This window comes from Streptomyces sp. NPDC041129, from assembly GCF_055592265.1.
Window position 1 is genome coordinate 202,329 of the sequence record NZ_JBVIYV010000006.1, and the last position, 55,008, is coordinate 257,336.

The 55,008-nt window shown below is 73.6% G+C and carries 56 protein-coding genes (1 of these 56 cut by a window edge); 39 read left to right on the forward strand and 17 right to left on the reverse strand.

Annotation, left to right across the window (positions count from 1 at the left end):
* The first annotated feature begins 403 nt into the window (after nt 1-403).
* Together ACZ6B1_RS21035 and ACZ6B1_RS21040 are read left to right on the forward strand one after the other, a co-directional pair.
* Nucleotides 404-976, forward strand: a complete 573-nt coding sequence (locus tag ACZ6B1_RS21035) for a helix-turn-helix domain-containing protein (RefSeq protein ID WP_468780463.1) — start codon at nt 404-406, stop codon at nt 974-976.
* Between the two features lie 8 nt (nt 977-984).
* The gene (locus ACZ6B1_RS21040) at nt 985-1,704 is read left to right on the forward strand and encodes a helical backbone metal receptor (protein ID WP_468780887.1); all 720 of its coding nucleotides are present in this window, start codon (nt 985-987) and stop codon (nt 1,702-1,704) included.
* On the opposite strand, the gene ACZ6B1_RS21045 is transcribed toward ACZ6B1_RS21040, so the two are convergent.
* Nucleotides 1,616-2,773 (reverse strand): TDT family transporter, encoded by a 1,158-nt coding sequence (locus tag ACZ6B1_RS21045; RefSeq protein WP_468780465.1) that lies wholly within the window; start codon nt 2,771-2,773, stop codon nt 1,616-1,618. The genes ACZ6B1_RS21040 and ACZ6B1_RS21045 overlap by 89 nt on opposite strands.
* 70 nt (nt 2,774-2,843) lie before the next feature.
* Here ACZ6B1_RS21045 and ACZ6B1_RS21050 point away from each other — a divergent pair, with 70 nt between their 5' ends.
* The gene (locus tag ACZ6B1_RS21050) at nt 2,844-3,773 is read left to right on the forward strand and encodes a LysR family transcriptional regulator (RefSeq protein ID WP_468780467.1); all 930 of its coding nucleotides are present in this window, start codon (nt 2,844-2,846) and stop codon (nt 3,771-3,773) included.
* A 33-nt stretch (nt 3,774-3,806) separates the two neighbouring features.
* Here the strand turns inward: ACZ6B1_RS21050 and ACZ6B1_RS21055 are convergent, their stop codons facing one another.
* Together ACZ6B1_RS21055 and ACZ6B1_RS21060 are read right to left on the reverse strand one after the other, a co-directional pair.
* Complete coding sequence (locus ACZ6B1_RS21055; protein ID WP_468780889.1) at nt 3,807-4,481, reverse strand: gamma-glutamyl-gamma-aminobutyrate hydrolase family protein; 675 nt, start codon at nt 4,479-4,481, stop codon at nt 3,807-3,809.
* Between the two features lie 67 nt (nt 4,482-4,548).
* A complete protein-coding gene (locus ACZ6B1_RS21060; protein ID WP_468780469.1) occupies nt 4,549-5,301 on the reverse strand; it encodes a FadR/GntR family transcriptional regulator in 753 nt (250 codons plus the stop codon).
* Nucleotides 5,302-5,397: 96 nt separating this feature from the next.
* Here ACZ6B1_RS21060 and ACZ6B1_RS21065 point away from each other — a divergent pair, with 96 nt between their 5' ends.
* Genes ACZ6B1_RS21065 through ACZ6B1_RS21080 form a run of 4 tightly spaced genes read left to right on the forward strand, consistent with a single transcriptional unit; the run spans nt 5,398 to nt 10,191 of the window.
* Nucleotides 5,398-6,756 (forward strand): glutamine synthetase family protein, encoded by a 1,359-nt coding sequence (locus ACZ6B1_RS21065; protein WP_468780471.1) that lies wholly within the window; start codon nt 5,398-5,400, stop codon nt 6,754-6,756.
* 26 nt (nt 6,757-6,782) lie between these two features.
* Entirely contained in the window at nt 6,783-8,156 is a 1,374-nt protein-coding gene (locus ACZ6B1_RS21070; protein ID WP_468780473.1) for an aldehyde dehydrogenase family protein, read from the forward strand.
* Nucleotides 8,153-8,935: a 3-oxoacyl-ACP reductase gene (locus ACZ6B1_RS21075; RefSeq protein ID WP_468780475.1), complete on the forward strand. Its 783-nt coding sequence runs from the start codon at nt 8,153-8,155 to the stop codon at nt 8,933-8,935. The genes ACZ6B1_RS21070 and ACZ6B1_RS21075 overlap by 4 nt, the downstream gene beginning before the upstream one ends.
* A 26-nt stretch (nt 8,936-8,961) precedes the next feature.
* Nucleotides 8,962-10,191: an HAD family hydrolase gene (locus ACZ6B1_RS21080; RefSeq protein ID WP_468780478.1), complete on the forward strand. Its 1,230-nt coding sequence runs from the start codon at nt 8,962-8,964 to the stop codon at nt 10,189-10,191.
* Nucleotides 10,192-10,248: 57 nt separating this feature from the next.
* Here ACZ6B1_RS21080 and ACZ6B1_RS21085 read toward each other — a convergent pair whose 3' ends face one another.
* Nucleotides 10,249-11,451, reverse strand: coding sequence for an amino acid deaminase/aldolase (locus ACZ6B1_RS21085; RefSeq protein ID WP_468780480.1), 1,203 nt, complete (start codon nt 11,449-11,451; stop codon nt 10,249-10,251).
* A 270-nt stretch (nt 11,452-11,721) separates the two neighbouring features.
* On the opposite strand from ACZ6B1_RS21085, the gene ACZ6B1_RS21090 reads away from it, so the two are divergent.
* Both ACZ6B1_RS21090 and mycP read left to right on the forward strand, forming a co-directional pair.
* Complete coding sequence (locus ACZ6B1_RS21090; RefSeq protein WP_468780482.1) at nt 11,722-13,812, forward strand: hypothetical protein; 2,091 nt, start codon at nt 11,722-11,724, stop codon at nt 13,810-13,812.
* A complete protein-coding gene (gene mycP / locus ACZ6B1_RS21095; RefSeq protein ID WP_468780484.1) occupies nt 13,809-15,014 on the forward strand; it encodes a type VII secretion-associated serine protease mycosin in 1,206 nt (401 codons plus the stop codon). Before ACZ6B1_RS21090 ends, mycP begins: the two co-directional genes overlap by 4 nt.
* Here mycP and ACZ6B1_RS21100 read toward each other — a convergent pair.
* Entirely contained in the window at nt 15,011-15,889 is an 879-nt protein-coding gene (locus ACZ6B1_RS21100) for an SDR family oxidoreductase (RefSeq protein WP_468780486.1), read from the reverse strand. The two genes, mycP and ACZ6B1_RS21100, sit on opposite strands and share 4 nt — an antisense overlap.
* 377 nt (nt 15,890-16,266) lie before the next feature.
* Here ACZ6B1_RS21100 and ACZ6B1_RS21105 point away from each other — a divergent pair, with 377 nt between their 5' ends.
* The 7 genes from ACZ6B1_RS21105 to ACZ6B1_RS21135 are packed head-to-tail and all read left to right on the forward strand — an operon-like array spanning nt 16,267 to nt 24,241.
* A complete protein-coding gene (locus ACZ6B1_RS21105; protein WP_468780488.1) occupies nt 16,267-17,169 on the forward strand; it encodes an AfsA-related hotdog domain-containing protein in 903 nt (300 codons plus the stop codon).
* On the forward strand, nt 17,166-17,807 hold the full coding sequence (locus ACZ6B1_RS21110; RefSeq protein ID WP_468780489.1) for a methyltransferase family protein: 642 nt from the start codon (nt 17,166-17,168) through the stop codon (nt 17,805-17,807). The genes ACZ6B1_RS21105 and ACZ6B1_RS21110 overlap by 4 nt, the downstream gene beginning before the upstream one ends.
* Nucleotides 17,808-17,810: 3 nt before the next feature.
* The gene (locus tag ACZ6B1_RS21115; RefSeq protein WP_468780491.1) at nt 17,811-20,591 is read left to right on the forward strand and encodes a PEP/pyruvate-binding domain-containing protein; all 2,781 of its coding nucleotides are present in this window, start codon (nt 17,811-17,813) and stop codon (nt 20,589-20,591) included.
* Nucleotides 20,582-21,667, forward strand: a complete 1,086-nt coding sequence (locus ACZ6B1_RS21120; protein ID WP_468780493.1) for a ketoacyl-ACP synthase III family protein — start codon at nt 20,582-20,584, stop codon at nt 21,665-21,667. The genes ACZ6B1_RS21115 and ACZ6B1_RS21120 overlap by 10 nt, the downstream gene beginning before the upstream one ends.
* Nucleotides 21,664-22,101 carry a nuclear transport factor 2 family protein gene (locus ACZ6B1_RS21125; protein WP_468780495.1) on the forward strand — a complete coding sequence of 146 codons (438 nt, stop codon included), beginning with the start codon at nt 21,664-21,666 and terminating at the stop codon, nt 22,099-22,101. The genes ACZ6B1_RS21120 and ACZ6B1_RS21125 overlap by 4 nt, the downstream gene beginning before the upstream one ends.
* Nucleotides 22,098-23,366, forward strand: coding sequence for a cytochrome P450 (locus tag ACZ6B1_RS21130; protein ID WP_468780497.1), 1,269 nt, complete (start codon nt 22,098-22,100; stop codon nt 23,364-23,366). Before ACZ6B1_RS21125 ends, ACZ6B1_RS21130 begins: the two co-directional genes overlap by 4 nt.
* Nucleotides 23,360-24,241 carry a hypothetical protein gene (locus ACZ6B1_RS21135; RefSeq protein ID WP_468780499.1) on the forward strand — a complete coding sequence of 294 codons (882 nt, stop codon included), beginning with the start codon at nt 23,360-23,362 and terminating at the stop codon, nt 24,239-24,241. The genes ACZ6B1_RS21130 and ACZ6B1_RS21135 overlap by 7 nt, the downstream gene beginning before the upstream one ends.
* On the opposite strand, the gene ACZ6B1_RS21140 is transcribed toward ACZ6B1_RS21135, so the two are convergent.
* Nucleotides 24,232-25,251, reverse strand: coding sequence for a serine hydrolase (locus tag ACZ6B1_RS21140; protein ID WP_468780501.1), 1,020 nt, complete (start codon nt 25,249-25,251; stop codon nt 24,232-24,234). The genes ACZ6B1_RS21135 and ACZ6B1_RS21140 overlap by 10 nt on opposite strands.
* A gap of 138 nt (nt 25,252-25,389) precedes the next feature.
* On the opposite strand from ACZ6B1_RS21140, the gene ACZ6B1_RS21145 reads away from it, so the two are divergent.
* Nucleotides 25,390-26,121: an SseB family protein gene (locus ACZ6B1_RS21145; RefSeq protein ID WP_468780503.1), complete on the forward strand. Its 732-nt coding sequence runs from the start codon at nt 25,390-25,392 to the stop codon at nt 26,119-26,121.
* Nucleotides 26,122-26,158: 37 nt separating this feature from the next.
* Here the strand turns inward: ACZ6B1_RS21145 and ACZ6B1_RS21150 are convergent, their stop codons facing one another.
* Nucleotides 26,159-26,515 (reverse strand): DUF1844 domain-containing protein, encoded by a 357-nt coding sequence (locus ACZ6B1_RS21150; RefSeq protein ID WP_351664041.1) that lies wholly within the window; start codon nt 26,513-26,515, stop codon nt 26,159-26,161.
* Between the two features lie 361 nt (nt 26,516-26,876).
* Between ACZ6B1_RS21150 and infC the strand changes: the two genes are divergently transcribed.
* The 9 genes from infC (at nt 26,877) to ACZ6B1_RS21195 (ending at nt 36,597) form a co-directional block, all read left to right on the forward strand.
* Entirely contained in the window at nt 26,877-27,521 is a 645-nt protein-coding gene (gene infC / locus ACZ6B1_RS21155; protein ID WP_468780891.1) for a translation initiation factor IF-3, read from the forward strand.
* A 113-nt stretch (nt 27,522-27,634) separates the two neighbouring features.
* Nucleotides 27,635-27,829, forward strand: a complete 195-nt coding sequence (rpmI, locus tag ACZ6B1_RS21160) for a 50S ribosomal protein L35 (RefSeq protein ID WP_003977225.1) — start codon at nt 27,635-27,637, stop codon at nt 27,827-27,829.
* 100 nt (nt 27,830-27,929) lie between these two features.
* Complete coding sequence (rplT, locus tag ACZ6B1_RS21165; RefSeq protein WP_199209865.1) at nt 27,930-28,313, forward strand: 50S ribosomal protein L20; 384 nt, start codon at nt 27,930-27,932, stop codon at nt 28,311-28,313.
* Nucleotides 28,314-28,520: 207 nt separating this feature from the next.
* On the forward strand, nt 28,521-29,381 hold the full coding sequence (locus tag ACZ6B1_RS21170) for a TrmH family RNA methyltransferase (RefSeq protein ID WP_468780505.1): 861 nt from the start codon (nt 28,521-28,523) through the stop codon (nt 29,379-29,381).
* Nucleotides 29,382-29,431: 50 nt separating this feature from the next.
* Entirely contained in the window at nt 29,432-30,577 is a 1,146-nt protein-coding gene (locus tag ACZ6B1_RS21175) for a sensor histidine kinase (protein ID WP_468780507.1), read from the forward strand.
* A gap of 146 nt (nt 30,578-30,723) precedes the next feature.
* Complete coding sequence (pheS, locus tag ACZ6B1_RS21180; RefSeq protein ID WP_468780509.1) at nt 30,724-31,845, forward strand: phenylalanine--tRNA ligase subunit alpha; 1,122 nt, start codon at nt 30,724-30,726, stop codon at nt 31,843-31,845.
* Nucleotides 31,845-34,358: a phenylalanine--tRNA ligase subunit beta gene (gene pheT, locus ACZ6B1_RS21185; protein ID WP_468780511.1), complete on the forward strand. Its 2,514-nt coding sequence runs from the start codon at nt 31,845-31,847 to the stop codon at nt 34,356-34,358. Before pheS ends, pheT begins: the two co-directional genes overlap by 1 nt.
* Before the next feature lie 290 nt (nt 34,359-34,648).
* Entirely contained in the window at nt 34,649-35,989 is a 1,341-nt protein-coding gene (locus tag ACZ6B1_RS21190) for a transcriptional regulator (RefSeq protein WP_468780513.1), read from the forward strand.
* 65 nt (nt 35,990-36,054) lie between these two features.
* Complete coding sequence (locus tag ACZ6B1_RS21195; protein WP_468780515.1) at nt 36,055-36,597, forward strand: NUDIX hydrolase; 543 nt, start codon at nt 36,055-36,057, stop codon at nt 36,595-36,597.
* Here the strand turns inward: ACZ6B1_RS21195 and ACZ6B1_RS21200 are convergent.
* Both ACZ6B1_RS21200 and ACZ6B1_RS21205 read right to left on the reverse strand, forming a co-directional pair.
* Nucleotides 36,594-36,851 (reverse strand): hypothetical protein, encoded by a 258-nt coding sequence (locus tag ACZ6B1_RS21200; RefSeq protein ID WP_468780517.1) that lies wholly within the window; start codon nt 36,849-36,851, stop codon nt 36,594-36,596. The two genes, ACZ6B1_RS21195 and ACZ6B1_RS21200, sit on opposite strands and share 4 nt — an antisense overlap.
* A gap of 193 nt (nt 36,852-37,044) precedes the next feature.
* Nucleotides 37,045-37,902, reverse strand: coding sequence for a 3-hydroxybutyryl-CoA dehydrogenase (locus ACZ6B1_RS21205; RefSeq protein WP_468780519.1), 858 nt, complete (start codon nt 37,900-37,902; stop codon nt 37,045-37,047).
* Between the two features lie 178 nt (nt 37,903-38,080).
* On the opposite strand from ACZ6B1_RS21205, the gene ACZ6B1_RS21210 reads away from it, so the two are divergent.
* The gene (locus tag ACZ6B1_RS21210) at nt 38,081-39,355 is read left to right on the forward strand and encodes a glycoside hydrolase family 10-like protein (RefSeq protein WP_468780521.1); all 1,275 of its coding nucleotides are present in this window, start codon (nt 38,081-38,083) and stop codon (nt 39,353-39,355) included.
* Between the two features lies 1 nt (nt 39,356).
* Here ACZ6B1_RS21210 and ACZ6B1_RS21215 read toward each other — a convergent pair whose 3' ends face one another.
* Together ACZ6B1_RS21215 and ACZ6B1_RS21220 are read right to left on the reverse strand one after the other, a co-directional pair.
* Nucleotides 39,357-39,557 carry a DUF1918 domain-containing protein gene (locus tag ACZ6B1_RS21215; RefSeq protein WP_468780522.1) on the reverse strand — a complete coding sequence of 67 codons (201 nt, stop codon included), beginning with the start codon at nt 39,555-39,557 and terminating at the stop codon, nt 39,357-39,359.
* Nucleotides 39,558-39,575: 18 nt separating this feature from the next.
* Nucleotides 39,576-40,490, reverse strand: coding sequence for a DMT family transporter (locus ACZ6B1_RS21220; protein WP_468780524.1), 915 nt, complete (start codon nt 40,488-40,490; stop codon nt 39,576-39,578).
* Between ACZ6B1_RS21220 and ACZ6B1_RS21225 the strand changes: the two genes are divergently transcribed.
* The 3 genes from ACZ6B1_RS21225 (at nt 40,489) to ACZ6B1_RS21235 (ending at nt 43,148) form a co-directional block, all read left to right on the forward strand.
* Nucleotides 40,489-41,961, forward strand: coding sequence for an aminotransferase-like domain-containing protein (locus ACZ6B1_RS21225; protein ID WP_468780526.1), 1,473 nt, complete (start codon nt 40,489-40,491; stop codon nt 41,959-41,961). The genes ACZ6B1_RS21220 and ACZ6B1_RS21225 overlap by 2 nt on opposite strands.
* Before the next feature lie 82 nt (nt 41,962-42,043).
* Nucleotides 42,044-42,481, forward strand: coding sequence for a GNAT family N-acetyltransferase (locus tag ACZ6B1_RS21230; RefSeq protein ID WP_468780528.1), 438 nt, complete (start codon nt 42,044-42,046; stop codon nt 42,479-42,481).
* A gap of 73 nt (nt 42,482-42,554) precedes the next feature.
* On the forward strand, nt 42,555-43,148 hold the full coding sequence (locus ACZ6B1_RS21235) for a histidine phosphatase family protein (protein ID WP_468780530.1): 594 nt from the start codon (nt 42,555-42,557) through the stop codon (nt 43,146-43,148).
* Here the strand turns inward: ACZ6B1_RS21235 and ACZ6B1_RS21240 are convergent.
* From ACZ6B1_RS21240 to ACZ6B1_RS21250, 3 genes are all read right to left on the reverse strand, one after another.
* The gene (locus ACZ6B1_RS21240) at nt 43,130-43,573 is read right to left on the reverse strand and encodes a DUF6314 family protein (RefSeq protein ID WP_468780532.1); all 444 of its coding nucleotides are present in this window, start codon (nt 43,571-43,573) and stop codon (nt 43,130-43,132) included. The two genes, ACZ6B1_RS21235 and ACZ6B1_RS21240, sit on opposite strands and share 19 nt — an antisense overlap.
* Complete coding sequence (locus tag ACZ6B1_RS21245; RefSeq protein ID WP_468780534.1) at nt 43,570-43,830, reverse strand: hypothetical protein; 261 nt, start codon at nt 43,828-43,830, stop codon at nt 43,570-43,572. Before ACZ6B1_RS21245 ends, ACZ6B1_RS21240 begins: the two co-directional genes overlap by 4 nt.
* Before the next feature lie 89 nt (nt 43,831-43,919).
* Complete coding sequence (locus ACZ6B1_RS21250; protein WP_468780535.1) at nt 43,920-44,354, reverse strand: carboxymuconolactone decarboxylase family protein; 435 nt, start codon at nt 44,352-44,354, stop codon at nt 43,920-43,922.
* A 67-nt stretch (nt 44,355-44,421) separates the two neighbouring features.
* On the opposite strand from ACZ6B1_RS21250, the gene ACZ6B1_RS21255 reads away from it, so the two are divergent.
* The 4 genes from ACZ6B1_RS21255 (at nt 44,422) to ACZ6B1_RS21270 (ending at nt 47,930) form a co-directional block, all read left to right on the forward strand.
* Nucleotides 44,422-45,366: a glycosyltransferase family 2 protein gene (locus ACZ6B1_RS21255; RefSeq protein WP_468780537.1), complete on the forward strand. Its 945-nt coding sequence runs from the start codon at nt 44,422-44,424 to the stop codon at nt 45,364-45,366.
* Nucleotides 45,366-45,764, forward strand: a complete 399-nt coding sequence (locus ACZ6B1_RS21260; protein WP_468780538.1) for a GtrA family protein — start codon at nt 45,366-45,368, stop codon at nt 45,762-45,764. Before ACZ6B1_RS21255 ends, ACZ6B1_RS21260 begins: the two co-directional genes overlap by 1 nt.
* Nucleotides 45,765-45,814: 50 nt before the next feature.
* Nucleotides 45,815-46,363 (forward strand): YciI family protein, encoded by a 549-nt coding sequence (locus tag ACZ6B1_RS21265; RefSeq protein WP_468780540.1) that lies wholly within the window; start codon nt 45,815-45,817, stop codon nt 46,361-46,363.
* A 151-nt stretch (nt 46,364-46,514) separates the two neighbouring features.
* Complete coding sequence (locus tag ACZ6B1_RS21270) at nt 46,515-47,930, forward strand: MFS transporter (protein WP_468780542.1); 1,416 nt, start codon at nt 46,515-46,517, stop codon at nt 47,928-47,930.
* Nucleotides 47,931-48,416: 486 nt separating this feature from the next.
* On the opposite strand, the gene ACZ6B1_RS21275 is transcribed toward ACZ6B1_RS21270, so the two are convergent.
* Together ACZ6B1_RS21275 and ACZ6B1_RS21280 are read right to left on the reverse strand one after the other, a co-directional pair.
* On the reverse strand, nt 48,417-48,962 hold the full coding sequence (locus ACZ6B1_RS21275; RefSeq protein ID WP_468780544.1) for a PaaI family thioesterase: 546 nt from the start codon (nt 48,960-48,962) through the stop codon (nt 48,417-48,419).
* A gap of 93 nt (nt 48,963-49,055) precedes the next feature.
* Entirely contained in the window at nt 49,056-49,562 is a 507-nt protein-coding gene (locus ACZ6B1_RS21280; RefSeq protein WP_468780546.1) for a winged helix-turn-helix transcriptional regulator, read from the reverse strand.
* A 107-nt stretch (nt 49,563-49,669) separates the two neighbouring features.
* On the opposite strand from ACZ6B1_RS21280, the gene ACZ6B1_RS21285 reads away from it, so the two are divergent.
* The 3 genes from ACZ6B1_RS21285 to ACZ6B1_RS21295 all read left to right on the forward strand — a co-directional run bounded on the left by ACZ6B1_RS21285 (nt 49,670) and on the right by ACZ6B1_RS21295 (nt 52,664).
* On the forward strand, nt 49,670-50,368 hold the full coding sequence (locus ACZ6B1_RS21285) for an SDR family oxidoreductase (protein WP_468780548.1): 699 nt from the start codon (nt 49,670-49,672) through the stop codon (nt 50,366-50,368).
* Nucleotides 50,369-50,380: 12 nt separating this feature from the next.
* Entirely contained in the window at nt 50,381-51,964 is a 1,584-nt protein-coding gene (locus ACZ6B1_RS21290) for an MFS transporter (RefSeq protein WP_468780550.1), read from the forward strand.
* A 91-nt stretch (nt 51,965-52,055) separates the two neighbouring features.
* Entirely contained in the window at nt 52,056-52,664 is a 609-nt protein-coding gene (locus tag ACZ6B1_RS21295) for a type 1 glutamine amidotransferase family protein (protein WP_468780552.1), read from the forward strand.
* 54 nt (nt 52,665-52,718) lie between these two features.
* Here the strand turns inward: ACZ6B1_RS21295 and ACZ6B1_RS21300 are convergent, their stop codons facing one another.
* The gene (locus tag ACZ6B1_RS21300) at nt 52,719-52,967 is read right to left on the reverse strand and encodes a recombinase family protein (RefSeq protein WP_468780554.1); all 249 of its coding nucleotides are present in this window, start codon (nt 52,965-52,967) and stop codon (nt 52,719-52,721) included.
* Nucleotides 52,968-53,074: 107 nt separating this feature from the next.
* Here ACZ6B1_RS21300 and argC point away from each other — a divergent pair, with 107 nt between their 5' ends.
* Both argC and argJ read left to right on the forward strand, forming a co-directional pair.
* Nucleotides 53,075-54,103: an N-acetyl-gamma-glutamyl-phosphate reductase gene (gene argC, locus ACZ6B1_RS21305; protein ID WP_468780556.1), complete on the forward strand. Its 1,029-nt coding sequence runs from the start codon at nt 53,075-53,077 to the stop codon at nt 54,101-54,103.
* On the forward strand, nt 54,100-55,008 hold the 5' portion of the coding sequence (argJ, locus tag ACZ6B1_RS21310; RefSeq protein ID WP_468780558.1) for a bifunctional glutamate N-acetyltransferase/amino-acid acetyltransferase ArgJ. Its footprint extends 243 nt past the window's final position; only the first 909 of its 1,152 coding nucleotides appear in the window; the start codon lies at nt 54,100-54,102; the stop codon falls past the right edge of the window. The genes argC and argJ overlap by 4 nt, the downstream gene beginning before the upstream one ends.

Here is a 55,008-nt window from a genome sequence, read left to right on the forward strand (position 1 = left end):
AGACTAACGCCGAGGGGGGAGGGCTAACGGGCACGTCCACGGACGTGCCCGCCGCGCCCACCCCTCGTCGGCTCTGCCGGGTCCCGGCACGGCCTCGTGGCCTCCCCCGACGCCCCCACGATCATCCACGGTAGGGATCCGGCCAACCACGGAGGGTCATGAACACCGCCCGGGCGGAACATCGGGGGCCGTCCGGGCCTTGGAACAAGGGAGACCCGTCCCGCACCGCGAGCCGTCGCCTGGCGTGAACCGTGGGGGTGCGGGCCCAACGGCGTGTCGGGGATGTGACAGGCGCGTGAAACGGTTTGCCGAACATGCGTAGGGTGCAGACAACTCTTCAGGGGACCGCCCGGCGACGGGCGCCCGGCCGGCGGCACGACGAGTGAAGGAGGGAGCCGGAGCGATGGGCGACCACAAAGAGCAGCAGCCCGTGCGGGTGGGCGCGGCCGTACGGCGGCGGCGTCGCGCGCTGGAGCTCACCCTCGCCGTCGTGGCCGAGCGCACCGGCCTCTCGGTGCCCTTCCTCAGCCAGGTCGAGAACGACAAGGCCCGCCCCAGCCGTGGCTCCCTGGAGAAGCTGGCCGACGCCCTGCGCACCACGGCGGTGGAACTCCTCGCCGCTGCCGACCCGGCGGCCAGCGTGGACGTCGTACGCGCCGAGCTCGTCACCGAGTCGGACTTCCTGCCGCGCACCCGCTCCCTGGTGCGCGGCCACCACCAGTTGCACGCCTCGGAGTTCACCGGCGACCACGACGCCGGCCGCGAGTTCCAGCACCGCAACGACGAGCTGATGTACGTCGCCGACGGCGCCGTCGAGATCGAGGCCGAGGGCCGCGCCTACCGCCTGGGCCGCGGCGACACCCTGTACCTGACCGGAGGGGTCCGGCACCGCTGGCGCGCGACGGTCCCGGACACCCGGGTGATCGTGGTGGCGGTCGCCGAGCACATCGAGGCCGTGCAGGACAGGGCGCGCTAGGACCCATGGTGCGCGTGGTCTCCCTGGTGCCCTCGCTGACCGAGGCGGTGGCCGAGACGCTGCCCGGTGTGCTGGCCGGGGTCACCGACTGGTGCACCCACCCGCCGGATCCCGGGACCGTCCGGATCGGCGGCACCAAGAACCCGGCCGTCGACCGGATCGTCGCCCTCGCCCCCGACCTGGTGATCGCCAACGAGGAGGAGAACCGCGCCCCCGACCTGGACGCCCTGCGCACGGCGGGTCTCGAGGTGCTGGTCACCGAGGTGCGGACGGTGCCCCAGGCCTTCCGCGAGCTGGACCGGGTGCTCACGGCGTGCGGCGCCCCGGCCCGGCCCCGCTGGCTGGACGAGGCGGAGGCGGCCTGGGCGGACCTGTCCGAACCCCCGGCCCCGAGGACGGCGGTCGTGCCCGTCTGGCGCCGCCCCTGGATGGTGCTGGGCCGGGACACCTTCGCGGGCGACGTGCTGGCCCGTCTCGGCGTGCACCACCTGTACGCCGGCCACCCCGACCGCTACCCCCGGGTGCCCCTGGCGGAGCTGGTGGCGGCGGACCCGGACCTGGTCGTCCTGCCGGACGAGCCCTACCGCTTCACCGCCGGGGACGGCCCAGAGGCCTTCCCCGAACTGCGCTGCGCACTGGTCAGCGGACGCCACCTGACCTGGTACGGACCGTCGCTGGCCGAGGCGCCGCGGGTGCTGGGCGGGGCGCTTCGGGCAGCTCACCGCTGAGCAGCCCCCGTACCGTCCCCGACGCCGCCGCCAGCCACGCGGCGGTCAGCAGGCCGTACAGCCCGGTGGCCAGCGCGTCGTACACCGCGAGCCCGGTGTGCCCGGCGAGGGAGGCGGCGCCGGTGACACAGGTGCCCACCGGGAAGGTGAACGCCCACCAGGTCATCGAGAAGCCCATGCCCCGCCGCCGGGCCCGCACCACGTGCGCCGAGGCGAGCGCCAGCCACAGCAGCGCGAACCCCATGACCGGCACCCCGTACAGCACCGCGAACACACCGAGGCCACGGTCGTAGGGCGCCGGTACGACCCCGGGGGCCGCGTCCGCGATCAGGCCGACCGCGGTGGTGGACTGCCCGAGCGGGCCGAGTACCAGGAACAGGCCCGGGGTGAGCGCGAGCGGCAGCGGGCCGGAGACGAGCGGACGGGCGAACACCAGCGGCAGTGTCGACAGCGTCGCCAGCAGGCTCAGCCCGAACATCGCGAAGCACCCCAGCAGCAGGGTCTCCCGCGGCTGCCCCGGCGGCAGCAGCGGCACGAGGCGCGGTCCGGCCGCGGCGGAGACCATCGGCGCGACGAGCGGCAGCAGCCAGACCGGGCCGGCCTCGCGGGGCTCGCCCCGGTGGTGCGCGGCCATCAGATACGGCACCGCGACGGCGGCAGCGAGCCCCACCGCCGTACCGGTGGTGAACAGGACGGCGTCGAGTGCCAGCGCGGGGCCGGTGCCGATCCAGTCCCGGCCCACCGTCGCCGCACCGCCGCCCACCGCCAGCAGCGCCATGGACAGACACCCGTAGAAGGGGGCCACTGCCGGGTCCAGGAGGTGGGCGCGGGCCCGGTCGCGGTGGTGCGTCCAGTGCCGGGCGCGGGCGGTCAGCAGGGCCACCAGCACGACGAGGGACAGTGCCCACAGCGCGGTGCACACCCCGCGCAGCCCGGGGACGTGCACGGGGAGGGCGGCACCCGCCGTACCGACGACCGAGGTTCCCATGACGGTGGCGTACCAGTCGGGGCCGAGGTGCCGGACCCGGGCGGCAGGGGCGGCGGGCAGGGAGGGGGCTGCGATGACCATGACCGTACGATCCCGCCGCCCGCCCCGGCCGACCAGGGAGTCCGGGTGTATGGGGGCATAAGCTGGTCTTATGAGCGAGCGGAACGCGACGGACGACGGCCTGCCCGGAGGCTCGCTGGCGCACCGGGTGCCCGACCTCGGCGCGCTGGAACTGCTGCTGGCCGTGGCGCGGCTGGGCAGCCTCGGCGCGGCGGCCCGGGAGGTGGGCATCACCCAGCCGGCCGCCAGCAGCCGGCTGCGCTCGATGGAGCGTCAACTCGGCGTGGCCCTGGTCGACCGCTCGCCGCGCGGTTCCCGGCTCACGGACGCGGGCGCCCTGGTGACGGACTGGGCCCGGCGGGTGGTCGAGGCGGCGGCGGCCTTCGACGCGGGCGCGCGGGCGCTGCGCGACCGGCGGGACTCCCGGCTGCGGGTCGCGGCGAGCATGACCATCGCCGAGTACCTGCTCCCGGGCTGGCTGCTCGCCCTGCACGCCGAGCGGCCCGACACCGCGGTGTCCCTGCTCGCGGGCAACTCGGCGAAGGTGGCGGAACTCCTCCTGGACGGCGAGGCGGACCTGGGCTTCGTGGAGGGCCTGACGATTCCCGCGGGCCTGGATTCGGCGGTGATCGCCCGGGACCGTCTGATCGTCGTCACGGCACCCGGCCACCCCTGGGCGCGCCGCCGGCGCCCACTCACCCCGCAGGAACTGGCGGCCACCCCGCTGATCCTGCGCGAACGCGGCTCCGGCACCCGCCAGGTGCTGGACACGGCGCTCGGCGGCCTGGCCAGGCCGCTGATAGAGCTGTCCTCCACCACGGCGGTGAAGGCCTCGGCGGTGAGCGGCGCCGGCCCGTCGGTGCTGAGCGAGCTGGCGGTGGGGGAGGAGCTGTCGATGCGGCGTCTGGTGCGCATCCCGGTCGAGGGCGTCGCCCTGCGCCGGGACCTGCGCGCGGTGTGGCCGACGGGACACCGGCCCACCGGACCGGCACGGGAACTGCTGTCGCTGACGCGGGGCTAGGCCGGCTTCGCCCGGATCGGGCGCCGGTCCGGCTCAGGACGTGGCGGCCCGTACCAGCGCCCGCACGACACGGGTGTCGTCCCCCATCTCCGGATGCCACTGGACCCCGAGCACCCACCCTTCCTCCGGTGGCAGCTCGACCGCCTCCACGGTCCCGTCCGCCGCGTGCGCGCAGGGCAGCAGCCCCGCGCCGAGCCGCTCCACCGCCTGATGGTGGTACGTCGGCACGGTCACCTCCTCCGGGACGATCCCGGCGTACAGGGTCCCGGGCACCGGCTTCACCGGATGCCCCCCGAAGACGCCGACCAGCTCCGCGTGCCCGTCCACGTGCTGCACGAGCGTTCCACCGAGGGCGACGTTGAGGAGCTGCATGCCCCGGCAGATCCCCAGCAGCGGCACCCCGGCGGCCAGCGCCGCCTCGATCAGGGCCAGTTCCCAGGCGTCCCGCTCCGGCGCGGGCGGCCCCGTACGGGGGGACCGCTCGGCGCCGTAGCACGCCGGGTCGACGTCCGGGCCGCCCGCGACGACCAGCCCGTCCAGCCGGGCCACCATGCCGGCGGCCCGCGCGGGCTCGTCCGGCGGCAGCATGGCGGCCAGCCCGCCGGCCCGCTGCACCAGCCGCGGATACGCGGCCGGCAGCAGCGCGGCCGCCAGCTCCCACACCCCCCACCGCGCACCCGGCTCCAGATACGTGCTCACACCGATCAGCGGCCGCACCGTCCCACCGCCCTTCCCGAAGCGCAAAGGTCCATCCGTGTACCTTTGCAGAGGCCGGTCATGCCAGAAACCCCCGCAGCAGCGCCGCCGTGCCCGCGCAGTGCTCGCGCATCATCTCCCGCGCCCCGTCCGCGTCCCCGTCCAGCACCGCCTCGACCAGCGCGGTGTGCTGCCGCTGCGAGTGCTCCAGGTTGCGCACCAGCAGCGGGATGCAGTCCAGCAGGTCGTTGACGCTCGCCCGCACCGCCGCGTACCGCGCGGCCAGCGACGGCGAACCGCACAGCTCGGCCAGCGTCAGGTGCAGCAGCGTGTCCCGCCGCCGGTAGTCGGCGAGCGGGGCCTCGTGGGTGCCGTGCAGGGCCTCGCGCAGCCGCCCGGCCCGCTCCGGGGTCAGCCCGTGCGCCGCGCACAGCCCCGCCGCGCCCACCTCCAGCACCTCACGGAAGCGCAGCACGTCCTCGATGTCCACCTCGGCGATCCGCCGCCGCAGCTCCTCCTCGCCGCCCGCGTCCGCGCGCGGCAGTACGAACGTCCCGCCGTACCGCCCGCGCCGCGACTCCACGAGGCCCTGGTCCTGCAGCACCTTCAGCACCTCGCGCAGCGTCACCCGGCTGATGCCGAGCCGCTCCGCCAGCTCCCGTTCGGCGGGCAGCCGCTCACCGCCCGGCACCAGACCGAGCCGTACCACCTGGAGGATCTGCTCCAGCGCCTCCTCGAAGCCGTTGCCCGCCCGCACCGGCCGCAGCACCGCAGCGAGCGGGCCGTCCGCCGTCCGTGCCCGCTCCCCCCGTGCGTCCGTTTCCCGCGGCATCCGGCCGTGCCCCCTTCCCAGGAAATGGTCCTGAGCAATACCTTATGGCTCCCGGTCCGGCCGAAAAAGTGCCGAACAGCCGAAGGAGGATCTCCCGTGGCAGACCGCACACCCCCACTGAGCGTCGAGGAGCTGCGCGCACTCGTCGCCGGCGGTGAGATCGACACGGTCGTCCTGGCCTTCCCCGACATGCAGGGGCGGCTGCAGGGCAAGCGGTTCGCCGCCCGCTTCTTCCTCGACGAGGTCCTGCACCACGGCACCGAGGGCTGCAACTACCTCCTCGCCGTGGACACCGAGATGAACACGGTCGACGGCTACGCGATGTCCTCCTGGGACCGCGGCTACGGCGACTTCGCCATGCACCCGGACCTCGCCACCCTGCGCCGCGTCCCGTGGCACCCCGGTACCGCCCTGCTCGTCGCCGACCTCGCCTGGAACGACGGCGCCCCGGTCGTCGCCGCGCCCCGCCAGGTCCTGCGCCGCCAGCTCGAGCGGCTCGCCGAGCTCGGCTACACCGCCCAGGCCGGTACCGAGCTGGAGTTCATCGTCTTCAAGGACAGCTACGAACAGGCCTGGGACGCTAACTACCAGGGCCTCACCCCGGCCAACCAGTACAACATCGACTACTCCATCCTCGGCACCGGCCGCGTCGAGCCCCTGCTGCGCCGGCTGCGCAACGACATGGCGGGCGCCGGCCTGACCGTGGAGTCCGCCAAGGGCGAGTGCAACCCGGGCCAGCACGAGATCGCCTTCCGCTACGACGAGGCCCTGGTCACCTGCGACCAGCACGCCCTGTACAAGACCGGAGCCAAGGAGATCGCCGCCCAGGAAGGTGTCTCGATCACCTTCATGGCCAAGTACGACGAGCGCGAGGGCAACTCCTGCCACATCCACCTCTCGCTCGCCGACGCCGACGGGAACAACGCCATGGCCGGACCCGACGGAATGTCCGACGTGATGCGGCACTTCCTCGCAGGCCAGCTCGCCGCCCTGCGCGACTTCTCCCTCCTCTACGCCCCCAACATCAACTCCTACAAGCGGTTCCAGCCCGGCTCCTTCGCCCCCACCGCCGTCGCCTGGGGCCACGACAACCGCACCTGCGCCCTCCGCGTGGTCGGCCACGGCCGCTCCCTGCGCTTCGAGAACCGCCTCCCCGGCGGCGACGTCAACCCCTACCTCGCCGTCGCCGGACTGGTCGCGGCCGGTCTGTACGGCGTCGAGCAGGGCCTCGAACTGCCCGAGCCCTGCCCCGGCAACGCCTACACCGCGGACTTCGAGCACGTGCCGACCACCCTGCGCGAGGCCGCCGAACTCTGGGAGAACAGCCCCGTGGCCAAGGCGGCCTTCGGCGACGAGGTCGTGGCCCACTACCTGAACATGGCCCGCGTCGAACTGGCCGCCTTCGACGCCGCCGTCACCGACTGGGAACTGCGCCGCTCCTTCGAACGCCTGTGATGCGAACGCCTGTGAAAGGTCCTCACGTGTCCGACCCGCACGAGCTGAAGGTCCTCAACCCCGCCACCGAAGAGGTCGTCGCCACCGTCCCCGCCGCCGGCGCACCGGACGTGGACGCCGCCGTCGCGCGGGCCGCGCGCGTCCAGCCGAAGTGGGCCGCGCTCCCGCCCGCCGACCGGGCCCGGCTGCTGCGCCGCTTCGCCGACACCGTCGACGGCCACATCGAGGAACTGGCCCGGCTGGAGGTCCGCGAGGCCGGGCACACCATCGCAAACGCCCGTTGGGAGGCCGGCAACGCCCGCGACCTGCTGCTGTACGCGGCCGGCGGCGCCGAGCGCCTCCTCGGCAGCCAGATCCCGGCGCCCGGCGGCTGGAACGTCACCTTCCACGAACCCCTCGGCGTCATCGGGGTGATCGCCCCCTGGAACTTCCCCATGCCCATCGCCGCCTGGGGCTCCTTCCCGGCGCTCGCCGCGGGCAACGCCGTCGTCCTCAAGCCCGCCGAGACCACCCCGCTCACCGCCCTCCGCCTCGCCGAACTCGCCCTGCAGGCGGGCCTTCCCGAGCACCTATTCCAGGTGCTTCCCGGGTACGGCCACACCGCCGGACGCGCGCTGGTCGACCACCCGGACGTCGCCAAGATCGTGTTCACGGGCTCCACGAGCACCGGCCGCGAGGTCATGGAGCGCTGCGCCCGGCTGGTCAAGCCCGTCACCCTGGAACTCGGCGGCAAGAGCCCGAACGTCGTCTTCGCCGACGCCGACCTCGAGGCCGCCCTCGACCCCCTCTCCTTCCTGGACAACGCCGGCCAGGACTGCTGCGCCCGCACCCGCGTCCTGGTCCAGGAACCGGTGTACGAGGAGGCCCGCGAATTCCTGGCCGGCGCCCTGGCCTCCGTGGTCGTGGGCGACCCGGCCGACGAGAAGACCCGGATGGGCCCCCTGATCTCCCGCCCGCAACTGGACCGGGTGCGGTCCTACGTCCCCGAGGACGCCCCTGCCCTGCGCGGCGTCGCCCCCGACGGCCCCGGCTTCTGGTTCCCGCCCACCGTGCTCACCGGCGAACGGCCCGACTCCCGGGCGGCGCGCGAGGAGATCTTCGGACCGGTCGCCGTCCTGCTGCCCTTCACCGACGAGGAGGACGCTGTCCGCCTCGCCGACGACACCCCCTACGGCCTGTCCGGCTCCATCTGGACCCGGGACGTCGGCCGCGCCCTGCGCGTCTCGCGCGCCGTCCGTGCGGGCAACCTGTCCGTCAACTCCCACTCCAGCGTCCGCTACTGGACCCCGTTCGGCGGCTTCAAGCAGTCCGGACTCGGCCGCGAACTCGGCCCCGACGCCCTGACCGCCTTCACCGAGACCAAGAACGTCTTCATCAGCACGGAGGGCCCCGCACAGTGAACGCAGAACACGTCTGCCGCCGCCTGGTCGGCCGTACCGCCGTCGTCACCGGAGCCGGCAGCGGCATCGGCCTCGCCAGTGCCCGTCGGCTCGCCTCCGAAGGCGCCCACGTCGTCTGCGGCGACGTCGACGAGGAGCGCGGCAAGGCCGCCGCCGACGAGACCGGCGGGCTCTTCGTGAAGGCCGACGTCACCGACCCCGGGCAGGTCGAGGCGCTGTTCGCGGCGGCCCACGACACCTACGGCAGCGTCGACGTCGCCTTCAACAACGCCGGGATCTCCCCGCCCGACGACGACTCCATCCTGGACACCGGCCTGGAGGCATGGAAGCGCGTCCAGGAGGTCAACCTCACCTCCGTCTACCTGTGCTGCAAGGCCGCCATCCCCTACATGCGGCGCCAGGGCCGGGGCTCCGTCATCAACACGGCGTCCTTCGTGGCCCGGATGGGAGCGGCCACCTCGCAGATCTCGTACACCGCCTCCAAGGGTGGCGTGCTGGCGATGTCCCGGGAGCTGGGCGTGCAGTTCGCCCGGGAGGGGATCAGGGTCAACGCCCTGTGCCCGGGCCCGGTCGACACCCCGCTGCTGCGGGAGCTGTTCGCCAAGGACCCGGAGCGCGCCGCGCGCCGCCTGGTGCACATCCCGGTCGGGCGGTTCGCCCGCGCCGAGGAGATCGCCGCCGCCGTCGCCTTCCTGGCCAGTGACGACTCCTCCTTCGTCAACGCCACCGACTTCCTGGTGGACGGCGGGATCTCGGGCGCGTACGTCACCCCCCTGTAAGGGGCAAAGGTGTACGGTCCGCGCGTATGCGACCACTTCTCGCGTGGACCCTGGCAGCGGCCGCCGCCCTGGCGGCCGCGCCCACCGCGCCGGCGGCGCGGCCCGAGTGCCCCCGGCTGACCACCTCCTGGCACGGCGACAACCGCGCCCGTCTGCAGCGCGTCATCGACGCCCGCGGCACCTGCTCCGGGCACACCGGCGCGGTCGCCGCGTTCGACTGGGACAACACGGTCACCAAGAACGACGTCACCGACGCCACCCTCTCCTGGGTCCTGCGCCACGACCGCCTGCCCCGGCCCGCTCGCTGGAAGGACACCAGCGCCTGGCTGACCGAGGCCGCCGACAAGGCCCTGACGGCCGCCTGCGGCACCGGTGCGGGCGCACCCCTGAACACCTCCGCGAAGCCCCGCTGCGCGGACGAGATCCTCGAGATCCGTGAGAACGCCACCACCATGAGCGGTGCCCGCGCCTTCGCGGGCCACTGGAACCACCGGCGCACGGTCCCGCAGTACGCCTGGGTCCCGCAGCTCTTCACCGGCCGCACCCCCGCCGAACTCGCCTCCTACGCCCGCGCCGCCCGCCGCGAGGCCCTGGCCGCCCCGGTCGGCGCGACCCGCGTCCTCGGCACCCACACCGTCCCCGCCTACGTCCGCCACTACGCCCAGCAGCGCGACCTCATCCGCACCCTGCGCCGGGCCGGATTCCGGGTCTACGTCGTCTCGGCGGGCGCCGAGCCCGTCACCGAGGTCTGGTCGAGGGGCGTCGGCGTGGACGCGGCGCACACGATCGCCATCCGCCCCGTCCTGGACCGCCGGGGCCGGATCACCACCCGGACCGAGGGCTGCGGCGGCGTCCCGGCGACCCGGGGAGCGGTGATCCCCTACATCGACGGCAAACGCTGCTGGATCAACCAGGAGGTCTACGGCGTGCGGGGCGCCGCGGCCTGGCAGCGGCAGCCCTGGGAGCGGCGGCCCGCCCTGGCGGCCGGCGACGCCGACACCGACGTCACCTTCGTCGGCGACGCCACCGGTGCCCACCTCGTGATCGACCGCGACAAGCCGGAACTGATGTGCCGGGCCTACGACGACGCCGACCGGCGCTGGCTGGTGAACCCCATGTTCATCGACCCGCTGCCGCTCCGGACCGAGCCGTACCCGTGCTCGACCACCGCCTGGACCGCGCCCGACGGCACGCCCGGCCCGGTCCGGCGCGCCGACGGCTCGGTGGTGCCGGACCAGGCCGAACGCATGCCCTGAGCGTTCCACGGACGCGGCTCGGGGGCCGGGCTCAGGGGCGCGGGCCGCGGGCGCGGCTCACAGGAAGGTGTGGCCCTCACCGCGATACGTGGGCACGGCGGCCGTGACCGTGTCGCCCTCGATCAGGTGCAGGACGTCGAACCGCTCGCACAGTTCACCCGCCTTGGCGTGCCGGAACCACACCTTGTCGCCGATCAGCAGATCGTCCGCGGGCGAGCCGAGCAGCGGGGTCTGCACCTCGCCCGGGCCCTCCTGCGGGTCGTACGCCAGCCCCTCCGGCAGGTACGGCACCGGCAGCCGGTCGGGGCCGGCGGCGCCGGAGGCCGGATAGCCGCCGCCCAGCACGGTGACGACACCCACGCCGGGCCGCCGCACGACGGGCTGTGCGAACAGGGCGGCCGGACGCCCGGTGAACGACGTGTAGTTGTCGAAGAGCCGGGGCACGTAGAGCCCCGAACCAGCCGCGATCTCGGTGACCGCGTCCTCGGCGGCGGTGTGCTGCACACTGCCCGTCCCGCCGCCGTTGACGAACTCCAGGCCGGGCGCCACGGCGCGTACCGCCCGCACCACCGCCGCGCGCCGCTCGGCCAGCTCCCGCCGGGCGGCGGCCTGCATCAGCCGGATCGCCCGCGAGCGCAGCGGCCGCCCGGCCACCGCGTCCCCGACCCCGGCGACATGGCCCTCGTACGCCATGATCCCCACCAGCCGGAAGCCCGGCCGTCGCGCCACCGTCCTTGCCAGCTCGGCGAGTTGGGCGGGGGAGTGCAGCGGCGAGCGCCGGGCCCCGACCCGCACCCGGCCGCCCAGCAGCCGCAGCGAGGTGTCCAATTCCAGGCAGACGCGCACCACTTCACGTCCGCCCTCGCGGGCCCGGTCGATGAGGTCGAGCTGGGCCACGTCGTCCACCATCACGGTGACGGCGCCGGCGAGCTTGGGATCGGCGGCCAGCTCCGCGAAACCCGTCCGGTCGGCGGACGGATAGGCGAGGAGGACGTCGTCGAACCCGGAGCGGGCCAGCCACAGGGACTCGGCGAGGGTGAACGACATCAGGCCCTGGAACCCCTCCCTGGCCAGGACGCGCTCCAGCAGGGCCCGGCAGCGCACGGACTTGCTGGCGACCCGGACCGGCTTGCCGCCGGCCCGGCGCAGGAGGTCGCCCGCGTTCGCGTCGAACGCCTCCAGGTCCACGATCGCGAGAGGGGCGTCGAGATGGGCGGTGGCCCGGTCGTAACGGGCCCGGTCGGCGGCGCGCGCAGTCATGACGGAAGCGTGCCAGACAGGATTACCGCAGGGTAGGGGGACGATACGGGCAGATGCCCCTGGCTCGTGGACTGGTTCTCGTTCTCTCCCGGACAACCCGTAGAGTGACGCGCACGACGGCGGAACGCTCCCGGCCGCATCACCTGAACCGGGATGCCGGTCCAGCCGTACGGGTATGCGTGCCCGGACGGAGCTTCGCACCGGGCACGGCCGAGGAGCACAGCGGCCCGCTTGCGGAAGACGGCCCGGGCACGAGGAAACGGGGGGTGCATGAGCACGGAAGCGCGCCGCGCCCCGATCCCACCGCGCCCCGCCACCCCGCCCCGCCCCGCCACTCCGCCTCAGGGCCACGCCCCGGACACCGCCGCGGCGCCGCCGGGCACGCGCCCGGGGGCCCCGACGACCGGCCCCGCCGACAGCGGCACCACGGCACCGCGGCCCCGCACGACCGGTCCGGCAACAGCCACACCGGACGGCAGCACGGAGCGGGGCGGCCCGGGGGCGAGCCCCGCTGCCACCCCGCCCGCCGCCCGGCCGGGTGACCGGGGCGGCGAGTCCTGCACCGCGCACGCGGCCATGGGCCGGGGCCGCACGGCGCCCGGGGGCGCCGGTGAGCCGAGCGACCGCCGGGGCCCGGGGGCCGGCGCCGACGCGGACGTGCCCGCCGCTCCGACGGCCGGCCCCGCCGGCGGCCGGGGCGCCCCGCGGGGGACTGCCGCCCAGCCGGGCGCGCGTCGTCCAGGGACGGTCCCCACCGCTGCCGTGCCCCCCTCCCCGTCGGACGACGCCGACGACGAGGAGCCCTCGGTCTTCGCACCGCGCGCCGCGCGCAACCCGGTTGGCCGGCGCCTGGAGGAGACACGGCAGGGCGGCGAGCGGTCCGGCGCCGCGAACCAGGCCGGCGGCCCCCGCTTCCCCGCTTTCCCCGCCTCCACCGGGCCCGGCGGCACCGACCCGTCGGGCCCGCCTCCGCCGCCCGCCTCCGCACGCTTCCCCGACGGCCCGCCGAACGCGGCACGCGCGGGGGCGCCGTCCCGCCGGCCGGGCGCTCCGGCGGAGTCCGCGTCGGAGACGACGACCCGGCTGCGGCCGGTTCCGCCGGCGCCCGGGCAGCGCCGTTCCGGGTCCGCCGCCTCGGTGGCGGCGCGGCCCGCCGCTCCCGCCGAGTCCGCGTCGGAGACGACGACCCGGCTGCGGCCGGTGCCGTCCGCGCCCGAGCAGCGCCGTTCCGGCTCCGCTTCCGGGTCGGCCCCGGGCCGGGGAGGCTCGGTCCCGGCGTTCGGCTCCGACCGCCCGCCCTCCGCGCGGCAGTCCGCTCCCGCCCGCCCGGTCTCCCAGCCGCCGCCCGCTCCCGGCCGCCAGGGCCCCGCGCCGCAGCCCGCCCAGGCACCCGGCGCCGCCACCCCGTCGGCCCCGGCGTCACCGTCCGGGACCGGCGCGCGTGACGGGCGGGCCGCGTGGAGTCCGGGCGACCCCGCCCACCCCGCGAACCCCGCTCCGGTGTCACCCGACCCCGTCCTGTCCTGGAGCGCGGGCGGGGCCGCCCGGCCGGTCGTGTCGATCGGGGAGGCCGAGTACGGTGAGCGGCCGCGGACCCGGACCCCCGCGTGGCTGCGGCCCCGCGCGGCCGCTGCCGCCGCCTGCCTGGTCCTCGGTCTCGGCCTCGTCGGCGGTGCGGTGACCGGGAGCTGGCTCACCGGCGACGGCTCCGACGGCAAGGCCGGCACCGGGTTCAGCGCGGCCGGGACGCTGTGGCACAGCGTGCCCGTGGACCGGCTGTTCCCGCCCACCGTCCAGGGCACCGGCGCGGGCCCCGGCGGCGCCGACCGCACCTGGACGCGGATCGCCGTCGCCCCGGACAGCGGCTGCGCCGACGCCTTCGACCCGCTGCTGCGCAAGGTCCTCGCCCCGGTCGGCTGCCGTCGGCTGCTGCGCGCCACGTACACCGACGCCACCCAGAGCCATGTCACCACCGTGGGCCTGCTGTTCACCAAGGGCGACCCCGCCGCCATGTCCGCGCTCGCGGCCCGCTTCCGCGACGAACACCTGGACCGGCGCGCCGACCTGATGCCCCGGCCGTACGCCGCCAAGGGCACCGCCGCGGCCCGGTTCGGCGACGGGCAGCGCGCCACCTGGACCGTCTCCGTCCTCACCGACGCCCCCGTCGTCGCCTACGCGGTGTCCGGCTGGGCCGACGGCCGTACGGTCGACTCTCCGCAGCCCGCCGCGGAGGCCGTACGGTCCGGCGCCGGCTCGGCGCCCGCCCAGGCCGGCCTGGGCCAGGAGGCGCAGGGCCTGGCCGACCGCGTCGAACGCCGGCTGCGCCAGACCGCCGGACCGGCCACGGAGAGCCCCTCATGAGGCGGCCGACGCGCCGAGGCCACCGCCCGCGCGGGACCGGGTCCGCGGTGAGCCTGCTGCTCGCCGGCTCCCTGGTCCTGCTGCCGTCCGCCGCCGCCCACGCCGACGGCATCCGCGCCCAGCAGTGGAGTCTGTCCGCGCTGCGCCTGGACGAGGCCTGGCAGACCACCAAGGGCCGGGGCGTCACCGTCGCCGTGCTGGACACCGGGGTCGAGGCCGACCACCCGGACCTGGCCGGCAACGTCCTGGACGCCAAGGACATGATCGGTTTCGGTGCCGGTCCCGGCGACCGCGACTGGGCCCGGCACGGCACCGCCATGGCCGGCATCATCGCCGGCCACGGCCACGGCGCCGGACACACCGCCGGTGTCATGGGCGTCGCCCCCGAGGCGAAGATCCTGCCCGTGCGGGTCATCCTCGAGGACGGCGACTCCGCCCGCGGCAAGGCCCGCACCACCCGGGGCAACGCCCTCGCCGACGGCATCCGCTGGGCCGCCGACCACGGCGCCGACGTCATCAACCTCTCGCTCGGCGACGACTCGAACTCCGCCCATCCGGAGCCGAGCGAGGACGAGGCCGTGCAGTACGCCCTGAAGAAGGGCGTGGTGGTCGTGGCCTCCGCGGGCAACGGCGGCGCCAAGGGCGACCACGTCTCCTACCCGGCCGCCTACCCGGGCGTCATCGCCGCCACCGCCGTCGACCGCTACGGCACCCGCGCCTCCTTCTCCACCCGCCGCTGGTACGCCGCGGTCAGCGCGCCCGGCGTGAACGTCGTGATCGCCGACCCCGACCACAAGTACTACGAGGGCTGGGGCACCTCGGCCGCCGCCGCGTACGTCTCGGGCGCGGCGGCACTGGTCAAGGCGGCCCATCCGGGGCTGACCCCGGCCCAGGTCAAGAAGCTCCTGGAGGACACCGCCCGCGACGCCCCGGTGGGCGGCCGGGACGACTCCCGCGGCTTCGGCATGATCGACCCCGCGGCGGCCCTGAAGGCCGCGGCCCGCCTCGAACCCCGGAGCCTGCGCCCGGCGTCGTACGGGGAGAAGTACTTCGGCCCCGGCCCGAACACCGACAGGGCCACCGCCTCCACGTCCGGCTGGGCGGGCCCGCTCGCGGGCGGCACCGGCGCGGTACTGCTGGTGGCCGGTGTGGTCCTGTGGCGGGGCCGGAACCGGGGACGGCGGCGGGACGGGGAGTACTAGGGCCTGGCGGCTCCGGAGAGCATGGCGGGCACCGGTCCGAACGCCTCCCGGTGGTCCGCCGCCCATTGCGCGTACGACCGGGCGGCGCGGCCGGTGACGCGGGTGACGGACGGGTCCACGGTGGCCTTGCGGCCCCTCGACTGCCGTTCGGCGCTCCGCAGCAGAGCCTCGACCACGTGCGGCGGATGACGGCGCGTCCAGCGGGCCGCGGCCTGCCGCACCGTCAGTTCGCGGCACACCAGCGGGCGGCCGAGCACCCTGGACAGCTCCCGGGTCTGCCCGGCGGCGGAGATCGCCTCCGGGCCGGTGAGCGCGTGGATCCGGCCCGCGTGCCCCGGGGAGGTCAGCGCGGCCACCGCGACCTCGGCGATGTCACGGGGGTCGACGCAGGCGCTCGGCGCCTCGGGGTGCAGGGCGTGCACCACGCCCTCGGAGCGGATGGAGCCCGCCCACGCCAGCGTGTTGGTCATGAACGCGCGCGGGCGCAGCAGCGTCCACTCCAGGCCGCAGGAGCGCAGGAGGTCCTCGCAGTCCCGCTGCCAGCGCGTGATCAGGTCGTCGGCGTCGTCCTCACCGGCCGCGTACGCGGACAGCTTCACCACGTGCCGCACCCCGGCCGCCTCGGCGGCCCGCAGGAAACGCGCGTCGCTGTCGCCGCCGGGATCACGGGTGACCAGGAACGCCCGGTCCACCCCCGCGAGCGCCCGCAGCAGGGAGCCGTGGTCCTGGTATGAGCCGACGGCCACCTCACAGCCGGGGCCGAGCACCGGCAGCCGGGCCGGGTCACGGCAGAACACGCGCACCGGGCCGGCCGACGCCAGCGTCCGCGCCACCTCGCCGCCCACCACACCGGTCGCGCCCGTCACCAGAATCATGCGGAGACCTCCCCAGCGGGATAACGGGGACCGGACCCGGCCGGCGACCGCGTCCGGTCCCTCGAAGAGCGAACGGATGACCGATCGTGGTCCGGGCCGCTGACCCGCCACTGACATGCGGACAACGCTGTCATGCCGGACGCCGCTGCCGCCGGCAGGGGTCAGCGGCATGTCAGGCGGCTCGTCAAGACTGCCGCGAACACCGGGCCGACGACGGCCCGCACCGATGCGGCCGGCCACCGGGCCCGGCGCCGCGGACGCGCCCCACGTGGTGGACCGGGGGCCGGGCGGCGCGCCGCCACCGCGAGGGCGTGAAACCGACGCCGTGGGCCCGGCCCGAGCCGAGCGACAGCACAGTCAGGAATCGAGGAAGACGGATGACCACGCCAACGACCCGAGCCCAGACACGCGTTCAGCAGACCGGCCACGCCCCGGCGGGGCCACCCCACCCCGCGGGCCGGGGCTACGACGCCGACTCCTGGCTCACCGACCTCACCGTCGACCAGAGCGACCCGTTCTTCTACGACCACCCGCTGGACCACGTCCCCGGCATGCTCCTGGTGTGCGCCATGGCGGACGCCGTCAGCGACCGCGTCGACGTCCCGGCGGGCTCCCGCGTGAAATTGGTCGTCAACTTCCGGGTCATGCCCGAGCTTGCCCCGGGCCTGGTGCTCTACGCGGCACCGCCCGAGAACGGCCGCCACACCCTGCGCGTCACCCAGGGCCCGACCGTCGTGGCGGACAGCTGGTTCACCCTCGCCACCGACCCGGAGGGCGACCGGCCCGCCGCGGCGGCCTTACCACCCGCCCCGGCCGCCGAGCCCGCCCGCGCCTTCCTGGTGCACCGCACCCGCCCGGAGAACGTCATGCTCGGCGAACCCCTGGCCGACGACGGCGTGTTCACCGCTCCGGTCCTGTTGCCGGAGGCCGGGCACACCCTGGCGAGCCGCCGCCCGGGCCGCCGCTCGGTGAAGTCGGTGGTCGAGGCCGGCCGTCAGTTCGCCACCTGGCTCTCGCACCGGGTCGGCGGCTGGCCGGACGAGGTGCAGATGCTGTGGCTGCGGCTCACCGCCGACCTGCCCACCGACCTGCCCGCCACGCTCCCGCTGGCGCTGCGCTGGCGGCAGACCCGCATGTCCGACGACAAGGCCCGGCTCACCTTCGAGCTGATCGCGGGCGAGGGGCCGGGCACCCGGATCGGCAGCCTCGTCTACGTCAGCAAGGGCCTGACCCCCGAGGCCTACCGGGCCTTCCGCGCCGGGGCCGGGGCGGCGGCATGAACCAGCGCCTCGTCGTCCTCGTCCTGCGCGCCCTGCTGCCGCTGACCTGCGCCCTGTTCGCCCTCGCCATCGCGCTGCAGCTCACCTCGGACACCGCGGGACCGCACGCGATGGCCGCCCTGTTCGCGGGCCTCTACGTGCTGTGGATCCTCGCCGAGACCGGCATCACCGTGCGCCACCCCAAGCAGTCCGCCGCCGAGAACAGCACCCTGCTGCCGTACGCCCTGACCCGGGCCGGCACCGGTGTCTCCGCGGTGCTGTGGCCGCTGCCCTGGCACACCTGGTCGGTGTGGCTGACCGTGCCGGTCGTGGTGTTCACCGCGTCCGTCGCGCTGCGCCTGACCGCCATCCGCACCCTCGGCCGGTTCTACTCCCACCACGTGGTCCGCTACTCCGACCACTCCATCGTCACCCACGGCCCCTACCGGCATGTACGGCACCCCGCGTACACCGGGATGCTGCTGGCCAACGCCGCGTTCGTGGCGTTCTTCTGCAACCCGCTCAGCGTGCTGTTCCTGCTCGCCCTCGCCGCGGTGATCGTGTGGCGGATCCGGGTCGAGGAGCGCGTGCTGTGGGCCGTCCCCGGATACCCGGGATACGCGGGCGGCCGGGCGCGGCTGCTGCCGGGGGTGTGGTAGCCGATGGCCTCCACCACCCCGCTCGCCTCCCTCGGCCCGGCCACCGGAGACGGCCCGCTGCTGGCCGGCACCGGCGGCGACCCCGGCACCGCGCCGGCCGATCCGGCCCTGGTGGGCCACAAGTTCTCCCGGCAGCACGAGATGCTCCGCGCCGGGCTGCCCGTACCCGCCTTCTTCGCACTGACCGCCGAGGCGTACACCGCCTGCGTGCCGGTTCCCGCCGGTTTCCCGGGCGCCGGGGCGAGCACCGAGGAGCTGACCGCCTGGGCCCGCGCGGCCCGCGACGAGGTCCGCGCCGCCCCGCTGCCGCCCGGCCTCGCCCGGCAGGTGCTCACCGGCTTCGACGAACTCGCCGGTCCCGAAGGGCTGGTGGCCGTGCGCGGCTGCGTCGCCGCCCAGCCGGACGGCAGCGGCGAGGACGGCGCCGACGACCCGTTCGCCGGGCTCTCCGACAGCTACCTTTACGTCCGCCGGGAAGCCCTCCTGGACCGCGTCGCGGACTGCTGGGCCTCCGCCTACAACCCCGAGGCCGTGCTCTACCGCGTGCGGCGCGGCGTCGACGCCACCGCCGTCCGGGTCGCGGTCGGCGTCCAGCGCATGGTGCCCGGCGTGCGGTCCTTCGTGATGTTCACCAGCGATCCGCGCGGCGGCGCCGACCAGGCGGTGGTGGCCGCCGCACACGGCATCGGCGAGGGCATCGTGCAGGAGAAGGCCGACATCGACCACTTCTTCATGGACCGCGCCACCGGCACCGTACGCGCCGAACTCACCGTCAAGTCCGTCATGGCGGGCCTGGACCCGGCCCGGCCGGACGCCGGCCCGGTGCTGCTGCCCGTCCCGGACGCGCTGGGCGAACCGCCCGTGCTCTCCGACGACGAGGTGCGCGCCATCGGCGAGCTGGCCGCCCGCGCCGAGGACCTCTTCGGCGGCCCCCAGGACATCGAGGGCACCCTCACCGCCGACGGCCGGATCCACCTCGTCCAGGCCCGGCCCGTGGTCCGTGCCGCGGGCCCGGGCGCGGAGAGCGCGCCGCCGGTGCCGTGGACCAACCACAACCTCACCGAGTCCTTCCCCGGCGTCACCTCCACGCTGACCTACTCCCAGGCCCGCGTCTTCTACCGGACCGGATTCGCCGACTTCTACCGGCGGCTCGGCGTGACCGAGGACTCCCTGCGCCGCAACCAGCACCACCTCAGCCGGATGATCGGACACCTCGACGGGCGGGTCTACTACCGCCTCGACGCCTGGTTCGCGCTGCACGGCCAGATTCCCGGCTTCGACCTGATCCGCCCCATGTGGCAGCGCTCCCTCGGCCTCACCGAACGCGACCAGGACGCGGCCCCGGACCGGGCGGCCCGGCGCCGCGCCTGGAAGCAGGTCCTGCGCGCCGCCCCCCGCCTCACCCGCGCCTACGTCGCCCAGCCGCGCCGGCTGCGCGAGTTCCTGCGCTGGTGGGACGACCTGATGGCGCGCTGGCCCTCCTTCGACGACTGCACCGCCGACGAACTCATCGCCCGCTACCGCACCATGTGGACCGAGGCCGAGCACCGCTGGGGCGTCACCATGGTCGCCAGCTACTTCGCCCTGGTCTCCCTGACCTTCGCCGACGCCCTCCTCGACCGCTGGGTGCCGGACGGCGCCGCGCTGCTGCCCCGGCTGATGGGCGGCGGCCGTCCCAACCGCACGCTCGCCTCGGTCCGTTCGGCGCTCGCCCTCGCCGAACGCGCGGCCGCCGACCCGGCCCTGCGCACCGCCGTCCTGGAACGCCCCGCCCCCGAGGTCTGGCGGGAGATCACCGAGGGGACGTACGGGACCGGCACCGCCGACGCCTTCGCCCGGCACCTGCGGACCTACGGCGACCGCGCGCTGCACGACCTGAAGCTGGAGGTCCTGACCCCGCGCCAGGAACCCTGGCAGATCGTCACCGCGCTGCGCCCCTACATCGCCCAGGGGCTCACCGTCGCCGCCAACGAGGCCGACGAGGCCGCCGCCCGCGACGCCGCCCGGCAGGCCCTGCGCGAGGCCTGCCCCGCCCCGCTCAAGCGGGCCGCGCTCGGCGCCGTACTGGCCTCGCTGCGGTTCAGCGTCAAGGCCCGCGAGGACACCCGGTTCTGCCGCAGCCAGCTCTACGGCGTCTCCCGCGAGGTCATGCGCGGGCTCGCCCGGCGGCTCGTCGAGGCGGGACTGCTGGACCGGGCCGAGGACGTCGTCCACCTCCAGACCGAGGAGGTGCTCGGCGCCTTCGACGGCACCCTGCCCGACACCGACCTGCGCGCGCTGGTGCGCCGGCGCGCCGCCCGGTTCGCCGAGAGCGCGGCCGCCGCCGACCCGCCCGCCTACTTCACCGTCCCCGGCGGCCTGCCCGTGCCCATCGCGCTGGCCTTCCGCCACGACACCGCGGCGGCGGGCGGCCCCGACGCGGACGGCGTGCTGCGCGGCATCGCCTCCAGCAGCGGCACGGCACGCGGCCGCGCCCTCGTCGTCCGGGACACCGACGTGCCGCCGGAGGCGTGCGTGGGCCGGATCCTCGTCGCCAAGGAGACCGACCCCGGCTGGCTGGCGCTGATGATGGCCGCCAAGGGCATCGTCGTCGAGCGCGGCAGCCTCGTCTCGCACACCGCCATCAGCGGCCGGCTGCTCGGCGTCCCCACGGTCGTCGCGGTCCGCGACGCCATGACGGCCATCGAGGACGGCGCCTGGATCGAGATCGACGGCACCGCCGGCACCGTACGCCTGCTGCCCGGCGAGGGCACCGCGGCGGAGGAGGACGGACCGTGCGCGTAGCGAACCTGTTCATCGACGGCCTCGGCTGCTACCTGCCCCGGCCCTACCCGGCCGACCGCGCGGTCGCCGAGGGCCGGTACGCCGAGGACGAGTGGCGGGCCGGCGGCTGGACCGGCGCCGCCGTCGCGGGGGACGTCTCGCCGCCCGAGATGGCGGTGGAGGCCGCCCGCACCGCGCTGGAACGCTCCGCGCACCCGGCCGCCGACATCGCGCTCGTGCTGCACGCCTCACTGCACGAGCAGGGACCCGAACTGTGGACCCCGCACCAGTACGTGCTCCGGCACGCGGTCGGCACCCAGGTGCCGGCGATGGAGGTCCGGCAGGGCTGCAACGCGGCCCTCGGCGCCCTGGAACTGGCCCACGGCCACCTGAGCGCCGACCCGTCCCGCACGGCCGCGCTGGTGACCGCCGCCGAGAACTTCGGCACCGAACGCGTCGACCGCTGGCGCTACCAGAGCGGCGCCCGGATGAAACGCCCGTCCGTCCTCGGCGACGCGGCGACCGCCGTCGTGCTGTCCACCCGCGGCGGCTTCGCCCGCGTCCTGTCCCTCGTCTCCGGCTCGCTGCCCGAGCTGGAGGAGATGAACCGGCCGCGCGGCCCCCTCTTCCCGCCCCGGCGCACCCGCACCGGCCGGATCGACCTGGTCGCCCGGATGATCGACTACGCCCGCAGCGACCCCGGCGCCGCCACCCTGGCCCGCAAGGCCGTGGACGCGGCCCGCACCGAGACCGGACTGCGCGCCATCGCGGACGCCGGGCTGCGGCCCGGCGACATCACCCGGGTCACCCACGTCCTGTCCGGGGGCCCCGAGTACATCCGCTCGGTCCTCGAGCCCCTGGGCATCGACCCGGCCCGCGGCGTCCTCGAATTCGGCCGCGCCCTCGGCCACATGACCACCAGCGACCACTTCGCAGCCCTTCACCACCTCGTCGAGACCCGCCAGGTCGGCCCCGGCGACCGGGTGCTGATGCTCAACAACAGCTTCGGCGTCTCCCTGTTCGCCGCCGTCGTCGAGATCACCGCCACCCCGTCCTGGGCCACCGGGACGCCCTCCCCGTACAAGGAACGGACATGACCCAGCCGCAGACCCTCGCCCCGGCACCCGAGTCCACGACCGCCGTGGACGGGTGGATCGACGCCCTGAAGGACGGCTGGCGGGCCCGCGACGCGGACGCCATCGCCGCCCTCTTCACCGACGACGCCGTCTACCACCAGGGGCCCTATGGCGCCCCGCACACCGGCCGCGAGGCCGTCGCCGCGCACTGGCGCACCACCCTGTCCCGGCAGAAGGACGCCCGCATGTGGTTCGGCGAGCCCGTCGTCTCCGGCGGGCGGGCCGCCGTGGAATGGTGGTGCGTCCTGTACGATCCGCGGACCGGCGCACCCCGCAACGCGGCCGGCTGCCTGGTGCTCCGCTTCGCCGCCGACGGCCGCTGCGCCTCCTTCCACGAGTACTGGCACGGCGCCCCGGGCCAGGAGCTCGAGCCCGCCGAGGGGTGGCTGCGATGACCGGGGCGCCCGCCGTACGGTGCCCGGTCACCGGGGCCGGCCCGGACCGGCAGCCGCCCGCCTACCCCTTCCCGGACCTGCCCGGCATCTGCCTCGACCCCGGCCGGCTCGCCCGCTTCCGCGAGGAGCCGCTGGTACCGGTGCGGCTCGGGAACGGCCGGGACGCGCTGCTAGTGACCCGCCACGAGGACGTCAGGACCGTCCTGTCCGACGACCGATTCAGCCGTGAGGCCTGGGCCGGCGGCACGCTGTTCGCCCGGAGGTCCAGCGCCCTGGCCCTGGTCACCAGTGACGCGCCCACCCACACCCGGCGCCGCAGCCGGGTCCAGGCCCGCTTCACCCACCGCAGGGCCGAGGAGGACCGGCCGCGCATCGCCGCGATCGCCGCCGGACTCCTGGACCGACTGCGCGCCGCCGACGGCCCCGTCGACCTGATCGCCGAGTTCACCACGCCGTTCCCGTACCGGGTGATCTGCGAGATGCTCGGCGTGCCCGTGGCCGACCTGGACCGGCTGCTGCCCGAGGTCACCGTCATGATGTCCGCCGGGCGCTTCACCCCCGAGGAGAGCGCCCGGGCCCACTCCTTCATGTACGACTACTTCTTCGGGCAGCTCACCGAGCGGCGCGCGGCCGTCGAGGCCGGCCGGCCCGGCGACGACCTGCTCACCCAGCTCCTGACCGCGCCGCCGGACAGCAGGCTCAGCGACGAGGAGATCGCCGTCTTCGGCTTCGGCCTGATGATGGCGGGCGGCGAGACCACCGCCTCCCACCTCGCCATGTGCGTGCTGCACGTGCTCACCACGCCCGGCCTCGCCGACCGGCTGCGCCGCGACCCTTCGGCGGTCCCGGCCGCCGTGGAGGAACTGGTGCGCTGGGTCTGGTTCGCCGGTACCGGCGGCCAGCCGCACGTCACCACCGAGGAGGTGCGCCTGGCGGACCGCGTCCTGCCCGCCGGACAGGTGGTCGTCCCGCTCACCGACGCGGCCAACCGCGACCCGGACGTCTTCCCCGATCCGGACGTCTTCCGCGCCGACCGCTCGCCCAACCCGCACATCGGCTTCGGCCACGGCCGCCACCTGTGCCTCGGCGCGGCCCACGCGCGCGTGGAGCTCCAGGAGGGCCTCACCGCCGTGCTCGACCGGCTCGACGGACTGGAACTCGCCGTCGACCCGGCCGAACTGAGCTGGCGGGACCGGATGTTCATGCGCGGAGTGTGGGAACTCCCGGTGCGCGTCCGCCCTACGGGTCAGGCACGGCCGTGCTGAGCCGCTGGGCCCGCTTCGTGGCGGGCAGCTACCCGCCGCTGCCGTCCGTGGCGTTCGCGTTCCTGTGGGCCTACGGCGTCTCCGGGCTGTTCGCCGTCGTCCAGCCCGCGCACCCCGCGTGGCGCCCCGGCGTGGGCACCCTCACCGCGGCGCTCACGCTCACCGTCACGCTGCTGCTGATGCGGGCCGTGGACGACATCCGCGACCTCGCCTACGACCGCGCGTTCAACCCCCGGCGGCCGCTGGCCTCCGGCGCCGTGCGCGAGCGCGACCTGTTCGTGCTGTGCGCGGGGGGCGCGGCCCTCGTCCTCGCCCTGAACGCGGGCCGGCCGGCCGCCCTCGCGGTGCTCGCCGGGCAACTCCTCTACTGCGCCCTGGTGCTGGCCGCCGACCGGGTCCTGGACTGGCCGCCGGGCGACCGGCTGCTGCTCAGTCTCCTGATCAGCTTCCCCGCCCAGCTGCTGCTGCACATCTACCTGTACACCCGCTACCTGGGCGACACCGGGCAGGGCGCAGGGCGCGGGGGAGTGCTGGCCATCGTGATCACCGTGCTGGTCACCGTCCACCTGGAGTTCGCCAAGAAGATCACCCGCAGGCTCGAGCCCGGTGAGCGCAGCTACGTCAGCACCCTCGGCCTCGGCGGCACCGTCGCCGTGGCGCTCACCGCCCCCGTGCTGTCGGTGCTGCTGCTGGTCACGCAGGCGCGCCCGGAGGCGCTGCTGGTGCCGCTGGCCCTGCTGCCGCTGCTGCTGCCCGCCCGGGCCGGCTGGCGGTTCTTCCGGGCCCACGCCCCGCGCTGGCCGGCCGCCTCCGCCGCCTACTACGTCCTGTCCACCTTCGCCTGCTACCTGGCACTGAGCCTGGCCTACGGCTGACCGGCCTCACGAGCCGGCGACGGTCGGCTCCGCCGCCCCGGGGCGGAGGTCCCCGGGGCGGCGGAGTCGTCCCGGGTGAAGGCCCACACCGCCGCCTTCGCGGCCGCCTCCACCAGCGAGATCCCCCCGGCCTGCGTGGTGGTGCCCCGCGACAGCACGGCCACCAGGTACCCGGTGCCGTCCACCGTCACCCGCCCGACGCTGTTCACGTCCCACAGCCCGGTCGTACTGCGCGGCAGCCACCCGTTCTTCAGCGCCCACGAGGAACCGGCGGCCGACACCCCCCACTGCTGATCGGCCTCCACGGCCCCCATCAGCTTCCGCACGTACGCGCGCGAGGCGGCGCTCAGCTCCGACTCCTCCCCGAACACCTGCCGCAGCAGCCGGAGCTGATCCGCCGCGGTGGTCTGGGTCAGCCCCCACAGCTCACCGTCGCCGCCCGAGGTGTGCGTCAGCCCGAACCGCTCGTTCGCCGCGTCCAGCCCGCCGGCGCGGCCGATGGCCCGCCACAGCGCGGTCGCGGACGCGTTGTCGCTGTTCTCGATCATCTTCGTGGCGTGCGCCCGCTCCGCAGCGGTCGGCTCCCGGCCCGCGTCCTGCGCCTGGAGCAGCAGCGCGGCCAGGATGTCGACCTTGACGATGCTCGCCGTGTCGAAGGTGTCCGTCCCGTACGTGGCGCTCTCCCCGGAGCCCGTGTCCAGCACCGCCGCCGACACCAGGGCCCCCGACGGCACGGGCACCGACGCCATGGACTGCGCCAGCAGCGCCTTCCGGTCCACCGTCACCGGCTGTGCCGTGCTCTCCACCGACGCCTCCCCGCCCGCCGCGGCCGAGGAGGAGGCCGACGGCGACGAGGCCGACGATACGGTCCCGGCCCCGGAGTGCGCGCGCGCCTTCACATAGAGCGTGCCGCCCGCCGTGACCCCGCCCATCGCGACCACGGCGAGGGCGGCGAACAGCAGCGTGCGGCGCGAGCGGCGGGCGCGGCGGCCGGATCCGGAGGACTCCATGCCCGCGATGCTCGGGGCGGTCGCTGTGCGCTCCGTCGGACGGACCTGAGAACCACGTCAGTGAAGGCCGGAGTCCCCTGTGAATCCGGCTCCGGGCCGGGACGGGCGCGGCGCCGGCCTCCCTATAGGGTCGGGACCGTGGCGAAGAAGAACATTCCCGACTCCGGCTACTCCGACGACGACGGCTCCGCCGACCCCCGGCTGAGCGCCGCGCTCACCGCCTGGGCCGGGGACCGCACGGCCGTGGGCCCGGTCCTCGCGGCGCTGAAGGGCGCCCGGCTGCTGGTTCCCGTCGTGGCCGTGCTCGGTGAGGTGGAGGAGGACGAGAACGGGCTTCGCCGCGAGAAGACCAGCGACATGGCGGTGCCGACCCTGAAGGCGGGCGACCGCACCGCCCTGCCCGCGTTCACCTCCACCGAGTCCCTGGCCCGCTGGGACCCGTCGGCCCGGCCCGTCGCCGTTCCCCTGCACCAGGCGCTCGAGGCCGCCGCGCACGAGAAGGCGGACACGGTCGTGCTCGACCTCGCCGGACCGGTGCCCTTCGAGTTGACCGGCCCCGCGCTGCTCGCCCTGGCCGAGGGCCGCACCAGCACCGACCCGCTCACCGACCCGGCCGTCCTGGAGGCCGTGCGCGGCGCCGTCGCCGCCGAGCCGGCGGTCCTGCGCGCCCACCTCGGTCCCGGACAGGCCGACGGCACCCTCGCCCTCGTCCTCGACCCCGCCGCCGCGCCCGCCGAGGCCGCCCGCGCGGTCGCCGGGCGGCTGGCCGCCGACGAGACGCTGAGGGCCCGCCTGGTGCGCGGCCTCGACCTGGCACTGCTGCCGGCCGGGACCACACCTCCGGGCGAGCCCTTGTTCGTACGGGAATGAGTACGCGGGTCGCGTACGGCGGGAGTACGGGGACGGGTCAGCCGTAGACCGGGCCGGTGTACTTCTCGCCCGGACCCTGGCCCGGCTCGTCCGGCACGATCGACGCCTCGCGGAACGCGAGCTGCAGCGACTTCAGGCCGTCCCGCAGCGGGGCCGCGTGGAAGGAGCTGACCTCGGTGGCGCTCGCGTCCAGCAGACCGGCGAGCGCGCCGATCAGCTTGCGGGCCTCGTCCAGGTCCTTGTACTTCTCGCCCTCCTCGCTCAGCCCGAGCTTCACGGCGGCGGCGCTCATCAGGTTGACGGCGACCGTCACGATCACCTCGACGGCGGGGACCTCGGCGATGTCCCGGGTCATCGCGTCGAAGTCGGGGGACTCAGGAGGGGTGTCACTCATGCCCCACACGATAGGCGTTCCGCGTTACGCCTTCTCAATTAGCCCTTGTCAAGCGATCCTGCTAACCTTGTTGACGACCGGTCGGACACGCTGTGCCCGGCCCACAAGTGGAGGCTCCGATCTCCCACCTGACCGCCCCACGGGCGGCGGGTCTCCGGTCAGACGGCCACCATCGTTCCGTACGGACGATGGAGCCGTCCGAATTGCGCCCCGCGGTCCCCGCGGCGGTGCTCCGGTAGCTATGGGAGCCCCGCCTGTGATCGTCCGGGGCATTTTTTGTGCTTCGGCGCGGTTAGGTCTGTCGAAACAGACATACGCGGCTGTCCGCCAGGCGGTCGCGTGGTGCTACCGAGGAGGATCCATCAGCGCCGAGCCCCGCATCAACGACCGGATTCGCGTTCCCGAGGTGCGACTCGTCGGTCCCAGTGGCGAGCAGGTGGGCATTGTCCCGCTGGCCAAGGCACTGGAGCTTGCGCAGGAGTACGACCTGGACCTGGTCGAGGTCGCGGCGAACGCCCGTCCGCCCGTGTGCAAGCTCATGGACTACGGGAAGTTCAAGTACGAGTCGGCCATGAAGGCCCGTGAGGCGCGCAAGAACCAGGCGCACACGGTCATCAAGGAGATGAAGCTCCGGCCGAAGATCGACCCGCACGACTATGACACCAAGAAGGGTCACGTCGTCCGGTTCCTCAAGCAGGGCGACAAGGTCAAGATCACGATCATGTTCCGTGGCCGCGAGCAGTCCCGCCCCGAGCTGGGCTACCGACTGCTGCAGCGTCTCGCGGAAGACGTCCAGGACCTCGGTTTCGTGGAGTCGAACCCGAAGCAGGACGGCCGCAACATGATCATGGTCCTCGGTCCGCACAAGAAGAAGACCGAGGCGATGGCCGAGGCTCGCCAGGCGCAGGAAGCCCGCAAGGCGGACGCGAAGGCCAACCCCGGCAAGTCGCAGAACGCCGCCGAGGCCGAGGTCGAGGCGCCGTCCGAGGAACCTGCCGAGGCGTGATCCCCGGGGGACGCGAGTCCCCGAGGATGTAACCGAAACAAGAGCGACGCTCCACCGTGCCCGGTTTTCACGACCGGGCACCGGAGCGCCACCGACGAGGAGAGAACGGCGCTATGCCGAAGAACAAGTCGCACAGCGGTGCCAGCAAGCGCTTCAAGATCACCGGCTCCGGCAAGGTGCTCCGTGAGCGTGCCGGCAAGCGCCACCTGCTCGAGCACAAGTCGTCCCGTGTGACGCGTCGCCTCACCGGCAACGCCGAGATGGCCCCGGGCGACGCCGCGAAGATCAAGAAGCTTCTCGGCAAGTGACGCCCGGCGTCGCCTGAGCGACGCCGTACGTCTGGACCGGGACCCATTCGTTTCCGGGCCGCGTGAGTATCCCCGCGGCCCCGCTACAAGGAGTTAAGAAGTGGCACGCGTCAAGCGGGCAGTCAACGCCCACAAGAAGCGCCGGGCGATCCTCGAGGCGGCCTCCGGCTACCGCGGTCAGCGTTCGCGCCTGTACCGCAAGGCCAAGGAGCAGGTCACCCACTCGCTGGTCTACAACTACAACGACCGCAAGAAGCGCAAGGGCGACTTCCGTCAGCTGTGGATCCAGCGCATCAACGCCGCTGCCCGCGCCAACGGCATGACCTACAACCGCTTCATCCAGGGTCTGAAGGCCGCGAACGTCGAGGTCGACCGCAAGATCCTGGCCGAGCTGGCCGTCAACGACGCCAACGCGTTCGCCGCGCTGGTCGAGGTCGCCCAGAAGGCTCTGCCGAGCGACGTCAACGCGCCCAAGGCTGCGTGACGCCGCGCCGGCCACAGCCGACGTGACTGAAGGACCCGCAGGCTCTGACGGCCTGCGGGTCCTGCTGTTGCCCGGCGGCGCGATTCGTTCGGCCGCGGGCCCGCTGCGGCCGGTCGCGCGGTTCCCCGCGCCCCTCCGGGGCGCTGCTCCCTGCCGGCGCGGTGAACGGAACCGTGCGCCGAGGTTCTCCTGAAGGTGAAGAAGAAGATGCCCCCCGTCAGCCCCGAGTTGATCTCGTCCCGGTCCGGTCGTGTCGCCGCTGCCCGACGGCTCGGCAAGCGGAACTTCCGGGGGAAGGACCGGCTGTTCCTCGCCGAGGGCCCGCAGGCCGTCCGGGAAGCCGCCGGGCACCGGGTGGGCGGCACGCCCACGCTCGTCGAACTGTTCGCCACGGTCGAGGCCGCGGAGCGGTACGCCGACATCGTCGGGGCGGCACGCGAGGCCGGTGCCCGGGTGCACCTCGCCTCCGAGGACGTCATCGCCGACATCTCCACCACCGTCACCCCGCAGGGCCTGGTCGGCGTCTGCCGGTTCCTGGACACCCCCTTCGAGGACGTCCTCGCCGCCCGGCCCCGGCTGGTCGCCGTGCTCGCCCACGTGCGCGACCCGGGCAACGCCGGCACCGTGCTGCGCTGCGCCGACGCCGCCGGCGCCGAGGCCGTCGTACTCACCGACGCCTCCGTCGACCTGTACAACCCCAAGGCCGTACGCGCCTCCGTCGGCTCCCTCTTCCACCTGCCCGTCGCCGTCGGCGTGCCCGTCGAGCGGGCCGTCGAGGGGCTGAAGGACGCCGGAGTGCGCATCCTCGCCGCCGACGGAGCGGGCGACCGCGACCTGGACGAGGAACTGGACAAGGGCACCATGGGCGGCCGCACCGCCTGGGTGTTCGGCAACGAGGCCTGGGGGCTCCCGGAGGAGACCCGCGCGCTGGCCGACGCCGTCGTGCGCGTCCCCATCCACGGGAAGGCCGAGAGTCTGAACCTCGCCACCGCCGCCGCCGTATGTCTCTACGCGTCGGCGCGTGCCCAGCGCGCCTCCGGTGGGTGCCGCTCCGTCACCCAGAGCTAGTAGGGTGTCCAGCTCGGCGCCCTGCGCCGGCTGAGAGGTGGGGTACGGGAATGAGGGTGGTCGGCAGCAGCACCGCGCCGGACGGGCGGGACGCGCGCCGCGCACCCGCGCCCCGGCACGCCGACCGCGCCGGCACCGGCCCCGGCATCGACCCCGACGAGCTGCCCGACGGCCTGGTGACCGCCGACGAAGAAGGCCGCGTGACCTGTTTCAACGCGGCCGCCGAACGCATCACCGCCATCCGCGCCGAGGACGCCCTCGGCCGGCACCTGGAGAAGGCGCTGCCCCTGGAGGATCTGGAGGGGCGGCGCTGGTGGCAGCTCACCGACCCCTACGGCGGCCTCGCCATCCGGGTACGGCAGCCCGAGCGCAACCTGCTGCTGCCCGGCGGACGTGAGGTGCTGGTCTCCGCGCGGTACGTGCGCGACGAACCCCTCGGACCGGTGCGTGGGGTGGTCGTCTCCCTGCGGGACACCGAGGCCCGCCACCGCACCGAGCGCAGCCACGCCGAGCTGATAGCGACGGTCGCCCACGAGCTGCGCTCCCCGCTCACCTCCGTGAAGGGCTTCACCGCCACCCTCCTCGCCAAGTGGGAACGCTTCACCGACGACCAGAAGCGGCTGATGCTGGAGACCGTCGACGCCGACGCCGACCGCGTCACCCGCCTCATCGCCGAGCTGCTGGACATCTCCAGGATCGACAGCGGGCGGCTCGAGGTGCGCCGGCAGCCCGTCGACATCGGCGCGGCCGTCGGCCGGCACATCCAGGCCTACGTCGCCGCCGGCCAGCGGGCCGACCGCTTCCTGCTGCGCGTCGAGCAGCCGCTGCCCGCCCTGTGGGCCGACCCCGACAAGGTCGACCAGGTGCTGAGCAACCTGCTGGAAAACGCGGTGCGCCACGGCGAGGGAACCGTCACCATTGACATCACGCCCGCGCCGTCCCCGCGCGAGGGCGAGGAAACGGCCACGTCGGTCACGGTGAGCGACGAGGGGCCCGGCATCCCGGAGGAATCCATGAACCGCGTCTTCACCCGCTTCTGGCGGGGCAGCAAGCGCGGCGGGACGGGCCTCGGGCTGTACATCGTCAAGGGCATCGTCGAGGCCCACGGCGGCACCATCACGGTCGGCCGCGCACCGGGCGGCGGCGCCGAGTTCCGATTTACGCTGCCCGTGTGCACGCCGGCGTATCTCGCCTAGCGGCCCACGGGCCATTCGTCCACCCCCACCCCGTTAGAATCGGCCTTTGGCACCTTTGTGTCCTGCACACGGCCCGCAGAGAGCCACAGCCGGTTCGAAGCCGGTGACGGGGACCGTCCGCCAGCCAATCGGAAGCACGGGAAGAGATGTCGGCACCGAATAAGTCGTACGACCCTGTCGAGGTCGAGGCGTTGAAACCGGAAGAGATCGAGCGCATGCGGGACGAGGCGCTCGCCGCCTTCGCCGCCGCGGACTCCCTCGACGCGCTCCACGAGGCAAAGGTCGCCCACACCGGCCCCGCCTCCCCGCTGGCCCTCGCCAACCGCGAGATCGGCGCCCTGCCCCCGCACGCCAAGGCAGACGCGGGCAAGCGTGTGGGCATGGCCCGCGGCGCCGTGAACAAGGCTCTCGCCGGCCGCCAGGCCGAGCTCGAGGCCGAGCGGGACGCCCGCGTGCTGGTCGAGGAGGACGTCGACGTCACGCTGCCCCACGACCGCGTCCCGGCGGGCGCCCGGCACCCGCTGACCACGCTCTCGGAGCGCATCGAGGACGTCTTCGTCGCCATGGGCTACGAGGTCGCCGAGGGCCCCGAGGTCGAGGCCGAGTGGTTCAACTTCGACGCCCTCAACATCGGCCCGGACCACCCGGCCCGCGGCGAGGCGGACACCTTCTTCGTGACCGGCCCGGACGGCACGGCCGACTCCGGCGTCGTGCTGCGCACTCACACCTCGCCCGTGCAGATCCGTTCGCTGCTCAGCCGTGAACTGCCGGTCTACGTGATCTGCCCCGGCCGCGTGTACCGCACCGACGAGCTGGACGCGACCCACACCCCGGTCTTCCACCAGGTCGAGCTGCTCGCCGTCGACGAGGGCCTGACCATGGCCGACCTCAAGGGCACCCTGGACCACATGGTCCAGTCGCTGTTCGGCGAGGGCATGAAGACCCGGCTGCGGCCGAACTTCTTCCCGTTCACCGAGCCGTCCGCCGAGATGGACATGGTGTGCTACGTCTGCCGCGGCGAGTCCGTCGGCAACCCCGACCGGCCCTGCCGCACCTGCTCCAGCGAGGGCTGGATCGAGCTGGGCGGCTGCGGCATGGTCAACCCCAAGGTGCTGGCCGCCTGCGGCGTCGACCCGGAGAAGTACAGCGGGTTCGCCTTCGGGTTCGGAATCGAGCGGATGCTGATGTTCCGCCACAACGTCGAAGACATGCGAGACATGGTCGAGGGTGACGTCCGGTTCACCCGGCCGTTCGGGATGGAGATCTGATGCGGGTCCCGCTTTCTTGGCTGCGGGAGTACGTCGACCTGCCGGCGACCGAAACCGGCCGTGACGTCCAGGCCAAGCTCATTTCGGCCGGCCTCGAGGTCGAGACCGTCGAGCAGCTCGGCGCCGACCTCAAGGGGCCGCTGGTCGTCGGCCAGGTGCTGACCATCGAGGAGCTGGAGGGCTTCAAGAAGCCGATCCGCTTCTGCACCGTCGACGTCGGCGGGGCCAACGGCACCGGTGAGCCCCAGGAGATCGTCTGCGGCGCCCGGAACTTCGCCGTCGGCGACAAGGTCGTCGTGGTCCTGCCCGGCGCCACGCTGCCCGGCGGCTTCTCCATCGCCGCCCGGAAGACCTACGGCAAGACGTCCCACGGCATGATCTGCTCCACCGACGAGCTGGGCATGGGCGACGACGGCACCCACGGCATCATCGTGCTGCCGCCGGAGACCGAGGTCGGCAAGGACGCCATCGAGCTGCTCCAGCTCGTCGACGAGGTGCTGGACATCGCGGTCACCGCCAACCGCGGCGACTGCCTGTCCATCCGCGGTGTCGCCCGCGAGACCGCCATCGCCTACGGCCTGCCGCTGCGTGACCCGGCGCTGCTCGACGTGCCCGCCCCGAACGCCTTCGGCTACCCGGTGCAGGTCGCGGAGCCGGTCGGCTGCGACCGCTTCACCGCCCGCACGGTCACCGGCCTGAGCCCCGAGGCACGCTCCCCGATCTGGCTGCGGCGCCGGCTGCAGAAGGTCGGCATGCGCCCGATCTCGCTCGCCGTCGACGTCACGAACTACGTGATGATGGAGCTGGGCCAGCCGCTGCACGCCTACGACCGGAACCTGGTCCAGGGCACGATCGGCGTGCGCCGGGCCGAGGAGGGCGAGAAGCTCGTCACCCTCGACGGCACCGAGCGCAAGCTGCACGCCGAGGACCTGGTCATCACCGACGAGCGCGGCCCGATCGGCCTGGCCGGCGTCATGGGCGGCGCCAACACGGAGATCGCGGACCACGACGACCTGGAGAACGCCTCGACCGACGTGGTCATCGAGGCCGCCCACTTCGACGCCGTCTCGATCGCCCGTACGGCCCGCCGTCACAAGCTGTCCTCCGAGGCCTCCCGCCGCTTCGAGCGGGGCGTCGACCCGCGGGCCGCCGCGGCCGCCGCGCAGCGCACCGTGGACCTGCTGGTGCTGCTCGCGGGCGGAACGGCCGAGGCCGGCGTCACCGAGGTCGTCGCGCCCACCGCCCCGCGGACCGTCACGATCCCCGCGAACCACCCGGACCGGGTCGCGGGCGTGGACTACGGCCGCGAGACCGTGGTGCGCCGGCTCCAGGAGATCGGCTGCGACGTCCACGGCCAGGACGAGCTGGTCGTCACGGTGCCGTCCTGGCGGCCCGACCTCACCGAGGCCAACGACCTGGCCGAGGAGGTCATCCGCCTCGAGGGCTACGAGAACCTGCCCTCCACGCTGCCGAAGCCGCCCTCCGGCCGCGGTCTGACCCACCGCCAGCGGCTGCACCGCAGGGTCGGCCGCGCGCTGGCCGGCGCCGGCTACGTCGAGGCGCCGACCTACCCGTTCGTCGGCGAGCAGGTCTTCGACCAGCTCGGCCTGGAGTCCGGTGACCCGGCCCGCCGCGTGGTGAAGCTGGTCAACCCGCTCAACGACGAGGAGCCCGCGCTCCGTACGACGCTGCTGCCGGGCCTGCTGGGCGCGCTGCGGCGCAACGACGGCCGTGGCTCGCACGACCTGGCCCTCTTCGAGACGGGACTGGTGTTCCAGCCGCGCGAGGAGCAGCGCGCCGGCGTGCACCTGTCCGTCGACCGCCGCCCGACCGACGAGGAGATCGCGTCGCTGGACGGCGCGCTGCCCGAGCAGCCCCGGCACGTCGCCGTGGTGCTCGCGGGCGCCCGCGAGCAGGCCGGCTGGTGGGGCAAGGGCCGCCCGGCGGACTGGGCCGACGCGATCGAGGCCGGCCGCGCCGTCGCCCGGGAGGCCGGAGCCGACCTGATCGTGCGCAAGGGCCAGTACGGCCCCTGGCACCCGGGTCGCTGCGCCGAGCTGGTCGTCGTCGCCGACGGCACGGAGCGGGTCGTGGGGCACGGGGGTGAACTGCACCCGCGAGTCCTCAAGGCGCTGGGCCTGCCCGAGCGCACCTGTGCGATGGAGCTGGACCTGGACGCCCTGGAGGCGGTCGGCGACGGCGTTCCGCAGGCGCCGAGCATCTCCACCTTCCCGGTGGCCACCCAGGACGTCGCCCTCGTGGTCGACAGGCCCGTCCCCGCCGCCGAGGTCGAGAGCGCACTGCGTGAGGGCGCGGGCGAACTGCTCGAGTCCATCCGGCTGTTCGACGTGTACGAGAACGCGGAACAGCTCGGCGAGGGCCGCAAGTCCCTGGCCTACGCGCTGCGCTTCCGCGCGAGTGACCGGACGCTGACCGTGGACGAGGCGTCCGCGGCCCGGGACGCGGCGGTCGCCCTCGCGGGCGAGCGGACCGGAGCCGTACTGCGCGGCTGATCCGCGTCGACGCGGACCGCCGACCCGGCCCCCCGCCTGGCGGCAGCGACGGACCGGCCCCTCGGGGCCGGTCCGTTCGCTTGGCCCGCCGCACCGAGCCGCTGGAGGCCGACCCGGCCAAGCCACCGCATTTTGAGGGGGAGCCGGCGGCTTGGCCGGGTGACCAGTCAACCGGCGGCACCACGCTCCGCGACAGTGCGCGCACAGCTCGGATGCGCGCACTCCGTTCACACCCCGTGTGAAGGCCCAGCCACTACGCTGACGGACACCAGGCCATTCGGGGGGCATCCATGCAGCCCAACACTCTGCTCGACGCGATCCTGGACGAGGCGGGCATCTCGCACGCCGGTCTCGCCGCCCATGTGAACCAGGCCGGCCGTGGACGGGGCCTCGCGCTCCGCTACGAACACACCGCCGTGGCGCGGTGGTTGAAGGGCCAGCGGCCACGCGGCCAGGTCCCCGACCTGATCTGCGAGGTGCTCGCCGGACGGCTGCACCGGCCGGTCACCCTGGACGACATCGGCCTCGGAGTGCCCGGCGAGCCCAGCACTCCGCACACCGGCTCGCTGTCCGGCTTCGTGGAGCGGGCCACCGCCCTGTGGCGCTCGGACGAACAGCAGCGCCCGCACGTGCTCGGCGCGCCCGCGGTCACCGGCACCCCCGCCGTCATGCCGGTGTGGGAGTGGGAGAACCCGCCCGAGGACGTGGACGTCTCCCGAGGTGGGCGGCACCGGGTCACCGCCTCCGACCTCGAACTGCTGCGGGCGGCCCGCACCCACTACGAGCAGATGTACCGCAAGGCCGGCGGTGTCGCGACCCGCGCGCGGATCGTCGGCTTCCTCAACGCCGAGGCGGCCCCGCTGCTGCGCGGCGGCTACACCGACGCCACCGGGCGCCAACTGCACCGGGCCACGGGCGGGTTGGTGGCGATCGCCGGAATCTGCGCCTACGACTCCGACGCGCACGGCCTGGCCCAGCGCTACTTCCACCAGGCGCTCCGGCTGGCGAAGGCCAGCGGTGACCGGGGACTTGGCGCCTATGTGATCGCACTGCTGGTCAACCAGGCGCTGTTCATGCGGGAGTACCGGCAGGCGGTGGCGTTCGCCGAGGCCGCCCTGCGCGCGGCCGGAAAGCACATCACCCCGGCCCTCGCCTCCGACCTGTACGCGATGCAGGCGAAGGCGTACGCCCACCTCGGCGATTCCGGCAGCGCCCTGTCGTGCATCCGCCGGGCCGAGACGGCCGCGGACCGCATCCGGCGGGGGTACGAGCCCGACGAGACCGGCTACGTACAGCCTGGCCTGGTCAACGTCCAGGTGGCCGAGGCGCTGCTGAGCCTCGGTGAGCTGGCCGCCGCCCGGGAGCACGCGGCGGCCGCGGTGGACAACCCGGCGCACGACCGCGGCCGGGTGCACCGGCTCGCCATGCTCAGCACCATCGAGCTGCGCCAGGGCAACGCCGACAACGCGGTGGCCACGGCCGTGCAGATGGCCGAGCAGGCGCGCGGGATGGAGTCCCAGCGACTGCGCGACAGACTCCGCGCGGTGCGCGAGCACCTGGTGCGCTGCGGCTCGGCCGGGACCGCCGAAGCCGCCGAACTCATCGACGGCGCACTGCGCGTACCGCTGTAGGCCCACTGTAGGTACACAGCCCCTGCTGCGATATTGCCCCTTACTCGGTGGAAGGTGGCAGAACCGTGCAGTGGACGAAACAGACCGAACAAACTGTGTATGAAAACCGCTGGTTCAGCGTCAATCTCGCAGATGTGGAGCTGCCGGACGGCCGGCATCTCGACCACTTCCTCATCCGGCTGCGGCCGGTCGCCGTCGCCACGGTCGTCAACGAGGCCAACGAGGTCCTGCTGCTGTGGCGGCACCGCTTCATCACCGACAGCTGGGGCTGGGAACTGGCCGCGGGCGTGGTGGAGGACGGCGAGGACATCGCGAGCGCGGCCGCCAGGGAACTGGAGGAGGAGACCGGCTGGCGGCCGGGACCGCTGCACCACCTGATGAGCGTGGAGCCGTCCAACGGCCTCACCGACGCCCGGCACCACATCTACTGGTCCGACCACGGAGAGTACGTCGGACACCCGGTGGACGACTTCGAGTCGGACCGCCGGGAGTGGGTCCCCCTCAAGATCGTCCCCGACCTCATCGCCCGGGGGGAGGTCCCGGCCGCCAACATGGCGGCCGCGTTACTCCTGCTGCACCACATGAGGCTCGCCGACGAGCGGTCCTAACGGGCCAGTGCCTGCCATGCCGTCACGACGAGTGCCCCGAGGGCGGTGAGGACGGCCAGCGAGGGCAGGGGCCAGCGCGCGTGCTCCAGTGAGGTCATGCGCGTGTGCAGGTCGTCCACCTCCTTGGCGGTCTCCTCGGCGCGGTGACTGAGCAGGGCGAGTCCTCCCTCGACGCGGGCATACGCCACGTCGAGGCGGCGCCGTAACTCTGCGAGTTCGCCATGGACCACGGGATGCTCCGGTTCGGCGCTCACGGGTCCACTCCTTTCCGTAGTCGGATGTGGTGGTTCCGCACCTCTTGCATGCGCATGCAGAGTCAACTCGGCTGGTAAGCGCGTGGGGAGCGTGTGTGACGGGCATATGCGGGCCCGGCGCGCACACGGTGTGTGAAACAGATGGGCCCGGCACCTAAACCGGTGCCGGGCCCACGGGTGTAGCCGACGGTAATCAGTAGCTGTAGAAGCCCGACCCCGTCTTACGGCCGAGCCGTCCCGCCTCGACCATGCGCTGGAGCAGCGGGGGAGCGGCGTACAGCGGCTCCTTGTACTCGGCGTACATGGAGTTGGCGATGGAGACGACGGTGTCCAGGCCGATCAGGTCGGACAGCTTCAGCGGGCCCATCGGGTGGGCGCAGCCCATCTCCATGCCGTTGTCGATGTCCTCGCGGCTGGCGATGCCGGACTCGAACATGCGGATCGCGGACAGCAGGTAGGGCACCAGCAGCGCGTTGACCACGAACCCCGAGCGGTCCTGGGCGCGGATCGCGTGCTTGCCGAGCAGCTTCTCGGCGAAGGCCTGGGCCCGGCTGAGGGTGCCCTCGGAGGTGGTGAGCGCCGGGATCAGCTCCACCAGCTTCTGCACCGGGGCCGGGTTGAAGAAGTGGACGCCGACGACGTGGTCGGGCCGCGAGGTGGAGACCGCCAGCTTCACCAGCGGGATGGAGGAGGTGTTGGAGGCGAGGATCGCGTCCGGGCGGGTCACCACCTGGTCGAGCACCTGGAAGATCTCCGTCTTCACCTGCTCGTTCTCCACTACGGCCTCGATCACCAGGTCGCGGTCGGCGAACTCGCCGAGGTCCGTGGTGAAGCTCAGCCGCGCCTGCGTGGCGTCCCGCTCCTCATCGGAGATCTTGCCGCGCTCGGCGGCCTTGGTCAGGGAGTTGAGCAGCCGGGTACGGCCGATCTCCAGGGCCTCGCCGGTGGTCTCGGCGACCTTCACGTCCAGTCCGGCGCGGGCGCACACCTCGGCGATGCCCGCGCCCATCTGGCCGCAGCCCACGACTCCGACGCGCTCGATGTCGGTCACATCGTCCCCTTCGCTGGTTCTCCGGTTTTGTCCGGGTGTGGCAGGACTCCGGGTCGGCGCCTGCTCCGATCGTGCACGTTACCGCCAAGTATCGATGATCGATCGCGTGGGTGGGGGCATCCTGGGGCGCGGAACGATCCGTGAGGGTGCGGATCCGGAGCGTATGGGGGGTGCGGGAATGGGGCGGATCTCACGCCGGGCGTTCGCTGCGGCGGCGCTGTCGACACTGGCGGCGGCCCAGGCGGCCGGGGCCCAGGGCGCGGTGGCGGCACCCGGCCGGCGGGGCGCCGCCGCCGGGCGGGGCGCGGCGGGCGGGCACGGTGCGGCCGCCGAGATGCGGGGCGTGTGGCTCGCGACCGTGGCCAACCGCGACTGGCCCTCGAAGCCCGGTCTCACCGCCGCCGAGCAGCGCGAGGAGCTGATCGCGCATCTGGACCGGGCGGTCCGGGACCGGCTCAACACGGTGATCCTCCAGGTGCGCCCGACGGCGGACGCCCTGTGGCCCTCGCCGTACGAGCCCTGGACCCAGTACCTCACCGGCACCCAGGGCCAGGACCCCGGCTGGGATCCGCTGGGCACCGCCCTGCGCGAGGCCCACGCCCGCGGCCTGGAACTGCACGCCTGGTTCAACCCGTACCGCGTCGCCAACCACACCGACCTCGGCCGGCTGGCCGCGTCGCACCCGGCCCGGCTGCACCCGGACTGGGTGGTGCCCTACGGCGGCAGGCTCTACTACGACCCGGGGCTGCCCGAGGTCCGCGCCTTCGTGCAGCGGGCCATGCTGGACGCCGTCGCCAGGTACCCGGTCGACGCCGTCCACTTCGACGACTACTTCTACCCCTACCCGGTCGCCGGGCAGACCTTCGACGACGACGCCTCCTACGACCGGTACGGCGGGGACTTCGCCGCCCGGGCGGACTGGCGCCGGGACAACATCAACCGGCTGGTGCGGGAGATGGCGGCCGGTATCCGGCGGGTCCGGCCCGGCACCCGGTTCGGGATCAGCCCCTTCGGGGTGTGGCGCAACGCCACGACCGACCCGCTCGGCTCGGACACCCGGGCGGGCGTGCAGACGTACGACGACCTGCACGCGGACACCCGCGCCTGGGTGCGCAACCACTGGATCGACTACATCGTCCCGCAGCTCTACTGGAACATCGGCTTCGCCGCCGCCGACTACGCGACCCTGGTCGACTGGTGGGCCGAGGTGGCCCGGGGCACCGGGACCCGGCTGTACGTCGGGGAGGCGCTGTACAAGGCAGGGGCCGCCGGGCAGCCCTCGCAGTGGCAGGACCCCGTCGAGCTGTCCCGTCACCTCACGCTCGCCGCCCGGTACCCGCAGGTGCGCGGGCACGTCTTCTTCGCCGCCAAGGAGGTGGCGGAGGACCCGATCGGGGCGATGGCACGGGTGGTCGCCGACCACTACCGGCAGCCGGCGAGGACCCCGCGCTGAGTTACAGCCGCTGTTCCTTCTCCTTGTGCTTGATCTGGCAGTCCGGGCCGGGGGACATCACGGCCTCGTGTCCGTCGGCGAAGCGGACCCGGTAGGGCGGGTTGCCCTCCGTGCCCATCACCTCGACGACTTCCGACACCTGGTCGTGCTGGCCGACCACCCTGCCGTGCTGGACAAGCTGGTCTCCCACGGATGCATGCATCGGCAGGCCCTCCTCACGTCACGACCGCTGGGTGACGGCGATGCACACGAGCACGGCGACGGCGGTCAGGGGAGCGGCCGCCGTGAGGTTCTCGCCCAGCAGCAGCGCCGACCACACCAGTGTGAGCAGCGGCTGGGCCAACTGCAACTGGCTGGCCTTCGGGATGCCGATGGCCGCCATGCCCCGGTACCAGACCACCAGCCCGAGGAACTGCGATCCCAGCGCCACCCACAGCAGACCGGTCACCCCGTGCGCGGTCAGCCGCACCGGTTCGTACGACAGCGCCAGCGCGGCGGCCGGGACGCTCAGCGGCAGGCACAGCACCAGCGCCCAGCCGACGACCTGCCAGCCGGGCATCACCCGGGCCAGCCTGCCGCCCTCGGTGTATCCGGCGGCGCACACCAGCAGCGCCCCGAACAGATAGCCGTCGGCGACGGTGAGAGCGCCGCCGCTCTGGCCGAGGGTGAAGGCGACCACGGCCGCCGCGCCCGCGAGCGCCGCCAGCCAGAACCGCCGTGCGGGGCGGTGGCCCGTGCGCAGGGCCGAGCAGACGGCGGTGGTCAGCGGCAGCAGGCCCACGACCACGGCGGCGTGCGCGGTGGTGGAGGTCTGCAGGGCCAGCGTGGTGAGCAGCGGGAAGCCGAACACCACTCCGGCGGCGACGACCGCGAGACCCGGCAGGTGCCTGGGCTCGGGCAGCGGCACGCGCAGGGCCAGCAGGCAGCCGCCGGCCACGAGCGCCGCGAGCACGCTGCGGACGGCCACCAGCGTCCAGGGCCCGAAGCCCTCCAGGCCCCAGGCGGTGGCCGGGAAGGTGAGGGAGAAGGCGAGGACGCCGAGCGCGGCCTGACCGGCGCCGAAGCCCCGGCGCTCGGCGGCGGGGGCGGTGACTGCTATCGGGGTGGTGGCAGTAGCGCTACTCTGTGCTCTCATGGAACAGAGTAGCAGTGTGGCTGAACTGGCAGAACGGCTGCGCCGGGAACTCGACCGCTACTCGTACGGTGGAAAACTCCCGTCGAGCCGGGCCCTGGTCGAGCGGTTCCGGGTGAGCCCGGTGACCGTCTCCCGGGCCCTCGCCCAGCTCGCCGCCGAGGGGCTCGTGGTGACCCGGCCCGGCGCCGGTGCCTTCCGGGCCGGATCGCGCGCCGCCGCCCCGCCCGCCGGGGACACCTCCTGGCAGGAGGTCGCGCTGAGCGCCGACGGCGCCGAGCTGGTGCCTCGCACGGTGGACGCCTCCGGGGTCACGGTCTCGCTGGCAGCGCCGCCACCGGGCGTCCTGGAGTTCAACGGCGGCTATCCGCACCCCTCCCTGCAGCCCGAGCGGGCGATGGCCGCCGCCCTCGCCCGGGCCGGGCGGCGGCCCGGCGCCTGGGGCAGGCCGCCGCTGGAGGGGCTGCCGGAGCTGCGGGAGTGGTTCGCGCGCGGCATCGGCGGGGCCGTCACCGCCGCCGAGGTGCTCGTCGCCGCAGGCGGCCAGTCCGCGCTGGCGACCGCCCTGCGGGCGCTCGCCCCGCCCGGCGCCCCGGTGCTCGTCGAGTCCCCCACCTACCCGGGCATGCTCGCCCTGGCCCGCGCCGCCGGGCTGCGCCCGGTCCCGGTGCCCGTCGACCCCGACGGGGTCCGCCCCGGCCTGCTCGCCGACGCCTTCCGGGCCACCGGCGCCCGGGTCTTCGTCTGCCAGCCGCTCTTCCAGAACCCGACCGGTGCCGTCCTCGCCCCCGGCCGCCGCGCCGAGGTGCTGAGCATCGCCCGGTCGGCGGGCGCGTTCGTGGTCGAGGACGACTTCGTACGCCGCCTGGTGCACGCGGACGCCGGGCCGCTGCCCCGCCCGCTGGCCGCCGACGACCCCGACGGCGTCGTCGTCCACGTCGGCTCGCTGACCAAGGCGACCTCACCCAGCTTCCGGGTCAGCGCGCTGGCCGCCCGGGGGCCGGTGCTGGAACGGCTGCGCGCCATCCAGGTGGTGGACAGCTTCTTCGTGCCCCGGCCGATGCAGGAGGCCGCGCTGGAGCTCGTCGGCTCCCCGGCCTGGCCCCGCCATCTGCGGACCCTGTCGGCCGAGCTGAAGGCCCGCCGCGACACCATGACCGCCGAACTCGCCCGGCATCTGCCCGAACTCGCCCTGCCCCACATCCCGTCCGGCGGCTACCACCTCTGGGTCCGCCTCCCCGACGGCACGGCGGGCACCGGCGGCCCGGGCCCCGAGGCGGAGGCCGCCCTCACCGCCGCCGCCCTGCGCGCGGGCGTCGCCGTGACCCCCGGCCGCCCCTACTTCAGCGCCGAACCCCCCGCCGGCCACCTCCGCCTGAGCTTCGCGGCGGTCGCGGGCGCGGGGGAGATCACGGAGGGGGTGCGCCGGCTCCGGGCCGCCTGCGACGAGGTGTTCCGGCCCGGACGCCGCTGACCGGACGCCGTGGCCCGAACGTCCCCGTCCGGCCGGTGAAACGGAGTCGACGCCGGCCGCGGCGGGCTGTGAGTATTCCGGCATGAGCGACGCACCCGAGCTGCCCGAGGGCTACGAGTTCTCCGCCGAGACCGGCCGCGTGGACGTGGAGCGCGTCCACGGCTGGCTGTCGTCCGACGCCTACTGGGCGATCGGCCGGCCCCGCGAGAAGCACGAGCGGGCGATGGCGGAGTCCCTCAACTTCGGGGTGTACGACGCGGCCTCGGGGGAGCAGGTGGCGTACGCACGGGTGGTGACCGACCGGGCGCTGTTCGCCTGGCTCGCCGACGTGTACGTCGACCCCGCCGTGCGCGGCGAGGGGGTCGGCACGGCGTTCGTCGGCCGGATCCGCGAGCACCTGCGGCCGTACGGGCTGCGCCGCGTCCTGCTGGCCACCGAGGACGCGCAGGAGGTGTACGCCAGGCTCGGCTTCCGGGCGGTCGACCACCCGGAACGGTGGATGGTGCACACCTTCGAGTGAGCGTTCCCGTACCCTCGGTAACCGCCGGACGGCGCCTCTTGACCTGTGTACCCCCGAGGCCCACCATCACCGCATGCCACTTCGGGTGACGTTCGTCGCCGCCGCGCGCAGTTCCCCGCTGCTCGCGGAGCGCTTCGAGGACGACCGGCCGCTGGACCAGGCCGGCTGGGACGAGGTGCAGCGCGCCGCCGGGGACCTGCTGCCGCTGTCGGCGGCCGAACTGCGCTACTGCTCGCCGACCCCGCGCAGCCGTGCCACCGGCGACGCCCTCGGCTACGCCCCGCTGGTCCAGCTCGCCCTGCGCGACTGCGACATGGGCCGCTGGCGCGGGCTGACGCTGGGCGAGGCCATGGCCCGCGAGCCGGAGTCCGTGGACGCCTGGCTCGCCGACCCGCGCTCCACTCCGCACGGCGGCGAGTCGCTGCTCGCCTTCATCTCCCGGGTCGGCGGCTGGCTCGACACGCGCCCCGCCGACGACGGCGGCCGGATCGTCGCGGTCGCGGAGCCCTCCGTGATCCGCGCGGCCCTGGTGTACGCCCTGAAGGCACCGCCCGCCGCGTACTGGAACATCGATGTGCGCCCGCTGTCGGTGACCACCGTGACGGGCCGCTCGGGCCGCTGGAACCTCCGGCTCGACGGCGTCCTCGCTCAGCCCTCGCGCACGTAGTCCGTGGTGAGCACCAGGTCCTTGGCCGGTCCGCCCACGTGCCACACCGTGCGCCAGTGGTCGGCGTCCGTCACGGTGAACTCGCCCCGGTAGAAGTCGGCCGCGCAGGGGTGGCCGGCGACGTACCGCCCCGAGGTCAGGTCCAGCTCGTGGAAGGGCCGGCCGTCCGCGAACCGCACGTCCGCCGTGCCCGGATGCCGCCCCGGCAGGAACCGCAGCGTCCGTGTCGCCGGCCGGGTCACGCCCCGCCAGGTGAACTCACCGGACTCCTCGTGCAGCAGGCCGCCGCCGTCGAGCGGGCCGAAGACGGTGACTCCCGAGAAGCGCCCCTCGTCCCCGCCCGCCAGATCCCGCACGCTCCGCTCCACCCGCCAGCGCCCGGCCAGATGCGCCAGCACATCGGGCACGGGCCAGACCCCGCTCACCGCCGGCCCTTCCAGCACCGCGGGCGCGGACCGTCCGGCGACCCGGTGGGCGACTTCCGCTCGGCCTGGGCCCGGATCTCGTGGTGCGAGGAGTGGCTCGTCGCCCGGAAGGCCTCCTCGTAGGCGGCCAGTGCCGCGCCCAAGCCGCCGCCGCCGACCGAGCCGCGGCGCCGGATCGCACGCGCGAGCCTCATCAGGACCAGCGGCAACGCGGCCAGGGAGCCGAGCGCGATCGGATACGGCGTCAGCGTGTGCATGACCCGAGTCTACGAGCGGGCCCGCGCCCGTGGCGGCCGCGGCCCGTACGGCGATCGACCCGTCACCGTCCTGCGGATCGAGCGCAGGATCAAGCGGAACCAGCCCCGGGCTCGGGCCGCTGTCCCACCGGCAGCAGCCCGCGCTCGGCGAAGACCTTCTTCGCGGCGAACGTGGCGTTCAGCGCCTTCGGCATGCCGCAGTAGACGGCGGAGTGCAGCAGCGCCTCCGTGATCTCCTCCGGGGTGAGGCCCACGTTCAGGGCCGCGCCCACGTGCACGTCGAGCTGGGCCTCGCAGCCGCCGAGCGCGGTGAGCACGCCCAGCGTGACCAGCTGGCGGTCGCGCGGCGCCAGTCCGGGCCGGTCGTAGATCTCCCCGAAGGCCCAGGAGACGACCTGGTGGCCCAGCGCGGGGCTGATGTCCGCGAGCGAGTCGACGACCCGCTGCCCGGCCTCGCCGTCGACCTTCCGCAGGACCGCCAGGCCGTGGGCGAAACGCTCGTCACGGGTGGTGCTCTCGCTCATGCCGGTACATCCCTTCAGGGCAGCCGCTCGACGCGGCCGCCGTTCGCCGTTGCCGGAACGCTAGGAGTTGGAGCGCACTCCAGGTCAAGGCCGGCCCGGCGGCCGCCCGGAGCGCTTCCACGAGGAGGTCCAGCGGATCGCCGAGGAACTGCTGCCGCTCGGGCACGACATGGAGTTCGTCTACGTCGACGACGGCAGCCGCGACCGCACCCTCGCCGTGCTGAAGCACCTCGCCGGGCGCGACTCCCGGGTGCGGTACGTCTCCTTCAGCCGCAACTTCGGCAAGGAGGCGGCCCTGCTCGCCGGTCTCCGGCACGCCTCCGGCGACTCGGTCGTCGTGATGGACGCCGACCTCCAGCACCCGCCCGAGCTGATCGGGCGCATGGTCCGGCTGCGCGAGCAGGGCCACGACCAGGTCATCGCCCGGCGCACCCGCACCGGCGACCGCCTCGCCCGCACCCTCACCGCCCGCCTGTACTACCGGCTCGTCAACCGCCTGGTCGACATCGAACTGGTCGACGGCGTGGGCGACTTCCGCCTGATGTCGCGCCGTGTGGTGGACGCGGTGCTGGCCCTCACCGAGTACAACCGCTTCTCCAAGGGCCTGTTCGCCTGGGTCGGTTTCCCGAGCACCACCTTCGAGTGCGAGAACGCGACGCGCGGGGCGGGCCGCAGTTCCTGGAACCTGCGCAGCCTGCTCAACTACGGCCTCGACGGCCTGCTGTCCTTCAACAACAGGCCGCTGCGCGCCGCCCTCTGGCTCGGCACCGGCCTGCTGCTGTGCGCGGGCCTGTACACCGCCTGGATCGTGGGCGCCGCCCTCGTCCAGGGCGTCGACACCCCCGGCTATGTGACCATCATCACCGCGGTCACGGCCCTCGCCGGCGTGCAGATGGTCATGCTGGGAGTCGTCGGGGAGTACACCGGCCGCATCTATTACGAGGTGAAGGGCCGTCCGCACTTCCTGGTGAAGGCGACCAACGTGGAACGAACGAAAGACCTCATCCCTTGATGCCGAGACAGATCGTCACCTTCGCCGTCGTAGGTGCCGTCAACACGGCCGTCTACTACGGCCTCTACCTGACGCTCCTGAACTGGCTTCCCTATCTCGGCGCGCACGTTCTGGCATTTCTGCTCAGCATGGTCGGATCCTTTTTCCTGAACGCGCGTTTCACCTACCGGACGCGGCCCACCTGGCGGAAATTCCTGCTGTTCCCGCTGACGAACGTCACCAATTTCCTCGTCACCACCGCGGGTGTGTACGTGATCGTGGACGTCCTCCACGCCGGAAACCGCTTCGCCCCCCTGCTCGCCTCCGCGGCGGCGATCCCGGTGACGTTCGTCGTGTCCCGCCGCATCATGCTGCCCGGCGGCAGGAACGTCCGGGACCGGCCGCACATGTCCGCGTGACGGCGTAATCCGGTTGAACCGCCGGCCCGCGGTGCGCCAGGGTCCGCGGCATGGAGTTCTTCTGCCACCACCGCGACCGGCCCGGCTCCGAGGCGCTGCGCGACCGGCTGCTGGAGGAGCACTGGTCCTACATGGACCGGTACGCCAAGGAGCTGATCGCGCGCGGCCCGACCTTCGCCGCCGACGGCGGGACGCCCACCGGCAGCGTGCACATCGTCGACCTGCCCGATCCCGCCGCCGCCCGCGCGTTCGCCTTCGACGAGCCGAACCACCAGGCCGGCGTGTACCGGGACGTACTGCTGCGCCGGTGGCGCAACCTGCTGGGGCGCACCATGTGGGACTTCCCCGGTGGCCCGGTGGGCGGCAACCGGTACCTGGTGCTCGGGCTCGGCGTCGGGCGGGCCGGCCAACTCGCGGTGCCACCCGGCCGCGACGACCTGATCGCGTTCGGGCCGCTGCTGTCCGACGACGGTGCCCTCCGGCTGGGTGCGGCGGCACTGGTCCGGGCCACCGACCCGGACGCCGCCCGCGCCGTCCTGGCTGCGGACGAGTACGCCGCCGTCGAGGTCCACGACTGGGAGTTCGGCGGGCGGCGCTGAGGAGAGCGCGGCGGCCCCGGTCCGGGCCCGCGGCCGGTTGGCCCGTCCGGTGTACGCGGGCCGCCCCGGCGGCCGGGTTCGCCGAACCGCCGGCCGTCGCCGCCTAGCATGCTCACCGCTCGGGGGTTCCGGGCAGGAGGGGGTCGGCGACATGCCCTTCGCGGAGTCCGCCGGCGGCGGTGAGCCCGACGCCCGCGGCCCGGCGGCCGCGCCGCGCTCCACGGCTCCGCTACTGGCCGTGTGCGCCGGGTACTTCATGGTCATCCTGGATGTCACGATCATCAACGTGGCCGTGCCCGTGGTGGGCCGGGAACTGCGCGCCTCGCTCACCGGCATCCAGTGGATCACGGACGGGTACACCCTGGTCTTCGCCGGGTTCCTGATGACCGGGGGAGCACTGGGCGACCGGCTGGGCAACCGGCACGTCTTCCGCGCGGGCGTCACGGTGTTCACGGTGGCCTCGGCGGCGTGCGCGTTCGCACCCGGCGCACCCTTCCTGGTCGCGGCCCGGCTGGTGGAGGGACTCGGCGCGGCCCTGATCGTGCCCGGCTCCCTGGCCCTGCTCCAGGAGGCCTATCCGGCGCCGGCGGCCCGCTCGCGCGCCTTCGGGATCTGGGGGTCGATGGCCGGCATCGCGGCCTCCGCCGGGCCGCTGCTGGGCGGGCTGCTGGTGTCCACGGCGGGCTGGCGCTGGGTCTTCCTGATCAACCTGCCGGTCGGCGTGGTCTGCCTGATCCTGACGTCGCGGTTCGTCGCGCCCTCACCGCGGCACCCGGACCGGGCCCTGGACTGGCCGGCGCAGTGCGCCGTGGTGGCGGCGGTGGCCCTGCTCACGGCCTCGCTGAACGAGGCGGGACGGCGCGGCTGGACCGACCCCGCCGTGCTCGCCGGGCTGGCCCTGGCCGTGCTCGCCGTAGCGGCGTTCGCGCTGCGCGAGCGGCTCGCCCGGTCTCCCGCGCTGCCGCTGGGGCTGCTGCGCTCCCGGGCGATGAGCGGCGGGGCCGTCGTCGGGCTGCTGTTCAACTTCGGCTTCTACGGCATGGTCTTCACCGCCAGCCTGTACTTCCAGCACCAGCGCGGCTTCAGCGCCCTGAGGACCGGGCTCGCCCTCTTCCCGGCGGTGGCGATGACGATGTTCGCCTCCGTGCTGTCCGGCCGGCTGAGCCGCCGCACCGGCGACCGCCCGCTGGTGGTCACCGGCATGCTGCTGGGTGCCCTGGGGCTGGCCGGCTGGGCCGCGGCGGGACCGGACCCCGCGTACCCGCTGCTGGTGGCCCCGATGATGGCCACCGGGTTCGGCACGTCCTTCGCGCTCACCGGCTCGACCGCCACCGTGATGGGCGCCGCGCCCCCGGCCTACGCGGGCGCCGCCTCCGCCCTGTTCAACACCACCCGCCAGATCGGCAGCGCCACCGGCGTCGCCCTGGGCGGCAGCCTGCTGGCCACCAGCACCGACTACGGCACCGGCGTGCGCACCGCCATGGCCGTCGGCGCCCTCGCCTACCTGTCCGCGGCGGCCCTCGCCTGGAGGTGCGTCCCGGCCCGGGCGGTCCCGCCCGGCCGGTGATGTGACCGAGAGTTTTAGTTGGCGAATCATGGTCTGAGACGCACAGGTCAGGAGTGTGGAGAATTCTGGTTGGCAGATCTTGAGGGGGATAGTCGGCAAATCATGGCTGTGGGCGCTCACTGTGCGTGATCGCCGGGGTGGGGTCGCGGTTGCCCGCGGCGATCATGAGCCAGACTGGCGACGGGTCCCGGGTGGCGGCGTTTGATGTCGATCAGGTCGGCCAGGTAGGCGCCCAGTTCCCGGCAAGACCGTCTGGGCCGAGCAGACTCTCCCGCCTTCAACCTCGCCCGGTTCCCGACCGCCGTGATAGCGACCCCGAGGTCGCCCTGATAGTCGTCGGCCGGCCGTACGCCTCCCGCTGCGACCAATGGCATCGCGTCCCCAGGACGACAAATCCGCGAGCGTAGGGTCTGAGAACACCTGACCGATGCAGCCCGGACGGGTCAGCCAGTGCCGTGGGCCCCTCTCTCGCGCCGTGCATGGTGGTCAGCGGGTCGGGACCGGGAAGAGCATGCAGCTGCTGGTGGCGTGGGCCAGCAGCCGGTCGTCGGAGTCGCGGAGCTCTGCCTGGGCGAGGGCGGTGCGGCGGCCGCTGTTGAGGACGGTGCCTATGCCGCGGACCTTGCCGGTGTCGACGGTGATCGGGCGCAGGAACTTCAAGGTCAAGTCGATCGAGGTGTATCCCATGCCCTGAGGCAGCACGGACTGCACCGCGCAGCCGGCCGCCGAGTCCAGGAGCGTGGCGTAGACGCCGCCGTGGACGCTGCCGATCGGGTTGTAGTGCTCCTCGCCCGGCACCAGGACGAAGACCGCTCGGCCGTACTCGGCCTCCTCCAGGGTGAAGCCCAGGGTGGCGGCGATCGGCGGGGCGGGCAGGCGTCCGGCCAGGATCTCGCGGAGGAAATCGATGCCGCTGTGGTGGGGGACGGCGTCGGCGCAAATGGCGGGGTCTTCCCAGCCGAACACACGTGATCTGCGTGTCGCCGCTCCTGTCTCGCCGGTGATCAGGGACTTCTTCGATGTTTCGGACACGGTTGCTCCTCGGGGCATGTGCTGTCGGTGTGGCGTGCCAGTCCGTGAGGGACGGCGCGCCCGTTCTGCGGTGGAGTCGTCCTGCCGCGTGTTTCAGCCGCCGCCGGATTCAGGGCTGTCCGGGGCGGCGCGAATGAGACCCGGGCCGGCGTCGACGAACGAGTCCCCAGGCTGCACGTCGTGGCCGTCGTCGCAGCGGAGCACCGCATGCACCGGCGCACCGCAATTTTCGTGGCGTACGACCACCGGGGGCCCGTGTTCGTCGGCGGCCCAGGTGTCGCCCCACTGCCGCAGTGCCACGATGACGGCCCTGAAGTCCCGCCCCTTCTGCGTCAGTTGATAGGCATACCGGGTCCGCTGGCCGGGCTCCTGGTAAGGGACGCGCTCCAGGAGACCGGCGGCGGTCAGTTCTTTCAGGCGCGCCGCGGCGGCGGGTTCTCCGATGCCCACACGCCTGGCGAAGTCGTCGAACCGGCGTGTGCCGAAGAACGCCTCGCGCATGATCAGCATCGCTGTCCTGTTGCCGACGATCTCCAGAGCCCTGGCGATGGAGCAATTGGCCATGGACCAGGCGTCCCGTTCCTTCAGTAGATCCTTCATCTCCCCACCTTCCACCTGGCTTGCCTCATGCGAAGCCAGCCTATACCGTCGGTGCTGACTTCTGAAGCCATAAGTCAGCTGGAGATGCACATCCCGAGGGAGGAATCATGGACATCAGCACATCAAGGGTCCTGGTCACAGGGGCCAACCGCGGGCTCGGCAGGGCACTGACCCAGGAACTGCTCGCGCGCGGTGCCACGGTGTACGGGGCGTCCCGTCGGCCGGACCAGATCGATCTGCCCGGCGTGAAAGCGATACGGCTCGACGTCACCGACCCCGCCTCCGTCGCCGCGGCTGCGAAGGAGGCCCGTGACATCACAGTGCTGATCAACAACGCGGGCAGTTCCACGGGCGCCGATCTACTGACCGGCAGCTGGGACGCCGTCCGTCTGGAGATGGAGACCCACTACCTGGGCACCCTCGGCGTGATCCGGGCTTTCGCCCCGCTGATCGAGGCCCAGGGCGGGGGCGCCGTCCTCAACGTCCTTTCCGCGCTGTCGTGGATCAGCTTCCCCGCCGTCGGCGCCTACGCCGCAGCCAAGTCCGCGGAGTGGAGCCTGACCAACGCGTTGCGACAGCAGCTCGCACCCCGGGGCATCGCCGTGTCCGGACTCCACGTCGGCTATATGGACACCGACATGGCCCGCGACGTCACCGAGCCGAAGACCGACCCGGCGGACGTCGCCCGCGCGGCCGTCGACGGCATCGCCTCCGGGGCTGCCGAGATCGTCGTCGACGACCGCAGCCGCCAGGTACAGGCCGACCTCTCCGGTGGCGTCGCCGCCCTGTACCCGCAGCTCGGCTGAGACGAGGACACCGTGACCTCCACTCCCTCCCCCGCCCCGGGCCGACTCAGGCCGACCGACCGGCACACCGATGTCCGACCCTCCTCGAGCCAGCCCTCCCGGCTCGCCGCCGCCGTCACGCTCATCGCGATGTGCCTGGGCGCCATGACGACCTTTCTGCTGATCACCGCATCGGTGTCAGCGATGTCGGCCATCCAGGATGATCTGCACGTCTCCCCCACCGGCCTGGTCTGGATCCCCTCCGCGTACGCCCTGCTCGTTGCCTGCCTGGTGATGTCCGCGGGCACCGTCGGCAACCTCTACGGCCGCAAGCGCACCTTCCTCACCGGCGCCGCGATCATGATCGTCGGGTCGCTCACCGTCTACGCCGCGCATTCCGCGGGAGGCGTCATCGCCGGCCAGCTCGTCTCCGGCCTCGGCGGCGCTCTCATCCTGCCGAACAGCCTGGCCATCCTGGGAGCGGCATTCCCAGACCCCCACCGGCGCACCGAGGTCGTCACCGCCTGGGCGGCCTCCTCAGGCATCGGACTGGCCGTCGGCCCCCTGATCGCGGGCACCCTGCTGGACCACTTCCACTGGAACACGGTCTTCCTGTCGACCGCTGTCCTCGCCCTGGTCACCATGGCCGTCGCCGCCTTCGTCACCGAATCGCGCGGCCCCGACGGCAAGCTCGACATCCCCGGCCAGATCCTGGCCGTCGTGGGCATCGCCGCTCTCGTCTACGCCCTCATCGAAGGCGGACACGACGGCTACACCAGCCCCAGCATCCTTACCGCCTGGATCATCGCGGTCGCGGCCCTGACCGGTTTCGTCCTCGTCGAGCGCGCCGGCCGCACCCCCATGCTGGACATGACCCTGTTCCGGTCGGCGTCGTTCAGCGCGGTCATGTTCGTAAGTGCCGTCTCCCTGTTCGGCTTCACCGGCATGGCCATCCTGTCGGTGCTCTTTTACGAGCGCGTCCAGCACCTGTCCGCCCTGGATGTGGGATGGCGGCTGCTGGCCTTCTTCGGCGTCTACGTCGTCATCGCCTACGTGACCGGACGCGTGATCCGCCGTACCGGCTTCAAGCTCCCGCTGACCCTCGGCTTCCTCCTCGGCGCCGCCGCCGCAGCCGGACTCACCACGCTGGATCCGACCACCCCCTATGCCCGGGTGTGGTGGCTGTACGCGCTCTTCGGCGCCGCAAGCGGGATGGTGGCCGCGCCGAGCACCGCCGCCGCCCTGGTCAGCGTCTCCCACGAACGCGCCGGCATGGCTTCCGGAGCCGTCAACACCTTCCGCCAGATCGGATCCGTCACCGGCTCCTCACTGCTCGGCGCACTCCTCGCCAGCCGGCTTCAGTCCCAACTGCCGACCCGGCTCGGCGCCCACCACGTCCCCCGAGCAGCCTGGCCGGCCGTCGAGCACGCCGTCTCCACCGGCAGCGGCGCCCACCGAGCGGCCCCGCCGAACGTGAGCGCCGCGATCGGCGACGCCTTCACCTCCGGCGTCCATGCCGGCATGACCGTCATCGCCGCGGTGTTCCTGTGCGCGGCCCTCGCCTCGGCCCTGCTGGTACACAACCGACCCCACCACACCACCGCCACGACGAACTGACGCGTGACGTCCAGGAGCGACGCCGACAACCGTGCCGGAATGGCGCGCCATGGAAGGATGCACATCCATTGCCGTACTGGAAGGAGACGTGATGCAGGTAGCCGTGGTCACCTTCGACGGGTTCAACGAACTCGACAGCTTCATCGCTTCCGCGCTGATCAACCGATGCCGTAAGGACGGCTTGGAAGCCTTCATCACCACTCCGACACCGGTGGTCACGTCGATGAACGGTGTCGAGGTGACCGGACAGCGCCCGATGGAATTCGTGACCGAAGCAGAGGTGGTGCTGATCGGCAGTGGCGTGAAGACACGAGACGTGGTCGCCGACGACCAGTTGATCTCCCGGCTGCCGCTCGACCCTTCGCGACAGCTCGTCGGTGCGCAATGCTCCGGCGCGCTGGTGCTCGCCCGGCTGGGGTTGCTGGACGGCATGCCGGCTTGCACCGATGTGAAGAGCCGGCCCTTTGTCGAAGCCTGTGACGTGACCGTGCTGGACGCGCCGTTCCACGCCGAGGGGAACATCGCCACCGCAGGGGGCTGCCTGGCGTCCCAGTACCTCGCCACCTGGGTGATCACCCGCGTGCTCGGGGAGGGCGCCGCGCACGACGTCATCGGCTACGTGGCTCCGGTCGGCGAAAACCAGGAGACCATCGACCGTGCCATGCGCGCCGTCGGCACGGGCGCGATCGCACTGCGCTGACATCCCGCGATCAGTCTCAGCACGACGAAGATCCACCATCTGGCAACCAAGTGGTCAAGGCCTGAAGTGAGATGCCGACAGCATGCCGAACATCGCCCTGCCCTCCACTGTGGAGGTGTTGATGCGCTGCTCGATCAGATGCAGTCCGATGCCGCGCTCACGCAGGTCGGCGCGGAGTGTGACGAGATGGAGGAAGGAGCGGGAGGGCCGGTCGAGCCTGGTGATCTTGAGGGCGTCACCGGGCCACAGCAGCTGACGCAGGACCTTCACCACTTCGTCGAGGTGCCAACCAGCGTTCTCCATGTGCCAACTGAAACTCTCGGTCACAGGTGACCGTCCCAGGAGAACGGATGGCGATTGCATAAACGTGCAGCGATACGTATAGTCATGCCATCCAGAGGAGGGTGGACATGGCGGTACGTGCGGCGGTGGCCGGAGCGAGCGGATACGCGGGCGGTGAGGTCCTGCGGCTGCTCCTCGCGCACCCCGAGATCGAGATCGGTGCCCTGACCGGAAGCTCCAACGCCGGCCGGCGGCTCGGCGCGCTCCAGCCGCATCTGCTGCCGCTGGCCGACCGGGTGCTGGCCGAGACCACGCCGGAGAACCTCGCCGGGCACGACGTCGTCTTCCTGGCGCTGCCCCACGGGCAGTCCGCCGCCGTGGCCGAGCGGCTCGGCCCGGATGTCCTCGTGGTCGACATGGGCGCCGACTTCCGGCTGAAGGACCCGGCCGACTGGGAGCGGTTCTACGGCTCCCCGCACGCCGGCACCTGGCCCTACGGCCTCCCCGAACTGCCGGGTGCCCGCGCCGCGCTGGAGGGGTCCAAGCGCATCGCGGTACCCGGTTGCTACCCGACCGCCGTCTCCCTCGCCCTGTACCCGGCCTACGCGGCCCACCTCGCCGAGCCCGAGGCGGTGGTCGTCGCCGCGTCCGGCACCTCCGGCGCGGGCAAGGCGGCCAAGCCGCACCTGCTCGGCAGCGAGGTGATGGGCTCCATGACGCCGTACGGCGTCGGCGGCGGCCACCGGCACACCCCCGAGATGATCCAGAACCTCAGCGGGGTGGCGGGGGAGCGGATCTCCGTCTCCTTCACCCCGACCCTCGCGCCGATGCCGCGCGGCATCCTCGCCACGTGCAGCGCCAGGGCCGTCGCCGGAGTGACGGCCGAGTCCGTCCGCGCCGCCTACGAGAAGGCCTGCGCCGACGAGCCCTTCGTCCATCTGCTCCCCGAGGGGCAGTGGCCGGCCACGGCGTCCGTGTACGGCTCCAACGCCGTGCAGGTGCAGGTCGCGTACGACGCCGCCGCGGGCCGCGTCATCGCGATCAGCGCCATCGACAACCTGACCAAGGGCACCGCGGGCGGTGCCCTGCAGAGCATGAACATCGCCCTGGGTCTCCCCGAGACCACGGGACTTTCCACGATCGGAGTCGCACCGTGAGCGTCACGGCAGCCAAGGGATTCACGGCGGCGGGCATCGCCGCCGGGATCAAGGAGAACGGCAACCCGGACCTGGCCCTCGTGGTCAACGACGGGCCCCGCCGTGCCGCCGCCGGCGTCTTCACCTCCAACCGTGTGAAGGCCGCCCCGGTGCTGTGGTCCGAGCAGGTCCTCAAGAGCGGCCAGGTGTCGGCCGTGGTGCTGAACTCGGGCGGCGCCAACGCCTGTACCGGCCCCAAGGGCTTCCAGGACGCCCACGCCACCGCCGAGAAGACGGCCGAGGTGCTCGGCCGGGGCGCCATCGAGGTCGCCGTCTGCTCCACCGGCCTCATCGGGGTGCTGCTTCCGATGGACAAGCTCCTGAAGGGAGTGGAGACGGCCGCCGGCGCCCTGAGCGAGCACGGCGGCGAGAAGGCCGCCATCGCCATCAAGACCACCGACACCGTCCACAAGACGTCCGTCGTGACCAAGGACGGCTGGACCGTCGGCGGCATGGCCAAGGGCGCGGGCATGCTCGCGCCGGGCCTCGCCACCATGCTGGTCGTCCTCACCACCGACGCCGACCTCGGCAGCGAGGCGCTGGACAAGGCCCTGCGCGCCGCGACCCGGGTCACCTTCGACCGCGTCGACTCCGACGGCTGCATGTCCACCAACGACACCGTGCTGCTGCTCGCCTCCGGCTCCTCCGGCATCACCCCCGCGTACGACGAGTTCGCCGAGGCCGTGCGGCAGGTCTGCGCCGATCTCGGCCGGCAGCTCATCGGCGACGCCGAGGGCGCCGGCAAGGACATCAAGGTCGAGGTGATCAACGCCCGGACGGAGGACGACGCCGTCGAGGTCGGCCGCTCCATCGCCCGCAACAACCTGCTCAAGTGCGCGATCCACGGCGAGGACCCCAACTGGGGC

Bases quoted from the DNA above. Each gene is read 5' to 3' on its own strand.
- ACZ6B1_RS21085 (WP_468780480.1), bottom strand. From the start codon at position 11,451: ATGACTGCGCGCGCCGCCGACCGGGCCCGTTACGACCGGGCCACCGCC.
- ACZ6B1_RS21175 (WP_468780507.1), top strand. From the start codon at position 29,432: ATGAGGGTGGTCGGCAGCAGCACCGCGCCGGACGGGCGGGACGCGCGC.
- ACZ6B1_RS21035 (WP_468780463.1), top strand. From the start codon at position 404: ATGGGCGACCACAAAGAGCAGCAGCCCGTGCGGGTGGGCGCGGCCGTA.
- ACZ6B1_RS21150 (WP_351664041.1), bottom strand. From the start codon at position 26,515: ATGAGTGACACCCCTCCTGAGTCCCCCGACTTCGACGCGATGACCCGG.
- ACZ6B1_RS21170 (WP_468780505.1), top strand. From the start codon at position 28,521: ATGCCCCCCGTCAGCCCCGAGTTGATCTCGTCCCGGTCCGGTCGTGTC.
- argC (WP_468780556.1), top strand. From the start codon at position 53,075: ATGGCGGTACGTGCGGCGGTGGCCGGAGCGAGCGGATACGCGGGCGGT.
- pheT (WP_468780511.1), top strand. From the start codon at position 31,845: ATGCGGGTCCCGCTTTCTTGGCTGCGGGAGTACGTCGACCTGCCGGCG.
- ACZ6B1_RS21125 (WP_468780495.1), top strand. From the start codon at position 21,664: ATGACCCAGCCGCAGACCCTCGCCCCGGCACCCGAGTCCACGACCGCC.
- ACZ6B1_RS21235 (WP_468780530.1), top strand. From the start codon at position 42,555: ATGCCACTTCGGGTGACGTTCGTCGCCGCCGCGCGCAGTTCCCCGCTG.
- ACZ6B1_RS21080 (WP_468780478.1), top strand. From the start codon at position 8,962: ATGCGACCACTTCTCGCGTGGACCCTGGCAGCGGCCGCCGCCCTGGCG.
- mycP (WP_468780484.1), top strand. From the start codon at position 13,809: ATGAGGCGGCCGACGCGCCGAGGCCACCGCCCGCGCGGGACCGGGTCC.
- ACZ6B1_RS21045 (WP_468780465.1), bottom strand. From the start codon at position 2,773: ATGGTCATCGCAGCCCCCTCCCTGCCCGCCGCCCCTGCCGCCCGGGTC.
- ACZ6B1_RS21060 (WP_468780469.1), bottom strand. From the start codon at position 5,301: ATGCCGCGGGAAACGGACGCACGGGGGGAGCGGGCACGGACGGCGGAC.
- ACZ6B1_RS21285 (WP_468780548.1), top strand. From the start codon at position 49,670: ATGGACATCAGCACATCAAGGGTCCTGGTCACAGGGGCCAACCGCGGG.
- ACZ6B1_RS21280 (WP_468780546.1), bottom strand. From the start codon at position 49,562: ATGAAGGATCTACTGAAGGAACGGGACGCCTGGTCCATGGCCAATTGC.
- ACZ6B1_RS21130 (WP_468780497.1), top strand. From the start codon at position 22,098: ATGACCGGGGCGCCCGCCGTACGGTGCCCGGTCACCGGGGCCGGCCCG.
- ACZ6B1_RS21110 (WP_468780489.1), top strand. From the start codon at position 17,166: ATGAACCAGCGCCTCGTCGTCCTCGTCCTGCGCGCCCTGCTGCCGCTG.
- ACZ6B1_RS21300 (WP_468780554.1), bottom strand. From the start codon at position 52,967: ATGGAGAACGCTGGTTGGCACCTCGACGAAGTGGTGAAGGTCCTGCGT.
- ACZ6B1_RS21220 (WP_468780524.1), bottom strand. From the start codon at position 40,490: ATGAGAGCACAGAGTAGCGCTACTGCCACCACCCCGATAGCAGTCACC.
- ACZ6B1_RS21190 (WP_468780513.1), top strand. From the start codon at position 34,649: ATGCAGCCCAACACTCTGCTCGACGCGATCCTGGACGAGGCGGGCATC.
- ACZ6B1_RS21050 (WP_468780467.1), top strand. From the start codon at position 2,844: ATGAGCGAGCGGAACGCGACGGACGACGGCCTGCCCGGAGGCTCGCTG.
- ACZ6B1_RS21260 (WP_468780538.1), top strand. From the start codon at position 45,366: ATGCCGAGACAGATCGTCACCTTCGCCGTCGTAGGTGCCGTCAACACG.
- ACZ6B1_RS21245 (WP_468780534.1), bottom strand. From the start codon at position 43,830: ATGCACACGCTGACGCCGTATCCGATCGCGCTCGGCTCCCTGGCCGCG.
- ACZ6B1_RS21265 (WP_468780540.1), top strand. From the start codon at position 45,815: ATGGAGTTCTTCTGCCACCACCGCGACCGGCCCGGCTCCGAGGCGCTG.
- ACZ6B1_RS21100 (WP_468780486.1), bottom strand. From the start codon at position 15,889: ATGATTCTGGTGACGGGCGCGACCGGTGTGGTGGGCGGCGAGGTGGCG.
- ACZ6B1_RS21270 (WP_468780542.1), top strand. From the start codon at position 46,515: ATGCCCTTCGCGGAGTCCGCCGGCGGCGGTGAGCCCGACGCCCGCGGC.
- ACZ6B1_RS21090 (WP_468780482.1), top strand. From the start codon at position 11,722: ATGAGCACGGAAGCGCGCCGCGCCCCGATCCCACCGCGCCCCGCCACC.
- ACZ6B1_RS21215 (WP_468780522.1), bottom strand. From the start codon at position 39,557: ATGCATGCATCCGTGGGAGACCAGCTTGTCCAGCACGGCAGGGTGGTC.
- ACZ6B1_RS21230 (WP_468780528.1), top strand. From the start codon at position 42,044: ATGAGCGACGCACCCGAGCTGCCCGAGGGCTACGAGTTCTCCGCCGAG.
- rpmI (WP_003977225.1), top strand. From the start codon at position 27,635: ATGCCGAAGAACAAGTCGCACAGCGGTGCCAGCAAGCGCTTCAAGATC.
- ACZ6B1_RS21250 (WP_468780535.1), bottom strand. From the start codon at position 44,354: ATGAGCGAGAGCACCACCCGTGACGAGCGTTTCGCCCACGGCCTGGCG.
- pheS (WP_468780509.1), top strand. From the start codon at position 30,724: ATGTCGGCACCGAATAAGTCGTACGACCCTGTCGAGGTCGAGGCGTTG.
- ACZ6B1_RS21105 (WP_468780488.1), top strand. From the start codon at position 16,267: ATGACCACGCCAACGACCCGAGCCCAGACACGCGTTCAGCAGACCGGC.
- ACZ6B1_RS21225 (WP_468780526.1), top strand. From the start codon at position 40,489: ATGGAACAGAGTAGCAGTGTGGCTGAACTGGCAGAACGGCTGCGCCGG.
- ACZ6B1_RS21140 (WP_468780501.1), bottom strand. From the start codon at position 25,251: ATGGAGTCCTCCGGATCCGGCCGCCGCGCCCGCCGCTCGCGCCGCACG.
- ACZ6B1_RS21210 (WP_468780521.1), top strand. From the start codon at position 38,081: ATGGGGCGGATCTCACGCCGGGCGTTCGCTGCGGCGGCGCTGTCGACA.
- ACZ6B1_RS21295 (WP_468780552.1), top strand. From the start codon at position 52,056: ATGCAGGTAGCCGTGGTCACCTTCGACGGGTTCAACGAACTCGACAGC.
- ACZ6B1_RS21115 (WP_468780491.1), top strand. From the start codon at position 17,811: ATGGCCTCCACCACCCCGCTCGCCTCCCTCGGCCCGGCCACCGGAGAC.